Below are 56,522 nucleotides of genomic sequence, written 5' to 3'. Positions count from 1 at the left end.
CGCTGCAGGCCAGTTTGGGCAATGACCTGTCCACGCAGCTCGACCTGGAACGCGACATGATGCGCGAACTGGGCCAAAGCGCGGACTACGCCGAGGGCGTCGCCGCGTTCCTTGGCAAGCGTGAACCGCAGTTCAAGGGGCAATGATGAGCGTGCACGTTCCCCCCGTTGAAGTGCCGACCGACCCGCAGGCGCTGGCGCAGGCCGTGGGCTCGGTGATGTATGCCGGCGACGCGGCCACGCAAGGCCTGGACATGAAGATCGAGGAAATGGCGCCGGGCTATGCGCGGCTGACCATGCGCGTTCGGCCCGACATGCTGAACGGCCACAAGACCTGCCACGGCGGTTTCATCTTCGCCCTGGCCGACAGCGCGTTCGCGTTTTCATGCAATTCGCGCAACGTCAGCACGGTGGCGTCGGGCTGCACGATCGACTATCTGGCGCCGGGATTCGAAGGCGACCTGCTGACCGCCGTCGCCCAGGAGCGTTCGCTGGCCGGCCGCACCGGCGTCTATGACGTCACCGTCACCAATCAGGATGGACGCAACGTGGCCTTGTTCAGGGGGCGTTCCTACCGCATCAAGGGCCAGATCGTCGGGACGCCCACGGACGCCTGACTGCTGCACCGTACCAAAGAGAAGAGAGACATCATCATGCCCAACACCATGAGCAAGCCGGGACTGGATCCTATCGAGCATGCCAGCCAGGACGAGCTGCGGGCCCTGCAGCTCGATCGCTTGAAGTGGACCCTCAAGCATGCGTACGAAAACGTCCCGCACTACAAGAAGGCGTTCGACGAAGCCGGCGTGCATCCCGACGACTTGAAGCAGTTGTCGGATATTTCGAAGTTCCCGTTCACGACCAAGAAGGAACTGCGCGAGAACTATCCGTTCGGCATGTTCGCCGTGCCGCGCGAGCGCATCTCGCGCATTCATGCGTCCAGCGGCACGACCGGCAAGCCGACCGTGGTCGGCTACACCCAGGGCGACCTGGACAACTGGGCCAACCTGGTGGCGCGCTCCATCCGCGCCGCAGGCGGCAAGCCCGGCGATACCGTGCACGTGGCCTATGGGTACGGGCTGTTCACCGGCGGCCTGGGCGCGCACTACGGCGCCGAGCGCCTGGGTTGCACGGTCATTCCGATGTCCGGCGGGCAGACCGAAAAGCAGGTGCAGCTGATCAATGATTTCCGTCCGGACATCATCATGGTCACGCCTTCCTATTTCTGCAACATCCTGGAAGAGCAGCGCCGCCAGGGCATCGACCCGCGTCAAAGCTCGCTGCGCATCGGCATCTTCGGCGCCGAGCCGTGGACCGGCCAGATGCGTGCCGACATCGAAGCCGAAGCGGGCATCGACGCGGTTGATATCTATGGGCTGTCTGAAGTGATGGGCCCGGGCGTGGCGAGCGAATGCGTCGAGACCAAGGACGGTCCGGTGGTCTGGGAGGATCACTTCTACGCCGAGATCATCAACCCGGATACCGGCGAACCGGTGGCCGACGGCGAACCGGGCGAACTGGTGTTCACGTCGCTGACCAAGGAAGCGATGCCGATCGTGCGCTACCGCACGCGCGACCTGACCCGCCTGTTGCCGCCCACCGCGCGCAGCATGCGCCGCATCGGCAAGATCACCGGCCGCAGCGACGACATGCTGATCGTGCGTGGGGTGAACATGTTCCCCACGCAGGTGGAAGAACTGGTCCTGAAGATCGCGCAGCTTGCGCCGCACTATCAGCTGGTGCTGTCCCGTTCGGGCAACATGGACGAACTGGAAATCCTGACAGAAGTGCGCGCGGAGTTCTCGGGCCTGTCCGACGCCGAACGCGCCAATCTGGGCAAGCAGCTGCAGCATGCCGTGAAGACGCACATCGGCGTGAGCGCGCGGATCCAGGTGTCGGATGCCGGGCATGTCGAACGCACCCTGACCGGCAAGGCACGCCGGGTGATCGACAAGCGTCCGAAGTAGAGGGCGCGTCCCTACGCAAAAAAGGCAGCCAACCGGCTGCCTTTCTTCATTTCGCGACCTTTATCGCCCCACCGTTCGCAGTATGCGCCGATACCAGAGGTGCAGCAGGACCGCCGACAAAGCCAGCCCGAACATGGCCATCAGCCACATGCTGCCGGCACCCTGCGGCGAGCCCGGCACCAGCACTTCGCGCAGACCGTCGATGCCGCCCCGGCCGGGACCAAACCCAAACCACCAGCCCCCAACCAGCCCCACGCCCGCCAGCGCGACCGTCTGCAGGATCAGCGGCACGACCGCGATCTTATACGCGCGCAGCAGGTACGAGTTGATGCACTGCATCGAATCGAACAGGTGAAAGAGCGGCAGCACGGCGAGCAGCGTGGTTGCGACGGCGGCAACCGCGCCGTCGTCCGTGTACGCGGCCAGGATCAGCGGACGGCCGATCAGCAGCACCGCAGCCGTCAGCAGCGCGCCGATCAGACCCAGCGCCAGACCGGCCATGCCGGTGCGATGGGCGTGCGCATAATTGCCCGCGCCGATGGCCTGCGCCGTCAGCGCGGCGGTCGCCACGCCCAGCGCCATCGGCATCATGTAGCAGAGCGCGGCCAGGTTCGACATGATCTGATGCCCGCCGGTCACGAAGGTGCCCTCGCGCGCCACCAGCAGCGCCATGAACGTGAACGCTGAGACCTCGACCAGGTACGAGCCGCCCATCGGGATGCCCAGGCGCAGCAGTTCCTTGAGCGCCTTCCAGTCCGGCTTGCCGATGCGAAGCTGGAAGCGGCGGTAATACCGATCGTGCGTGATCACCCACAGACCCAGGCCCAGGCTCATCCACGACACCACGGCTGTCGCCAGCCCCGCGCCGGCCGCGCCCATCGCCGGCAGGCCCAGCTTGCCGTAGATGAAGAGCCAGTTGAACAGCGCCTTGAAGCCGATGATGGACAGGTTGATGGCCATGACGAGCTTGGGCCGCGACACCGCTGTGCCCAGCGCGTAGATGGTGCGGAACACCAGCGCGGCGGGCAGGGCCAGCACCAGTGCCTGCAGGTACGACGCGATGCGGTCGCGCACGCCCGGGGCGACGTCCCCCGACATGAAGAGCCACATGTCCGGAAACAGCATCAGCGCGGCGCCCACGACCGACAGGCCGAGCGCCAGCCACACGCCCTGGCCCCAGCTCTTTCCGACTTCCGCGTTGTTGCCGGCGCCGAACTGCTGCGCCAGGATCGGGATCAGGGCGTGCACGACACCCATCAGGCCGACGAAGACGGTGATGTAGATGGAAGCGGAAAGCGCCATTGCCGCCAGATCGTCGGGGCTGGAGTGTCCCGTCATGGCGGTGTCCAGCACCCCGAAAGAGATGCTGGCCCACTGGCTGATGAGGACGGGCCAGGCCTGCCTGGCGATGCCGCGCAGGGTGGCGCCGAAGGTCATCGGCGCCCCGATCGCGGCGGTCATGGCTTGACGCCGGTTCGCAGCAGGCGGAAGACTTCGGAACGGTCGGCGCGGCGGCCGCCTTGCCAGAGGACTTCGGCGCCTTCGCTGTACGCGGCCGTGCCGTCGCGCAGGCTCTGGTTGGTGGTCTGTTGCAGGACCAGCGTGCAGCGCGTGTCGAACGGGAACGACAGGTTGTTGAAGATCAGGAACGAGGCACGCTGGCCGCTGCCCAGGCTGAGCCCCCGGATGCACTCGCCCGGGCGCTTGTGCTGCGCGATGGCCTGGGCCAGTTGGCCGGACACCGTGCGATAGCTGCGTGCGTAGTCCACGGCAGGTTGCCACAACAGCACGAGCAGGATCCACGTTACGGTCAGGCCGCCGGCCGACAGCACGGTGCCGCGCCACAGCGCCTGGGGACGCACGCGCAGCCGCCAGACGACCAGGACGATCCACCCCAGGGTGAAGAGCAGCGCCAGCGCAAAGGCGACCCACGAGATCACGGGTTCATAACCGGTGGTCTGGCGGGCGATGTTGCGAGAAATCTGCGCCGGCCACTGGAAGTGCAGGGCCACCCAGCCGAGCCAGGCGGTGGCCACCGTCAGCGAAAAACACATGACGGCAAACCAGTCCAGCGTGTTCACCACGCCGCGGCGCAGCGTGGGCAGCGAGAACGCGCCCAGCACCGCGCACGGCACGGCCAGCAGCACGAATTCGGAATCGCTGGCCTCATCCACGAAGAACAGGATCACCGCCGAACACACCAGCAGCATCAGCGGCACCCAGATGTGCGGCGCGTAGATCCAGGCGCGCCACCGCCAGATCGCCAGCAGCGCCAGCGGCCAGGTCGGCCACAGGTACCACGGCAGGTCGCGTAGCGTGCGGGCGGCGTCGTGCAGGCCAGGGATGGCGAAGGACGACAGATTCCAGGTCTTCCAGTTGCGGATCCAGTACTCGCTGCCCTGGCTGGCGGGAATCCACCAGGCAAGGATCAGACCGGTTGCCAGCACCGCGGCCCACAGCATCCAGCGCTTGCACTTCCAGAGCTGGCTGCGCGGATAGAAGGCCAGCGCCACGCCGACCATGATGGGCAGGGCGCCCACCCAACCGCGCGTCAGGAAGCTGGCAGCCAGCGCAATGCCCAGCGTGGTCGAGCCGGTGACGGGACGATCCACCGTGCGCGCCAGCGAATAGAACGCAAGCGCCTGGCATGCCATGATGGCGGGGATGACGGTGGTTTCGTGGGTGCGCTGCAGGATGCCGACCGTGGCAAGCAGCAAAAGGAGGGCGGCGTCGGCCAGCATGCGGCCGTAGTCGCGCGGTTCGGGTTCCCCGCCAAAGGGCAGCGCCAGCGGCTGGGCTTCGGCCCGGCGGCCGAGCAGATACGTGCCGTACCAGACGCTCGAGGCCGTGATGCCGAACCACAGCAGATTGGGCAGGCGGCCGGCAGTGATGTCCCCGATGAACGGCCCGAACAGCCAGATGCTGATGGCGCCCACCCAGGTGATCAGCGGACCTTCCTCGGCGTGGGCCAGGTGCCCCACCTGCGGCAGCAGCCAGGTCAGGCCGCCTTCGCGGATCGCGGTGATCATCGTCGCCAGTCCGACGGCGTCGTCGGTTTTCCACGGGTCGCGCATGAACAGCCCGGCCACGATGTAGGCCAGGGACAGGCCCAGCAGGATAAGGCGGGGCAGTTTTGCGGTGGCTACCGACGTAAGCCGGGCCGGCGTGGAAATGGAAAGTGGGGACACGGGCGTTAATGTAACCGAGTGGTCGGGATGCGCCACCCCCTGACCGGCCTTCTGGCGTCGAGGGGGGAAAAAAAAGCAGCCCGAAGGCTGCCTTTTTGCTGTGACTCCCGTAGGAGCAACAGGATCAGGAAGCGGACTTGACCGTGCCAGCCGTGCGGGCGAAGCGGGCGCGGAACTTTTCCACGCGGCCGGTTTCGACGATGCGGGTCTGGGCGCCAGTGTAGAACGGGTGCGATTCGGAGGTCACGTCGCACTTGAAGAGCGGGTACGTCTTGCCGTCGAGTTCAACGGTTTCGCGCGTTTGGACGGTCGAACGGGTGATGAACTTGTTGCCCGTTTGCAGGTCGGCGAAGACGACTTCGCGGTATTCGGGGTGAATGCCTTCTTTCATGGTGCTTTCCTAGACTCGGTCGAGTCTTTTTCAAGAGTTAGGGTCGCCAGCTACAGCTGCCTGGTTCCGCTGCCGCGGTTCGCTACCAAATCTTGGCGCGACAGGCGCTAGCCACGTATCCAAAAAGTAACCCCGCATTCTAGCACGCGATGCTGCCTGCGGCCAGCCGCAAATGGGCGCCCGGGCTGTCATGCAGCCCGGGTTTCAGCGCGACGCAAATGTCAGAGATCCGTGCGCAGTTTCCAGATTTCCGGAAACAGCACCACTTCCAGCATGCGCCGCAGGTAATCCACGCCAGACGTGCCGCCCGTGCCCCGCTTGAAGCCGATGACGCGTTCGACCGTCGTAACGTGGCGGAATCGCCACAACCGGAAGGCGTCTTCCAGATCGGTCAGCTTTTCACCAAGCTGGTAGAGCGCCCAATAGCGGTCCGTGTCGCGGTAGACCGTCAGCCAGGCGGCTTCGACCGCCGCCGACGCCTGATACGGCTGGGTCCAGTCGCGTTCCAGGTGATCGGCCGGAATATCCAGGCCGTTGCGCGCCAGCAGGCGCAGCGCCTCGTCATACAGCGACGGGGCCTCGTAAGCGCTCTGCACCTGGGCCAGCAGGTCGGCGCGGTGCGAATGCGGCTTGAGCATGGCCGCGTTCTTGTTGCCCAGCAGGAATTCGACCTGGCGGTACTGGTAGCTCTGGAATCCGCTGGAGCGCGCCAAGTAGGGACGCAACGCAGAGTATTCAGGCGGCGTCATGGTTGCCAGCACGTCCCAGGCGTGGACGAGCTGCTCCATGATCTTGCTGACGCGCGCCAGCATCTTGAAGGCCGGCTGCAGGCGGTCCTCTGCGACGCTGGCGATCGCGGCCCGCAGTTCGTGCAGCATCAGCTTCATCCAGAGCTCGCTGGTCTGGTGCTGGATGATGAACAGCATCTCGTTGTGCTCGGGCGACATCGGGTGCTGGGCGCCAAGCAGTTCATCAAGATGCAGATAATCGCCGTAGGTCATGTCGCGCGCGAAATCGAGTTGCGCCTTTTCCTGGTGGACGATGTCTTCGGGGCGTTCGTTCTGGCTCATGCGCGGCCTCCGTGGCAGGGCGGCGCGGCGCGGCGGGCGGATGCGGGCAGGGCGCGCCAGTGGGGCGCGAAAAGGAATTGCATGGTCGATTCTCCAAGCGGGGCGGCTGCTGTCGGGCAGCCGCGCCCGGGCCGGCAAATCAGCCTACAGTTCGCGCAGGACCGCGCGGACCGGGCTGGCATCGGCCTGGATCAGCGCCAACGGCAAGGCGATCAACTCGTAATCGCCTTCCGGCACGTCGTCGAGCACCAGGTTCTCCAGTACCCGCATGTCGTGCCGCAAGATCGTATGGTGGCTGTCCAGGGTCTTGCTGGAAGCGGGGTCGATGCTGGCGGTGTCCAGACCGATCAGCATGACGCCGCGTTCGGCCAGCCATTCGATGGTCTGGGGCGCGTAGGCGGAGAAGTCATCCGTCCACCAGTCCTGCGCGGCGTGCTTGGCGGTGCGCACCAGCACGCGGGGCGGCAGGTTGTGCGCCGCATGGGCTAGATGGTCGATCGTGATGAGATCGCCGCAGTCGATCGCATGGATTACGCGGCAAGGGCCCAGGAAGGGTTCAAGCGAGACTGCGCCGATGGCTGCGGCCCCGTTCTGGTAGTGCAGCGGGGCGTCGGCATGCGCGCCGATGTGCGGCGACATCGTGATTTCGCTGACGTTGACCGGACAGCCGGGCGTGAGCGTCCATTTCCATTGCTGGCGGTACGGCGTGTCGCCCGGAAAGACGGGAGATGCCGTCGAGACGGGCGGGGAAATGTCCCACAGGCGTTTCATGGCGGGCAAGGAAAGGTCGCGAGGGCCGGAATTAGGTTAAGCCTAAAACAATATCGGGCGGTAGTCTAACGGAATTCCGGCGCTTGTTGCGGTCAGAGGCAGCCCAGTTCAGCCAGCGACACCGCCGAGCCTCCCGCGACGATCAGGTGGTCGATCAGTTTGATGTCCACGAGCGCCAGGGCTTCCTTCAGGTGCCGCGTGAAGCCGTGGTCTGCCGCGCTGGGCGACGCCACGCCAGACGGGTGGTTGTGCGCCACGATGAGGGCCGCCGCGTGGTGGCGCAAGGCCTCGCGCACGACCTCCCGCGGGTAGACCGCCGCCTGCGAGAGCGTGCCCCGCGCCAGTTCGCCCGTGGCGATCAGGCGCAGCTGGGCGTCCAGGTACAGGGCGATGCAGTGCTCCACTTGCAGATGGCCGAGCGCCGCCTTGCAATATTGTTTCACTCGGGTGGGGTGGTTCATGGCGGTGTCCCGAACCAGGTCTTCTTCCATGGCGCGGCGGGCCAGTTCCAGCAGCGCCGCCAGGGTGCAGGCTTTGGACGCCCCCAATCCGGCGATGGACATCAGGTCCTGGGGCGAGGTGCTCAGCAACCCGCGCAGCCCGCCGAACCGGTCCAGCAATTGACGGCACAGATCCACTACATTCAGCCCTGGAATCCCCGTGCGCAGCGCGACGGCCAGCAGCTCGGCATCCTGGATCGATGCGGCCCCGTGACGGAGCAGACGCTCTCGGGGACGGTCTTGTTTTGGCAGCCGGACGGACAATTTCATAAGAGGCTCTAAAATCAGGGTTTACTCAAATACCCATACGGTGGCAGATCGTGAGCATCGCCTCTAATGAAGTGAACGTTTTGGTCCGTCCGGATTCCTACCTGACGCTGCATTACCGCATCACCCTGGCCTCGGGCCCGGGGGCGGGTTCCGTGTTCACCGACACCTTCGACGGCCGTCCCGGCACGTTGCAAATGGGCGCCGGGCAGTGGGCCCCTGGCCTGGAGGCCGCGTTGGTCGGCCGCGCCGAGGGCGACAAGTTCAGCGTCACCATCGAGCCGGCAGACGCCTACGGCGACCGCAATCCCGAACTGATCCAGCGCGTGACGCGCGCCATGCTGGCGCAGCACGCCGGCGAGGACGCCACGTTCGAGCCCGGCGACCTGGTTGAATTCACCGCGCCCAATGGCGGCCGCTATTCGGGCGTCCTCAAGGAAATCAACGACGAATCCGCGCTATTCGATTTCAACCACCCGCTGGCAGGCATCAGCCTGAAAGTGGACGTGGCGCTGCTGGGAGTGCTTTGATGAGCCAGGCTGTCACCGCCTCCGACGCCGAAGTCCTGCTGGCGCAGCCGCGCGGCTTCTGTGCAGGCGTGGATCGCGCCATCGATATCGTCGAACGGGCCATCGAACTGCACGGCGCGCCCATCTATGTGCGTCACGAGATCGTTCACAACCGCTACGTCGTGGAAGACCTGCGCGCCAAGGGCGCCATCTTCATCGACGAACTCGACGATGCGCCCGCGGGCGCCATCGTGGTGTTTTCGGCGCATGGCGTCTCCAAGGCCGTGCGCGCTGAAGCGGAAGCGCGCGGGCTGCAGGTCTTTGACGCCACCTGCCCGTTGGTCACCAAGGTTCACATCGAAGTCGCGCGCATGCGCGCCGCCGGCCGCGAGATCATCATGATCGGCCACAAGGGGCATCCCGAGGTCGAAGGCACCCTGGGCCAAGCGCAGGGCGGCATGTACCTCGTCGAAACCGTCGAAGACGTCGCCAGCCTCGAAGTCACCGATCCGGAAAACCTGGCCTACGTCACGCAGACCACGCTGTCGGTCGATGACGCGGCCGCGGTGTCGCAGGCGCTGAAGGCGCGCTTTCCCAGCATCGCCGAGCCCAAGAAAAGCGACATCTGCTACGCCACGCAGAACCGGCAGGATGCGGTCAAGATCCTGGCGCCGGAATGCGATCTGGTGCTGGTCGTGGGCAGCCCCAACAGCTCGAACTCCAATCGCCTGCGCGAAGTGGCCGAGCGCAAGGGCGTCGCGTCCTATCTTATCGACGGCGCGGAATCCATCGACCCCGCCTGGCTCGTCGGCCGCAAGCGCATCGGCGTGACCGCGGGCGCCTCGGCGCCGGAAGTGCTGGTGCAGCAGGTGATCGCGCGCGTCAAGGAACTTGGCGCCGTCTCGGTGCGCAAGATGCCGGGGCTGGAAGAAAACGTCGCGTTTCCGCTGCCCAAGGGCTTGTCGCGCAAGGCGGCCCAGACCGAATCGCTGGAATGAACAAGCGCCGCCCACGCGGGCGGCGCCACAAGAATACCGAGGAGACACCATGCAGCTTTACAGCTACTTCCGCAGCTCGGCCGCGTATCGCGTACGCATTGCCCTGAACCTGAAGGGCCTGCCGTACGAGACCGTGCCGGTTCATCTTCTGAAGGATGGCGGCCAGCAACTGTCGGCCGGCTACCGCAAGGTGAACCCGACCGCGCTGGTTCCCACGCTGGTCGATGGCGATGCGGTCATCGGCCAATCGCTGGCCATCATCGAATACCTGGAAGAAACGCACCCGGAAACGCCGCTGCTTCCTGCCGACGCCATCGGCCGTGCGCGTGTGCGCGATCTGGCGCTGGGCATCGCCTGCGATACGCATCCGCTGAACAACCTGCGCGTGCTGAAGTATCTGAAGCACACGCTGGGCGTGGATGAAGCGGCCAAGACGGCCTGGTACAAGCACTGGGTGCATCAGGGTCTTGAAGCGTTGGAAGCCCAACTGGCTGCTTCCCCCGCCACGGGTCGGTTCTGCCACGGCGACACGCCGACCATCGCGGACCTGTGCCTGGTGCCGCAAGTGGCGAATGCGCAGCGCTTCGAGTGTGACCTGTCGGCCATGCCCAATGTGCTGCGCATCGACGCGGCGTGCCGGGCCCTGCCGGCATTTGAAGCGGCCGCGCCGGGCAACCAGCCCGACGCGGAGTGATGCCCGGCTGATCAGACCCGGCTGATCAGCCGATCTGCACCGGCACGAAGATCTTGTCTTCGCCGCGTTGCACCAGCAAGGCTACGGTCTTGCCCGCCTTCGACAACTCGGCCTTCACCTGGCCGACGTTGTGCACCGGCACCCCATTGAGGGACAGCAGCACGTCGCCGGGCTGAATGCCAGCCTTGGCGGCGGGGCCTGCAGAACGCTCGATGAGCAGGCCTTCCGCACCCGACTCCTGCTGCTCCTGAGGGCTCAGGGGGCGCAGCGCCAGGCCAAGCTGGCCGCGCTGCACTTCCTGGCCGTCGGCCGACGCCTGGGTCTTGTCCTTGGGCACGCCACCCAGCGTTGCGACCATCTCCTTCTGCCCGCCGTTGCGCCATACGTCCAGCTTGATCTTCTCGCCGGGGGCGGCCATGGTGATCGTCGAAGCCAGGTCGCCGGAAGACACGATGGTCTTGCCGTCGATCTTGCGCACCACGTCGCCCGGCTGCAGGCCGGCCTTTTCGGCGGCGCTGCCCTTTTCGACGCTCGACACCAGTGCGCCCGACGGCGAATCCAGCTTGAACGAGTCGGCCAGGTCCTGATTCACTTCCTGCACCGTCACGCCCAGGCGCGCATGCTGCACCTTGCCGTGCTCAAGGATCTGGTCCTTGATCTTGTAGGCCAGGTCGATGGGAATCGAGAACGACAGGCCCTGGAAGCCGCCGGTGCGGCTGTAGATCTGCGAGTTGATGCCCACGACTTCGCCGCGGTCGTTGAACAGCGGACCGCCCGAGTTGCCGGGGTTCACGGCCACGTCGGTCTGGATGAACGGCACCGAGGTGTCGTCCGGGAGCGAACGGCCCTTGGCGCTGACGATGCCGGCGGTGGCGGTGTTCTCCAGGCCGTAGGGCGAGCCGATGGCCAGCACCCATTCGCCCACCTGCAGCTTGTTCACGTCGCCCACCTTGATGACCGGCAGGTTCTTCGCCTCGATCTTGATGACGGCGACGTCGGTCTGCGGGTCTGCGCCCAGGACCTTGGCCTTGTATTCGCGGCGGTCGGTCATCTTTACTGTCACTTCCTTGGCGTCCTGGACCACGTGCGCATTGGTCAGGATGATGCCGTCGGAACTGACGATGAAGCCCGAGCCTTCGCCGCGCATCGGGACTTCACGAGCCGGCGCGCGGCCACGAGCGCCGGGCACCTGGCCAAAGAACTGCGCGAACGGGTCGTCGCTTTCGGCGGCCGACACCTTGCGCGTGCCGCTGACGCTGATGTTGACGACGGCCGGACCGGACTCGCGCGTGATTTGCGCGAAGTTGGGCGGCACGGACGCGCTGATCGGCTGGGACGCAGCGGTGGCGGCGGGGGCTTCGGCAGCCATCGAAACGCTGCCGGTCAAGGCGGTTGCGCCTGCGCCGCCAATGGCGCCGGCTGCAAGCAGCGCCAGGACGAGGCGCGAGGGTTTGATTTGCGTGGTCTTCATGTCGGCTCCTGCGATCATGTTGGGAACATGGCGCTATCTTCGGGCCGCACACTTAGGGGAAACTTAAGCGGGAAAAATCCAGGCTAAGCGGGAAAATTGACGCGCGCCCGCAGGCCTTGGCCGGACGGCGCGTCTTCAAGGGTGATGGTCGCGCCGTGGCGGTCGGCAATGGTGCGTGCGATGGCCAGTCCCAATCCGCTGCCATGCGTCGTGTTGCCTTCGGCCCGGTAGAAGCGGTCGAACACGCGTTCGCGCTCATGGACCGGGATGCCGGGCCCCTCGTCGTCGATCATCAGCGAAATGCGGCCCGGGCCGTGTTCCAGACGCATCCCGATGCGGCCACCGGCAGGCGAGTGCTTGATCGCGTTGTCCAGCAGATTGCGCACCAGCAGCACCAGCGCATCGCGATTGCCCTGCATCTGCGCTTGCGTATCGCCGTCCAGCGTGACGTCGATGGATTTGGCGTTTGCTTCGGGCAGTGTCTCGGACAGCGCCTGCCGCAGCACGTCCGCCAGATCCACCGGCGCCAGCGGCGTCTGCTCCTGGGCGCCTTCCTGGCGCGCCATCGACAGCAACTGCTCGACCAGCCGCGTAGCGCGGTCGATGCCGGCAGTCAGGCGCTGTTCGGCAAGCTGGCGCGCGGCGGGGTCTGCTGCGCGCTGCAGCGCCTGCATCTGCAGGCGCAACGCCGCCAGCGGCGAGCGCAGTTCGTGCGCCGCGTCGCCCACGAATTGCTTCTGCTGCGCAAAAGCGCCGCGCATGCGTTCGAGCAGCAGGTTCAGTTCCTGCACCAGCGGGCGGATTTCATCAGGCAGCCCGCGTACGCTGACGGGCGACAGATCTTCGGGCTGGCGAGCGGCCACCTGGGCGCGCGCGCGCTTGACCGGACGCAGCGACCAACTGACGACGCACCAGATGATCAGCATCAGCAGCGGCGCGGCGGCGGCAATCGGCGCGACGGTGCGCAGCGCAAGGGCGCTGGCCATGTTCTTGCGCACGCGCATGTCCTGCGCCACCTGAATCACCTGGAAGGGCGTGGCCAGCGCATACACGCGATAGGTTTCGCCTTCCAGCTTCGCGTCGGAAAACCCCAATACGATCTGGCTGGGCAGGCGCAGGCGCGAGCGTGAGTTGAAGACGCGCAAGCCGTCCGGCGTCCAGATCTGGATGATGAGGTCATCGGCAACCGGCGATCCGGCGCCGCGCGCATGTGTGGGGCCGGTGCTCAGCAGCCCGTCGCCGGTGCCCAACGACAGGGCGGTGCGCTGCAGCAGCGAGTCGAAGATGTCGTCGGCCTGCGCCAGGGTGCTGCGGTAGGCGATTGCGCCTTGCACCAGCGCGCCGACCGCAATGGCGGCCAGCAGAAAGAAAAGCAGCCGGGCTCTCAGCGAATAGCTAAGCGGAATGCTCATGTTTTGGGGATGACATAGCCGACGCCTCTGACGTTCTGGATCAGGTTGGGACCCAGTTTCTTGCGCAGGCCATGAATATAAACCTCAACGGCATTGCTGCTGATGCTGTCTTTCCAGCTATAGAGTTTTTCCTCGAGCTGTGCGCGCGAAAAAATCATGCCGGGCCGCGCGATCAGCGGTTCCAGCACCGCCCATTCGCGCGCGGTCAACGCCACCGGCGCGCCGTCGACCATGGCGGCGTGCGATTGCGGGTCGATGGTAACGCCGTCGTGTTCAAAAATGGGCTCGGCCCGGCCCGCACTGCGGCGAATCAGTGCCCGCATGCGCGCCAGCAGTTCGTCCACGTCATAGGGTTTGACGATGTAGTCGTCGGCACCCGCGTCCAGCCCGGCAATCCGGTCGCTGACCGCGTCGCGCGCAGTGGCGATGAGCACCGGCGTGCGGTCCTTGCGGGTGCGCATGTCGCGCAGCAACGTCAGTCCGTCCCGCTTGGGCAGGCCCAGGTCGAGCAGTACAAGGTCGTAAGGATCGGTGCGCAGCGCAGAGTCCGCCGCGCTGCCGTCCCGAACCCAATCGACGGCGTAGTGTTCCGCGCGCAGGCAGTCCAGTACGCTTTCGCCGATCATCATGTCGTCTTCCACGAGAAGAATGCGCATGGTTTATTCCGCTGGGATGGTCCAAGGGGGTTGGACGCGCGGCGATCAGCGCGAGTTCCCGGCCAGGGTGGCGGGGTGGAGATGAGGGCGGGCAGGGATGAAATGAAAAAAGCAGCCCGAGAGGGCTGCTTTTTGGAAATCTGGTGCCGGCAATAGGAGTCGAACCTACGACCTTCGCATTACGAATGCGCTGCTCTACCAACTGAGCTATGCCGGCAAGACCATTTGCTTTTGTTTCTGGACCAAGCCGGAAAGCGCTAGCAAAACATCTTTTTTCTTCCAGTTCGTCGGCTTTTTTAGGGCCCGATCTGGAAAGACCGAAACTATATCAGAGTTTTTTCGCGATGGGCAACTAGAAGCGCAAAAAATTCAGAAAAAAACGAGATTTGCATGCGCCGAATTTTTAGTTCATAATTTCGGTCTTGGCAGATCCCCGATAGCTCAGTCGGTAGAGCGACGGACTGTTAATCCGCAGGTCGCTGGTTCGAGCCCAGCTCGGGGAGCCAAAAGAATTTTGGGCCGCTCACGCAAGTGAGTGGCCCTTTTGGTTTTTGCGGTGGTGTTCGCGTCTCTGTGCGTAAAGGTCCACAGCATGGGTATTTACCAAGTGCGCATCGACAACTAAGGCGATCGGCATGAATGACGACAAGCGCGGCCGCGATCAAGGCGGGCAGGGCGACCGGCCGGTGCAAGACAAGCGCATCGGTGTCACCGTCATCTCGGGCTTTCTGGGCAGCGGCAAGACGTCGCTCTTGAACCGGCTGCTGCAAGCGCCTGAGTACGCCGACGCGGTGGTCATCGTTAATGAATATGGCGATATCGGCGTGGACCATCATCTGGTGCGTCTGGCGCCGGACAAGGTCGTGCTGGTCGAGGGTGGGTGTCTGTGCTGCGTGGTCAGCGGTTCGGTGGTCGACACCTTGCGTGATCTCTTCATGCAGGCGCTCGCGCGCAAGATCAAGCCGTTCCGGCGCGTCATCATCGAGACTAGCGGTCTTGCCGATCCGGCGCCCATCCTCTTCACACTGAAGCACGAACGCTTTCTGGCCGAGCGCTACGCGTATCGCGGCGCAATCGTCGTGGTGTCAGCTGCGCACGGCGCGGAACAGCTGCGCGCGCAGCCCGAGGCGGCCCGGCAGCTTTCGCTTGCTGATACCGTCGTAATCAGCAAATCCGATCTTGTCGATGCGGCGCAACTGCACGAAGTCGAACTGGCGATCGAGGCCATCAATCCTGGCGCGCGGCGCTACGTGCAACGCCCGGATGCCCCGTTGGCCGATGGCTTGCTCCAAGGGCCGGACTTGCTTGCTCGTCGCGACGGGAAGGTCACGGCAAAGTGGCTTGGCGCATTCTCGTCATCGGCCGCTGTACGGCATGCGGACGTAAGCAGTTTTTCACTCACGCTGGAAACGCCGATGAGCCGAGCGGCGTTTTTGGCAGGCGTCGCGCCTATCCAGGAGCGCTACGGGCCGGGCGTGCTCCGGATGAAAGGCATCGTGTGTTTCGCCGGTGAATCAAGTCCGTGTGAAGTGCATGGCGTGCATGGCGAGTTGTATCCGTTGCAGTCCTTGAATGAATGGCCGGATGATGTGCGCGTCTCGCGGCTGGTGTTCATCGTTCGCGGCTTGGCCGTGCCGGAGGTGGCTGCCGCTGTGCGTCACGCTTTGGGCCAATCGTCCGCGTGATTGCGCCGAAGGACCCCGTTTCATTGATCGATATTCCGTTGCGGATGCTGCACGGAAATACGGTATAACCGGTACGGTCTGATGCACTTGCCGAGACAGTGATGGATCGACTGAAAGCCATGCAGGTGTTCGTTGAGGTTGCCGATCGGGGCAGCCTGTCGGCGGCCGCCGTGCATCTGGACATGTCTCGCGCCATGGTGTCGCGATACCTGGCCGAGATGGAGCAATGGGTTGGGGTGCGCCTGCTGCATCGCACGACGCGGCGCCTGAGCCTCACGCCAGCTGGCGCCGAAACCCTGCCGCGCTGCCGCCAGATGCTGGATATGGTCGGCGATCTGCACAGCGCCGTCGCCACACCCGAGGATACGCCGCGCGGCCTGCTGCGCATCACGACAAGCATGTCGTTTGGCGCCCGCCATCTGGCGCCGGCCGTCACCGACTACGTCAAACGCCACCCCGGAACGTCCGTGGACCTGATGCTGGTCGAGCGCGCGGTCAATCTGGTGGAAGAGCGGGTCGACCTCGCGGTGCGCATCACCAATGATCTGGATCCCAATCTGATTGCGCGCAAGCTGGCGGTGTGCCGATCGGTGGTCTGCGCCTCTCCGGAATATCTTGCGCGCGAAGGCGTGCCTGCGCGCGTCGAGGATCTGTCGTTGCGCAATTGCCTGACCCATTCGTATTTCGGCAAGAGCCTGTGGCGTTTCGAGCGCGATGGCGAGCCGGTCGACGTGCCCGTGGGGGGAAGCATCAGTGCCAACGAAGTCTCGGTGTTGTGCAGTGCCGCCGTGGAAGGGGCGGGTATCGCGATGTTGCCGACGTACTATGCGGCCGAATACATCGCGTCGGGCAAGCTGCAGGTCATCCTGCCCCAATGCAAACCCCAGGAACTAGGCATTTATGGCGTGTACGCCTCGCGCCGGCAGATGCCCCTGATTTTGCGTTCGATGATGGATTATCTGGCCGAGCGGCTGGGGTCGGCGCCGTGGGACAAGCCGGCGGGCTGAGTGGCGGACGGGTGAGGGGTAGGCCGGCGCGGCGGGTTGGCGGGCCGATAACGGGTACGCCGCAGCTTGAGGCCTGAATAGATGGCGGTATAATTTGCCAGCTTTTGACCCAAAAAATACCTAACAATCGTTCCGGCCTGGTGGCAGGCCGGCGCAATCCAGAGCCCGGCTCGGTTTGCGCAAGGGGGCGAGCCGGTCTGGCAGCGGCGTTCGGCCGCACGGCAATGGCCGATGCCCGTCGGTTCTAGTCTTTGCTATCAATCTTCGCGGAAAGGGTTGGTGCCGGAGGTTCCGGCGCGTTCCGCGGCCATATTGGCGATATGGCGTCAGCGTTGCTGGCGCCAGCTTTTCCAGAATTTGCTCAGACGTTTTGCCGCAGCCGCGCAGCCGCGGCAGGCATTCCGCCTTACGGGCGCCGGCGTGGTGGTCTTAGCGCAGGGCAGCGCCATGAGGTGTGGGCGTGGCGGTAAACAGGAACCCAGTGACAATTTCGCAAGCCAACATTGACTGTTGCGTCGCCGCTTTTGCGGCGGCTCGGTCGTTTGCGGGCGGGCGTCGCGTGGGGAGATCCGCGGGTGGCCGCGCCGAGATGCGTGGATTTGGATTCCGCGGCACCGCTGCCGGTGGCGTCGAAACGAATCACGTCGTTGGTTTGAGTTGCGGTGCGCGATTGAATCGCGGCACGGGTTCGAAGTGCCACGCGGGTTTGAATTGCCACGCCGACCGCTCGATTATTTATTTTGAATCCGGCGCCGCAAATGAAAAAGGCCCGGCGAATGCCAGGCCTTCATCAAATTGGTTGCGGGGGCAGGATTTGAACCTACGACCTTCGGGTTATGAGCCCGACGAGCTGCCAGACTGCTCCACCCCGCGTCTGAAAAAAGAATATTAACCTTATTTCCAACCAAGCGCAAGTTAGCCCCTTTTTGAATTTGGATGTCGATGAACGATAGCGAGGCAATACTCGTGCTGGAAACCGCGCTGCTGTGCGCGGTTCAGCCGATGCAGATTTCCGATATGCGCAAGCTGTTCGGGGATGATGAACAATTCGACAGCAGCACGGTGCGCCGGCTTCTGGAGACCTTGCAAGGCAACTGGGCCGACGGCGGGCTGGAGCTTGTACAGCTCGCCTCCGGCTGGCGTTTCCAGAGCCGCCCCAGCATGCAGCGCTACCTTGAGCGCCTCAGCCCTGAAAAGCCGCCCAAGTATTCGCGCGCCGTGATGGAAACGCTTGCTATCGTCGCCTGGCGCCAGCCCGTGACGCGCGGCGACATCGAAGATATCCGCGGCGTGACGGTTTCGTCGCAGATCGTGAAGGCCCTCGAGGACCGCGGCTGGATCGAAGTCATTGGCCACCGCGACGCGCCGGGTCGTCCCGCGCTGTTCGGCACTACGCGCCAGTTCCTTGACGATCTGGGGCTGCGTGCGCTGGACGAGCTGCCGCCGCTGGAAACCGCGCACGCTGCCGCCGCGCTCGCCGGGCTGGATCTGGGCGAAGTGCAGCAGGTGCTGGGCGAGACGCCGGAACCGGCTGATGGCGAGGGCGGTGCGGACGCGTCGCCGGAGCCGGCTGATGGTGAGGGTGGTGCGGACGCGTCGCCGGCGGAAGATGGCGCGCAAGCGTCCGTTTCCGGGGCGGACGACATCGCCCAGGATGAGGCGGACGCCCCGCAACAAGTGGCGCAAGAAGACGAAAATCCGCCTGCCGCCGATCCTGATGCCGAATCCTCCGAGATTTTCCCCGTTGCGGAATTGTCTGTTTCGGAAGACGATGTCCCCATAGCGGCCATCGATAGCGTAGAATCCCAGCTTTCGCGCACAGAAGAAGGCGCGGATCCCGCCGACGAATCCATCGTCCGGGAGCAAGCCGAAGGCTTGTCCAATACGCCGCTCTCGTCCGATCTTCCCGACGACAGAGCTGGCAACGACATTTCCGATATGGCCGCCGATGCCTCCGAGGCCGGTGCTGCGAAGGAAAGAGTCGAGAACGCAAAACACGCGGAACCGACTGACCCGACTGACAAGACCGATGCCGAGGCCCCTGGCGACGCCAGGCGTGAGCCCGTTTACGGTCTTGACGAGGCTGTTCAGTCCGAACCCGATGCTGCCGCCGCGGCTTCGGAACAGGCGGACCCCGACCGGTCCGGGTCTGAACCGGATTCGGCGTTCCCAGATGATGACGAGCCTGCTCCCGGCAGGCCTACCCAAGTTTGAAATTCGGAGCTGTCCCAGTGACAACGAATACAGCAATGCAGGACGACACCCCCCGTTCGGATGACGCCGCTGCCGGCGCGCAGCCGGAATCCTCCGCCGCGCGCGAACCGGCCGCCGAGGGCGAAGCCGGCGCCCGCAGCCGCGGCCGCAAGCTGAGGACCCCGTTCCGCCGCCGCCGTGGCGACGCTGCCGCCGAACAGGCGCCCGCCGCCGAAGGGCAGGCCACTGCGCCCGCCGCACCGGTCGAGTCCGTGGACTCCCGGGGTGGCGAGCAGGAAGCCGAGCAGGCGCTGTCCTACCTGGATACGGCTGACCGCATGGAGCAGCGTCTGGGCAAATACCTGAACAGCGAAGCGGTCATGCCCAAGCTGCACAAGGTGCTGGCCGACGCAGGCATCGGGTCGCGCCGCGAAATGGAAGAGCTGATCGTCGCGGGCCGGGTGTCCGTCAACGGCGAACCGGCGCATATCGGTCAGCGCGTGGGGCCCAACGATCAGGTGCGTGTCAATGGCAAGCCCATCATGCGTACCAACACAAAAAAGCCGCCGCGCGTGATCCTGTATCACAAGCCCGCCGGCGAGATCGTCAGCCACGACGACCCCGGTGGCCGCGCCAGCGTGTTTGCCCGGCTGCCCAAGCTGCGTACCGGCAAGTGGCTCTCGGTGGGCCGCCTTGACCTGAACACCGAAGGCCTGCTGATTTTCACGACGTCGGGCGACATGGCCAACCGGATCATGCACCCCCGCTATGGCACGGAACGCGAGTACGCCGTTCGTGTCCTGGGCGAAATGGACGAGGCGCAGCGCCAGTCGCTGGTCGACGGCATCGAACTCGAAGACGGCTTGGCCGCGTTCGGCGCGCTGGACTACCTGGGCGGCGACGGCAGCAACCGCTGGTACCGTGTCACGCTGCAGGAAGGCCGTAACCGCGAAGTCCGCCGCATGTTTGAAGCGGTCGGCGTCACTGTCAGCCGCCTGATCCGCACGCGCTTCGGCGATGTCGTGCTGCCGCGCACGCTGCGCCGTGGCCGCTGGGACGAACTGGACGCTTCGCTGGTGACCGCGCTGATGGTCCAGTTGGGACTGTTGCGCGATGACGACGATTCGTCGGGCAACCGTCGCCGCTCCAAGCAGCCGCAATCGCACGACAGCGCCTTGCCTCCCGGATTCGGCACGCTCGACCGCAACGGCATGAACGGCGCCCGCATCGGCCGCCGTGGCAAGTTGCAGGGCGGCGGCCTGGGCAGTGCAGGGCAGGCTGCGGCGTGTCCTTCTGATCCTTTCGGCACCGGCCTCATGATCGCCGGTGGTTACGCCAACGGCCACCCGCTCTCGGGCGAACCCGGCCTGGGCAATCGCAAGGGCAAATCGGGTCCGCGCTCCGCGGGCGCCGGCAAGTCCGGTGGCAAGCAGGGCGGCAAGGCCGGCGGCAAGCCGGGTGGGCGCGCGGGCGGCAACGCACGCGGTCCCCGCGCCGCAGCGAACGCCGCGGCCGGCAATCCGATGGCAAGCAGCCCGGTGGCCGGCAATCCGGTGGCCGGCAATCCGGTGGCCGGCAATCCGGCAGCGGGCGGCATGGGCGATGCGCCGGCTGGCGCTGGCCGCCGTCTTGGCGGCAAGTCCGGTGGCAAGCCTGGCGGCGGCAAGCCGGCTGGCGGCAAACCGGCAGGCGCGCGTAGCGGCAATCCGGGTCGTGGCGGCAAGCCCGCCGCGGGCGGTCGCGGCGGCAACAAGGCCGAAGGCGCGCGCACCGGCGGCAACAACAAGGGTCCGGGCGCCGGTGGCAAGCCGCGTGCGCCGCGTAGTGGCGGTCCCCGCGCCGACGGCGGCCAGCGTGGCGACGATTGGCAACCCCGCAGCGCTTCGGCTCACGAATCGCGGCTGGGCGTCATGGGCGGTGGCCGGGGACGTCAGGGTCGCTGATCCCCGCAGGGCGGCCCGCAGACTGCGCCGCCGCCCCGCATCCGTCCCATATAAACGTAAGCCCGTGACGAATCAGGCGATTTTCCCGTTTATCTGGTAAAATCAATGGTTTTCATGGCTTCGCGTCATGGCTTTTTGCTGGAAGCACTGGATTCTTTAAGTGCGCTTTACCGCAAAAAGCACGTCGGCTGCATGCTTGTTGGCTGCATTTGGGCCGATCGGGCGCACGGCCTTGTGCTGGCGTGTTGCTGGCTGGCGTGTGGCCGGGCGCTGTTTGCAGCAATCTCCTTGGCGCGTGCCGCTATTCGCGGAAGGCGCACAGGCGCCTGAGTACCCAGCCAAGTCCGGCGAAAGCCGGGTTCGGCACCGGGTCGGGAAATCAGGGCGGCGCAAGCCAAAAATTAGGTCGCAATATAGGGCACTGCCCAGCATTGCTCCTTACGTGTAGTAGGGAAGCGGCTGGGCTCTGTGCAATATCGGTGGGCTGGGCGTACAGCCCATTTTTTTTGAGTATATGGCTGATTTATTCGCATTGACCGAAGAGGCTCTGGCCGGCATGGACGTCGAACTTGTCGACGTGGAACGTGCCGCCCTGGGCCTTTTGCGCGTCACGATCGATCGGGTCGGCGGTGTGCGCATCGAAGACTGCGAGCAGGTGTCCCGCCAATTGTCGCGGGTCTATGAGGTCGAGAACATCGACTACAAGCGCCTCGAAGTGGGTTCGCCGGGTGTTGACCGCCCGCTGCGCACCGAGGCCGAGTTCCGCCGTTTCGCAGGCGAGCGCATCGAAATCAAGCTGCGTGAGGCATTGGACGGCCGCAAGGTCTTCTCGGGCACGTTGACCGTGCCGGAAGACGAGGCCGCAGCCGACGCAGCTGCTGGGATGCACAAGACCGTGTTCGGTCTCGAATTTGAGGCAAAAAAGAACGAAGTCCAGGTGTTGAATTTCACGGTCGAAGATATCGAGCGTGCAAAACTGGATCCCGTTCTGGATTTCAAGGGCAAAAAGCGATGAGTCGCGAAATTCTTCTGTTGGTCGATGCCTTGGCGCGTGAAAAAAACGTCACGCGTGACGTCGTGTTCGGCGCTCTCGAAAGTGCGCTGGCCTCGGCCATGAAAAAGCGCTTCAAGGATGATGCGGACATTCGTGTTTCCATCGATAGGGAAACGGGAGACCACGAAGGCTTCCGCCGCTGGCTGGTCGTGCCCGACGAGGCCGGTCTGCAAGAACCCGACAAGCAGGAAATGCTGTCGGATGCCGAGGAAATCGTCCCCGGCATCAAGGAAGGCGAGTACATCGAAGAGCCCCTCGAACCCATCGAGTTCGGCCGTATCGGCGCCCAGGCCGCCAAGCAGGCCATCCTGCAAAAGATCCGCGACGCCGAACGCGAACAGGTGCTGAACGACTTCCTGGACCGTGGTGAAACCATCGTGTCCGGAACGATCAAGCGCATGGACAAGGGCGACGCCATCGTCGAAACCGGCAAGATCGAAGCGCGCCTGCCGCGCTCCGAAATGATTCCCAAGGAAAACCTGCGGGTTGCCGACCGCGTCCGTGCCTTCGTGTTGCGTGTTGACCACGCCGCGCGTGGCCAGCAAGTGATCCTGTCGCGCACGTCGCCCGAGTTCATCCGCCAGCTGTTCGAGAATGAAGTGCCCGAAATCGAGCAGGGTCTGCTCGAGATCAAGGCTGCCGCCCGCGATGCCGGCGTGCGTGCGAAGATCGCCGTCGTGGCATACGATAAGCGTATCGATCCCATCGGGACGTGTGTGGGCATGCGCGGTTCGCGCGTGACCGCCGTGCGCAACGAACTCGGCGGCGAGCAGGTCGACATCGTGTTGTGGTCCGAAGACCCCGCGCAGTTCGTCATCGGCGCGCTGGCGCCGGCCAACGTCGAATCCATCGTTGTCGACGAAGACAAGCATGCGATGGACGTCGTGGTGGACGAGGAAAACCTGCCGAAGGCCATCGGCGCCAAGGGCCAGAACGTGCGCCTGGCGTCCGAACTGACCGGCTGGCAGATCAACATCATGACGCCGGAAGAAAGCCTGAACCGCCAGGAAGTCGAGCGTTCGGGTCTGCGCACCACGTTCATGAGCAAGCTGGACGTCGACGAGGAAGTCGCTGACATCCTGATCGACGAAGGATTTACCGGTATCGAGGAAATCGCCTACGTTCCCATGCAGGAACTGCTGGAAATCGAGGCGTTTGACGAAGACACCATCAACGAGTTGCGCGCCCGTGCCCGCAATGCGCTGCTGACCGAGGCAATCGCCCAGGAAGAGCGCCTTGAGACCGCACAGGATTTGCTTGAACTCGAAGGCATGACGCCGGAACTGGCCGCCAAGCTGGCCGAGCGTCAAGTGCATACGCGTGATGATCTGGCCGAATTGGCAACGGACGAACTGGCGGAAATCGCCGGTCTGACCGAACAGGAAGCCAGCGATCTCATCATGCGTGCCCGCGCCCATTGGTTCGACGAAGAATAACCAAAAGGACACGGGTCTGCGGTGGGCGCTGCAGCCGCTTCATCCACCGCAAGTTCACGTTGTTTGTAATAGCTGCCTATAGGGAAGAGAGAGCCTAATGTCGAGTAATACCGTCGCCCAGTTCGCTACCGAGCTGAAAATGCCTGCCAACGTGCTGCTGGATCAGCTGCGTTCGGCTGGCGTTGACCTCAAATCGGTCGACGACTCCGTCACCGACAGCGACAAGGCGAAATTGCTCGAATCGCTGCGTCGCGCACACGGCGCAACCGAAGGCAAGAAGATCACGCTGACGCGCCGCCAGACTTCCGAGATCCGGCAAGCCGACGCCACCGGGCGTTCGCGCACGATCCAGGTCGAAGTGCGCAAGAAGCGCGTCTTCGTCAAGCGCGACCCGTCCGAACTCGCCGCCGAACAGGCCGCCTCGGCCCGTCCCGAAGAAGAAGTCGCGGCAGACGCCGCTCCGCAGGTTTCCGCACCGGCTGCACCCGCAGCTCCCGCGGCGCCTGTCGCCGCAGAAGCTCGCGAAACGGCGCCTGTAGAGGCCGAAGCTCCCGCCCAGGCCGAAGCGCCGCAGCAGGAGCCCGTCGCAGCCGAAGCCGCCGCCCCGGCAGAAGCGCCCGCGGCACCCGAATCCGTCGCGGCCGAAGCGCCCGCCCCCGTCGAGGCCCAAGCGCCCGAAGTCCAGGCTCAGCCTGAACCCGAACCGACGCCGGCGCCTGCTCCTGCCGAGCCCGTGGCCGAAGAGGCCAAGCCCGAAATCAAGACTGAAACCACCGAGCCTCTGGCTGAAGAAGCCAAGCCGGAACCTGCTGTGCTAGCCAATAAGTCCGAAACATCTTCCTCCCAGGCCGCCGCGCCTGTCGCCCAGGCGCAGCCTGCCGCGAAACCCGAATCCGTGAAGCCCGCCGCCGCCGCGCCCGCCGCTGCGCCCAAGGTGGGTGGTCGCGTCGACAACCGCCGTGCCGCGCCGCCGCTGGCCGCTTCCGCCACGACCGCAGGCCGCGACGAAGCCCGCCGCGCCGCCGAGGCCGAGGCCGCCGCGCTGCGCGAAATGCTGAACCGTCCCCGCAAGGTGCTGCGCGCGCCCGAGCCCGAGGCGCCTGCCGCCGCGCCGATCTCCGGCACGCTGCACAAGCCGGCCGGCAAGCCCGGCGCCGCACCCGCGGCCAAGAAGGACGCCAAGCCGGCTGCCCCTGGCGCGAAGAAAACCATCAAGACCGCCGAAGTCGCTTCGACCTGGTCCGATGATTCGTCGCGCAAGAAGCCGGCCGACAAGCCGGCAGCCCCGGCCAGCCGTGACGGCTGGCGTGCGGGTGGCAAGGGCGGTGGCAAGTCGGGCGGCCGTGGTGGCCGTAACCAGCAGAACGACCGCCGCAACGAGCCGGCGCCGCAGGAATTCATCGCACGTGAAGTCCACGTGCCGGAAACAATCAGCGTGGCCGACCTGGCTCACAAGATGTCCGTCAAGGCCGCCGAAGTCATCAAGCAATTGATGAAGCTGGGCCAGATGGTCACCATCAACCAGGTGCTGGATCAGGAAACGGCCATGATCGTGGTCGAGGAACTGGGCCACGTGGCCATCGCCGCCAAGCTGGACGACCCGGAAGCCTTCCTGGACGAATCCGCCACCCAATCCGAAGCCGAGCAACTGCCGCGCGCGCCGGTCGTGACCGTCATGGGCCACGTCGACCACGGCAAGACCTCGCTGCTGGACTACATCCGCCGCGCCAAGGTTGCCGCGGGCGAAGCCGGCGGCATTACGCAGCACATCGGCGCCTACCACGTCCGCACCGAGCGCGGCATGGTGACCTTCCTTGACACCCCGGGCCACGAGGCGTTTACCGCCATGCGTGCCCGCGGCGCCAAGGCGACCGACATCGTGATTCTGGTGGTTGCCGCCGACGACGGCGTGATGCCGCAGACGCGTGAAGCCATCCACCATGCCAAGGCCGCAGGCGTGCCCATCGTGGTGGCCGTGACCAAGATCGACAAGCCCGCCGCCAACCCGGAACGCGTCAAGCAGGAACTGGTTGCCGAGCAGGTCGTGCCGGAAGAATACGGTGGCGACGTGCCGTTCGTGGGCGTGTCCGCCAAGACCGGCCAGGGCATCGACGACCTTCTCGAAAACGTGCTGCTGCAAGCCGAAGTGCTGGAACTGAAGGCGCCCGAAGACGCACCCGCCAAGGGTCTGGTCATCGAAGCCCGTCTGGACAAGGGCCGTGGCCCGGTCGCGACGATTCTCGTGCAAAGCGGCACGCTCAAGCGCGGCGACGTCGTGCTGGCCGGCGCAAGCTTTGGCCGTGTGCGCGCCATGCTCGACGAAAACGGCAAGCCGATCCAGACGGCCGGTCCCTCGATCCCCGTTGAGATCCAGGGCCTGACCGAAGTGCCGGCCGCCGGTGACGAACTGATGGCGCTGTCCGACGAGCGCAAGGCGCGCGAAATCGCGCTGTTCCGCCAAGGCAAGTTCCGCGACGTCAAGCTGGCCCGCCAACAGGCAGCCAAGCTGGAATCGATGTTCGACAACCTCGGCGAAGGCACCCAGACCCTTACCCTCATCGTCAAGACCGACGTGCAGGGTTCGCAGGAAGCCCTGGTGCAGTCGCTGGTCAAGCTGTCCACCGACGAAGTGCGTGTGCAGGTCGTGCACGCCGCAGTCGGCGGCATCTCGGAAACCGACATCAACCTGGCCATCGCCTCGCACGCCGTCGTCATCGGCTTCAACGTGCGCGCCGACGCCAGCGCCAAGAAGCTTGCCGAGAACAACGGCATCGACGTGCGCTACTACAACATCATCTACGACGCCGTGGATGAGGTTAAGGCCGCCATGTCGGGCATGCTGGCGCCCGAGAAGAAGGAAGAAATCATCGGCCTGGTCGAGATCCGCGAGGTGTACAGCATCTCCCGCCTCGGCAACATCGCCGGTTGTATGGTGCTCGACGGCATCGTGCGCCGCGATTCCCAGGTCCGCCTGCTGCGCAACAACGTGGTTCACTGGACGGGGCACCTCGAGTCGCTGCGCCGCTTCAAGGACGACGTCAAGGAAGTCAAGTCGGGCTTCGATTGCGGTCTGACGCTGCGCGGCAACAATGACATCCAGGTGGGCGACCAGCTGGAAGTCTTTGAAATCAAGGAAATTGCGCGCACGCTGTAAAGCAGGCGCCAGGCATTGTTAATGAGCCGTCACAAGTCCAAAGCCATTCCCGGCCGCAATCTGCGGCTGGCCGACCAGATCCAGAAGGATCTGGCCGGGATCATCCAGCGCGAAATCGACACGAAACGCGCTGGACTGATCACGATTTCGGGTGTGGAACTGTCGACCGACTACGCGCATGCCAAGGTGTGGTTCACGGTTTTGGGCGCCGAGCCCGAAGCCGCCACCACCTTGCTGAACGAGAAGGCCGGCTGGCTGCATTCGCAGCTCTACAAGCTTCTGCACATCCACACCGTCCCCACTTTGCGCTTCTTCCACGACGAGCAAGTCGCCCGTGGCATCGAAATGTCGATCCTCATCGACCGCGCAAACCGCCCCGGCCCGCACTCGGGCGTACCCGACGAGCCTGAAGACAAGTCCTGATCGGGCTGTCGTCACTGCTTCATTTTTTTCCGGATTTCGACGATGGCTAAACGACGCGGGCTTGCGCTCGACGGTGTGCTGTTGCTTGATAAACCTGTGGGTTTGTCGAGCAATCACGCCTTGCAGCGCGCCAAACGCGCCATGGACGCGGCCAAGGCCGGCCATACCGGCACGCTGGACCCTTTTGCCACCGGCCTGCTCGTGTGCTGCATGGGCCGCGCCACCAAAATTTCCGGCGCGATGCTTGACGCCGACAAGGCATATCGCGCTACGCTGCAATTTGGATCGGAAACCGATTCCGGCGACCTGACGGGCAACGTCACCGCGACCGCCGAACCCGGTTTTGTTGTCGAGGAACAGGCGCTGCGCGATGCACTGTCACGTTTCTCGGGCACCATCGAGCAGATTCCGCCGATGTACTCGGCGCTCAAGCGCGACGGCAAGCCGCTGTACGAGTACGCCCGCGCGGGCATCGAGCTGGAGCGGGCGCCGCGCAAGATCACGATATACCGCATCGAGCTGTTGTCCCTGACCGGGACGCAGGCAGAGATCGATGTGGCTTGCAGTAAAGGCACATACATCCGAACACTGGCCCAGGACATCGGGCGCGTGCTGGGCTGTTTCGCCCACCTGACGGCGCTGCGGCGCACGCACGTCGGGCCCTTCTCTCTGGAACGCGCCGTTGAACTGGAAGCCTTGCAGGCCATGCCAGACCCCAAGCAGGCATTGCTTGCACTGAACGAATTGCCGGAGGGCTTGCTGCCCTCCACCCTGACCTTAAAGGACTCGCTATGACTCGCGCCTTGCGCAACGTCGCCATCATCGCCCACGTTGACCACGGAAAAACCACCCTGGTCGACCAGCTGCTGCGCCAATCCGGCACTTTCCGCGAAAACCAGGCGCTGACCGAACGGGTCATGGACTCGAACGACCTGGAAAAGGAACGTGGCATCACGATTCTGGCCAAGAACTGTGCCGTTGAGTACGAAGGCACCCACATCAACATCGTCGACACCCCGGGCCACGCCGACTTCGGCGGTGAAGTCGAGCGCGTGCTGTCCATGGTCGACGGCGTGCTGCTGCTGGTTGACGCGGTCGAAGGCCCGATGCCCCAGACCATTTTCGTGACCCGCAAGGCTCTGGCCCTGGGCCTGAAGCCGATCGTCGTGGTCAACAAGGTCGACCGTCCGGGCGCCCGCACCGATTTCGTCATCAACGCCACGTTCGACCTGTTCGACAAGCTGGGCGCCACCGACGAGCAGCTGGACTTCCCGGTCGTGTACGCATCGGGTCTGTCCGGTTACGCCGGTCTGACGCCGGATGTGCGCGAAGGCGACATGCGTCCCTTGTTCGAAGCAATCCTGCAACACGTGCCGCAGCGCGAGGACGATCCCAACGGCCCGCTGCAGATGCAGATCATTTCGCTGGACTACAACAGCTACGTCGGCAAGATCGGCGTGGGCCGCATCAACCGTGGCCGTATGCGCCCGGGCATGGAAGTGGCCTACAAGTTCGGTCCCGATGGTCAAGGCGGCCGCGGCCGCATCAACCAGGTGCTGAAGTTCCATGGCCTGGAGCGCGTCGTGGTGGACGAAGCCGAAGCCGGCGACATCGTGCTGATCAACGGCATTGAAGACCTGGGCATCGGTTGCACGGTGATGGATCCGGTCAACCAGGAACCGCTGCCGATGCTGCGCATCGACGAACCGACGCTGACCATGAACTTCATGGTGAACACGTCGCCGCTGGCCGGCCGCGAAGGCAAGTTCGTGACCAGCCGCCAGGTGCGCGACCGTCTGGATCGCGAACTGAAGTCCAACGTGGCGCTGCGTGTGCGCGACACGGGCGACGACACGGTTTTCGAAGTGTCGGGCCGTGGCGAACTGCATCTGACCATTCTGCTGGAAACCATGCGCCGCGAAGGCTACGAGCTGGCCGTGTCGCGTCCGCGCGTGGTGTTCAAGGAAATCGACGGCGTGAAGTGCGAGCCGTTCGAGTCGCTGACCGTTGACGTCGAAGACGCGCACCAGGGTGGCGTCATGGAAGAGCTGGGCCGCCGTAAGGGCGACCTGCAGGACATGCAGCCGGACGGCCGTGGCCGTACGCGTCTGGAATACCTGATCCCGGCCCGCGGCCTGATCGGTTTCCAGAACGAATTCCTGACGCTGACGCGCGGCACGGGCCTGATGAGCCACATCTTCCACGAGTACGCGCCGATCAAGGAAGGCTCCATCGGCGAGCGCCGCAACGGCGTGCTGATCAGCCAGGACAACGGCGACGCCGTGGCCTACGCGCTGTGGAAGCTGCAGGATCGCGGCCGCATGTTCGTCAACCCGGGCGATGCGCTGTACGAAGGCATGATCATCGGCATCCACAGCCGTGACAACGACCTGGTCGTGAACCCGATCAAGGGCAAGCAGCTGACCAACGTGCGCGCGTCGGGCACCGACGAAGCCGTGCGCCTGGTTCCGCCGATCCAGATGTCGCTGGAATACGCCGTGGAATTCATCGACGACGACGAACTGGTGGAAATCACCCCGAAGTCGATCCGTCTGCGCAAGCGCTACCTGCTCGAAAACGAGCGCAAGCGCGCCGCGCGCGAAGCCGCGGTCTGAGCTTGAAGGCGGCAGTCGCCGCCTTGTCGCCGGATCAATGAAAAGCCGCGCACCTTCGGGTGCGCGGCTTTTTTTTGTTCTGCAACCACTGCGGCCGCCGGCTACACCCCGCCGTGCTGGTGCCGGTACTCTTGCGTTCGCCCGCCATAGCCATAGGCCGCCGCGCGCGCGTCGATCACATGGACGTACGAGCACTCGTGCAGTTCGCCCAGGATCTCCTGGAACGCGGCATAGACGTCCTTGATGAAACGCGCCTTCTCGGCCTTGGTGTTGGTCTCGTCCGTGACGCTGATGTCCAGGTGGAATGCGTTTTTGCCGTGCTCGGACAAAGGACGCCCGCCGATGAACCAGAGTTCGTGCGGAATGTGCTGCAGCGTGATGGCGATGACGGGCAGCTTTTTACCGAGCACGGACTGGGTCAGCCCGGCGACGGATCCGACGATGCGCTGGTCAATGGCGGCATCGGGTGTGCCGGAACGATGGATGACGATGTGGGGCATGACGGCTCTCCGGTTGGGTAGGTACAGGGCCAGTGTAGAAAGCGCGTTGACATCGGAAAAGCGGGAAATTACGATTCCATCCATCGATTTGGCCGTTGGATAAATCATGAGCGGATTCGACTTGGACCAGCTTCGCACGCTGGTTGCGGTGCTGGACGCGGGCAGCCTGACGGCCGCGGCGCCCAAGGTGTTCCTGTCGCAATCGTCCGTCAGTGAACAGATGCGCAAGCTGGAGGACAGGGCGGGCCAGCCGTTGCTGGTGCGCGGCAAAGCGGGCGTGCGCGCCACGCCGGCCGGTCAGCGACTCCTGGCGCATGCGCGCACGATCCTGGCCCTGAGCGACGAGGCCTACCGCGACCTGCGCGGCGTGGCGCTTCGGGGCGAACTGCGCCTGTGCATCACCGATTACTTCCGGCCGGGGGACGTCGCCCGTCTGCTGCGGCGCCTGAACGAGCAGTATCCGCAGGTGCGGCTACACGTCACCATCATGAAAAGCGGCGCGATCGAAGCGGCTTACGAGCGCGGCGAGTTCGACGTCGGCATATCCATGGTCATCCAGGAGCGGGGCGCAACGCGCGGCCGGGCGGACGGCGCGCTGCTGCGGCGTGAACCGCTGCTGTGGATGGCGGCCGAGGGCGTGACGCCGCCGCCGGCCGAACCCTTGCCGTTGCTGGCGTTGCCGGAAACCTGCGCGCTGCGCCAATTCGTTGAGCGGATGTTGTCGCGCCGCGGCGTACCGTATGCGGTATCGCACGTGGCGTCCGGCGTCGCGGGACTGCAGTTGGCCGTCGCCGCGGGATTGGGCGTTGCGTGCCTGAACGAATCGGCGCTGGGTGCGGGCATGGCGCGGCTGCAGGCGCCCGGCTTGCCGCCGTTGCCATCGGTGGAATTCAGGTTGCTCGCTGCCCGCCCCGGCGAAAGCGAGTTCGTGGGGCTGGCGCGCGAGGCGATCGTCAAGGCGATGACGTAGGCAGCGCCTTGACTGAAGGTTGCGGTGCGTGCGGACAAGCGCGGGCGACGCCCTGTCCGCAGCACGGCCGCCGTGTCAGGCGGGCAGGGAAGGGGCGTACTGTTCGGCGGACATCACCCGTTCATGGAATTCCACGACCTTTCGCACCACCTTGACGGGGTCGTCTTCGATGATGAAAAGATCCAGGTCGTGGGCGGCGATCATGCCGTTGCCGAGCACCTGGTCGCCCAGCCATTCGGCCAGTCCCGACCAGTACTCGCTGCCGACCAGCACGATCGGCGCTGGCGGCACCTTGCCCGTCTGGATGAGCGTCAACGCTTCGAAGAGCTCGTCCAGCGTGCCAAAGCCGCCGGGCATCGCCACGTAGGCGAAGCTGTGCATGAAGAACGCTGCCTTGCGAGGGAAGAAGTACTCGAAGGACAGGCTGATGGTCTGGAATTCGTTGTTGTGGGCTTCGTGCGGCAGGCTGATGTTCAACCCGATGCTCGTGCCTCCTGCTTCAAATGCACCTTTGTTGGCGGCTTCCATGATGCCGGGGCCGCCGCCCGCGATGACTGCGAAGCCAGCTTCTGCCAGCGCCGCGGAGATCGCGATGGTGGTTTCATAGTACGGGGAATTACGGCTGACTCGTGCGCTACCGAAAACGCTGACTGCGGGCCCGATGTGAGCGAGCTTGTCTGCCGCCGTCCTTATCTCTGACATAATCAGCGGAATTTGTTTGCCGGCGGGTGTATCCATATCTGCCTTTGTAACCATGAAAAAAACGCTATTACTGGTCGACGGTTCAAGTTACTTGTACCGCGCTTTCCACGCTATGCCCGATTTGCGCAACGCGCAAGGCGAACCGACAGGCGCGCTTTACGGCGTGGTCAATATGCTGCGCAAGCTTGTATCTGACCATAAGGCAGAGTATGCCGCATGTATCTTCGATGCTCGCGGCAAGACGTTTCGGGACGATCTGTATCCGGAATACAAGTCGCACCGTCCCCCTATGCCTGAGGACCTGGCAGCACAAATCGATCCCATCCACCGCGCGGTGCGCGCCCTGGGCTGGCCTGTGCTGGCGATCGAAGGCGTCGAGGCGGATGACGTCATTGGCACGTTGGCACATCGTGCCGCGCAGCATGACGTTCACACCATCGTCTCTACGGGCGACAAGGACCTGGCGCAACTGGTCAACAGCCACGTCACGCTCGTCAACACCATGAGCGGCGAGGTCCTGGACGAAGCCGGCGTCGTGAACAAGTTTGGCGTGCCTCCCGAGCGTATCGTCGACTACCTGATGCTGGTGGGCGACACGGTCGACAACGTCCCGGGCGTCACCAAGGTCGGGCCCAAGACGGCCGCCAAATGGATTACGGAATTCGGCTCGATTGACAAGCTGATCGAAGGCGCCGATGGCATCAAGGGCGTGGCCGGCAACAACCTGCGCGAAGCCATCCCCAATTTCCCGTTGACGCGCCAACTGCTCACGGTCAAGTGCGATTGCGATCTGACCGGCCACATCGACAGCGTGGACGACCTGACGCCGCGTCCGCGCGACGACGCCACGCTGACCGAACTGTACGAACGCTACGGCTTCCGCACGTGGCTGCGCGACCTGACCGGTGATGTCGAGCGCGTGCCCACGGGCGATGCGCGCGTCGCGCACGAGGCGCCCGCCGCGCCCGCCACGCTGGATTACCGCATCATTTCCGACTGGGCCGCGTTCGACGCCTGGATGGAACTGATGCAGCAGGCATCGCTGGTTGCGCTGGACACCGAGACGACGTCGCTGGACGAGATGCAGGCCCGGCTGGTGGGCTTGTCGATGTCGGTGGCGCCCGGCGTGGCCTGCTACATCCCGGTCGCGCACCGGGGGCCGGACGGTGCGGTCCAGTTGCCCAAGGATGAAGTGCTGGCCCGTTTGAAGCCCTGGCTGGAAGACGCGGCGCGCGCCAAGCTGCTGCACCACGCCAAGTACGACACGCACGTGTTCGCCAACGAAGGTATCCGCCTGGCCGGCGCCGCCGAAGACACGATGCTGCAGGCCTACGTGCTGGAATCGCATCGCGGCGTGGGCCTGAACGATCTGGCGCAGCGTTATCTGGGACGCAGCGGCGTGTCCTACGAGGACCTCTGCGGCAAGGGCGCCAAGCAGATCGGGTTTGACGAAGTGGCGGTGGACAAGGCCGGGCATTACGCGGCCGAAGACGCCGATTTCACGCTGCAACTGCATCAGGTGCTGCGTCCGATGGTCGCCGCCGACGAAGGGCTGGAACGTATCTATCGCCTGGAAATGCAGGTGTCCGGCGTGCTGACCACCATCGAACGCAACGGCGTGAAGGTCGATGCCGCCGAACTGGGCCGCCAGAGCAACAAGCTGGGCCAGGAGATGCTGCAGCTCGAGCAAAAGGCCTATGAACTCGCCGGCCAGCCGTTCAACCTCAACTCCCCCAAGCAGCTTGGCGAAATCCTGTTCGGCCGCATGCAGCTGCCGGTGGTGCGCAAGACCGCGAGCGGCGCGCCCTCCACGGACGAGGAAGTGCTGAGCAAGCTGGCGCTGGACTATCCACTGCCGCAGGTGCTGCTGGACTACCGCGGGCTGTCCAAGCTGAAGTCCACCTACACGGACAAGCTGCCGCGCATGATCAACCCGGCGACCGGGCGGGTGCATACGCACTATTCGCAGGCCGCCGTCATCACCGGGCGTCTGGCGTCGTCGGATCCCAACCTGCAGAACATTCCGGTCCGCACCGAGGCCGGGCGTCGGGTGCGCGAGGCGTTCATCGCCGAGCGCGGCCTGCTGTTGTCCGCAGACTATTCGCAGATCGAGTTGCGCATCATGGCGCACGTTTCGGACGACGCGAATCTGCAAAGCGCCTTCGCGGCGGGCGAAGACATCCACCGCGCCACCGCATCCGAAGTATTCGGCGTGCCGCTGGACGCCGTGACCACCGATCAGCGCCGTGCCGCCAAGGCCATCAACTTCGGCCTGATCTACGGCATGGGCGTGTTCGGCCTGGCGTCCAACCTGGGCATCACGCGCGACGCCGCGCAGGCTTACATCGACCGCTACTTTGCGCGCTATCCCGGCGTGGCCATGTACATGGACGACACGCGGCGCCTGGCGCGCGAGCAGGGCTACGTGGAAACCGTCTTTGGACGGCGGCTGCAGTTGCCGGAAATCCGCGGCGCCTCGGGGCCGCGCAGGCAGGGCGCCGAGCGGGCGGCCATCAATGCGCCCATGCAGGGCACCGCGGCCGACCTCATCAAGATGGCCATGGTGGCGGTGCAGGACTGGCTCGACACCGAGAAGCTGCAGACGCGCATGATCATGCAGGTGCACGACGAACTGGTGATGGAAGCGCCGGACGAGGAGCTGGATCTGGTCAAGGAGGCGCTGCCGCGCCTGATGTGCAACGTGGCGACGCTGCGTGTGCCGCTGGTTGCGGAAGTGGGCATGGGCAAGAACTGGGAACAGGCGCACTAAAGGGACAGAGCGCCCCGGGCCGTCTTCGGACGGCCCATTTCCGGTTTTTGGATTGCAACAATATAATGTTGCGCTTCCCCCGCCTGATCTTTTCCCCCCTCCATGTTGCTGCTCTGGGTTTTGCTCGCCACCATTACCGGCGGCCTTATTGCTGTCCTCATCGCGAGCTGGCTCGCGTACAAGGTCTTTGCCAAATACCTGCATCACATGGTGAGTCTGTCGGTGGGCGTGCTGCTGTCGGTCGCGCTGCTGCACCTGCTGCCCGAAGCGTTCGAGACCGGCGTTGGCAACGCGCATGTGCTCTTCGGGCTGATGCTGGCGTCGCTGATCGGGTTCTTCGTGCTGGAGAAGATTGCGCTGCTGCGCCACAGCCATCACCACGAAGGCGACGGCCATCACCACCACAAGGGACACGACCGGCACGAGGCGGGGCGCGGCGGGATGCTCATCCTGATCGGCAGCTCGCTGCACAACCTGTGCGATGGCGTGCTGATCGCCGCGGCGTTTCTCACCGATCCGCTGTTGGGGGTGCTGACCGCGGCGTCGATCATCATCCACGAGATACCGCACAAGCTGGGCGACTTCGTCGTTCTGATCAATGCCGGCCTGCGCCGCCGCCGGGCCTTCGCGCTGATTCTCTTTACCAGCTTGTGTTCAGCGGTCGGCGGCATAATAGGCTACTTCGTGCTGCAGCAGGCGCAGGACTGGACGCCGTACATTCTGGTGGTTGCCGCCAGCAGCTTCCTGTATATCTCGGTGGCCGACCTGATGCCGCAGATGCACGAGCGGGTATCCCTGTCCGATGCCGTCCCGCAATTGCTGCTGGTCGGTGTGGGTGTGGCGCTGATCTACAGCGTGACGACCCTGATGCACCACGGGCACGACCATGGCGGCCATGACCATGGCGCGCCGCATGCGGAGCACGGCCACCAGCACTAGCGCTGGCACGGCGGTAGGGATGGCCGGCTTTCGTCGACCCCAACCAAGGAGTTCTCCATGAGTTTTTCCACCGCCGCAGGCAATGTCGCCCCCACCGTGATCCACACGGACACGCAGGGCCTCGTCCATGGGGATTTCCAGCTACCCGTCACGGGTGGCCCCATCGATGCCTACTACGCGGCGCCCGAGGGCAAGCGCGATCTGCCGATCGTGCTGGTGATCCAGGAAATCTTTGGTGTGCATGAACACATCAAGGACATCTGCCGCCGGGTCGCCAAGGCCGGCTATCTGGCCGTCGCTTGCGATCTTTATCAGCGCCAGGGCGACGCATCCTCCTACACCGACATCCCGAAGCTCATTTCCGAACTCGTCAGCAAGGTCCCGGACGAACAGGTGTTTGGCGACTTGGACGCCAGCGTCGCCTGGGCCGCCGCCAATGGCGGGGACCCGCGCCGGGTGGCGGTGACGGGTTTCTGCTGGGGCGGGCGCCTGACGTGGATGTACGCCGCGCACAATCCCGACGTGAAGGCGGGCGTCGCCTGGTACGGCAAGCTCAGCGTGGGCCACGGGCCGCTCATCAAGCGCGTGGCGCTGGATGTGACGAACGAGCTGCACGGTCCCGTCCTGGGCCTGTACGGCGGGCGCGACGCCAGCATTCCGCTGTCTGATGTGGAAGCCATGAAGACGAAGCTGGCCGCCGGCAACGCTGCGGCGAAGCAGTCCGACATCGTGGTGTATCCCGAGGCCGATCATGCGTTCCTGGCGGATTACCGCGCCAGTTATCACCCGGAGGCCGCGAAGGATGGCTGGGCGCGGATGCTGGAGTGGTTCAAGCGGTATTTGTGAAGCGGGACGGGCGAGCCACGAAAGTTGCCCACCGGATGTGAGCTTCGCAGAAGAAAGCCGACCCGCGGGTCGGCTTTTTCATGCGGGGCCGCCCCCTCGGGGGGCAGCAAGCGTGCGAAGCGTGCGCGGCGTGGAGGCTATTAATTCCCCGCTTCGCGCAAACGGCTGGGCAAGAGCTCGCCGTGGCGTGCCAGCAAGGGGTACGCCGCCGCGCCCACCAGATGCGAGTTGATGCCCTTCATATCCCGCAGGATGTCCAGATACAACGCGCCGACTTCCGCCGCGTCGACCTGGCCCGACTTGATCTTCTGCAGGTGCGTGTCGGCCGCCTGGGTTTCGATCGTGCGGAAACGCGCCTTTTCGCCGGCCAGCGAACGCGCCTGGCGCAGGTCGTCGTTCACGAAAAGGGCGGCGGCGGTGCGCTGGTTGGCGATGAGCTGGCCCAGCGTGTCGTCCAGGCTGGCGCGTTGCTCGGGCGAGAACGTCCATCCCTGTTTACGCAACTTGGCGACGTGGCTGAGCAGCCCGTGATGGGCGATATCGCCAGCGTGTCCGATGTTGCTGGTGAAGGCCAGGATGTCGTCGAGCCGCTGGATGTCGTCGCGGGTCATGTTTTCCTGGTCCAGCGTCGCCAGATACGTCGTGATGGCGTTTTCCAGCTTGTCCAGCGCGCCGTCGAGCTGGCGCGCCTGCACCATGCGGTGGCGGTTGTCGCGCTTGAAGCCCGCCCGCGCGTAGAGCAGCAGCGTCTGCAGCATGTCTGCCATCCGCAGGGCTTCGCGCGCGGCGTTGCCCAGCGCCACGGCCGGCACGTCGTGCGCCCATTCGTCCAGGTATTGGGGCCGCGACGGGTCGTTCGGGTCGGCGCGTTTGGGCAGCCAGCGGGTGAGGAGGGCGGCGTACGGCGTCAGGAGCGGCAGGAAGGCCAGGGCAATGACCACATTGAACAAGGTGTGGAAGTTGGCGACCGCGCGGGCGGGGTCGCGCGCCAGGTCGCTCATCCAGGGCTGCAGGAGCGGCAGCAGCAGCAGGCCGGCCAGCACGCCCAGCACCCGTGTCAGCAAATTGCCCAGCGGCAGGCGGCGGGCGGCGGGGTCGTCGCCGGTCACGCCTTCGATCATCGGGTTGATTGCCGTGCCCAGGTTGGCGCCCAGCACCAGCGCAAATGCCACATGCGGCGCCACCATGTTGTGGCTGGCCAGCGACATCACCAGCACCACCACGGCCACGCTGGAGTGCGCCGCCCAGGTGAATGCCGCGGACAGCAGCACCGCAGCGACGGGCTGGGTCCCCAGCGCGTCCAGGACCATGCCCAGCATGGGCGCGGTCTGGAAAGGGGCAAAGAGTTCGACGAGCTGGTGCAGCGACAGCAGCAACAGGCCCAGGCCGATGAAGACCCGGCCCAGGTCGCGGGTGCGGCCCGGCGGGTAGCGCCGGAACATCCAGACGCCGGCAAGGATCAGGATCGGCGCAAGTTCGGTCAGGTCGAAGGACAGCAGCTGGACGATCAGCGTGGTGCCGACGTTGGCGCCCAGCATGGCCGCCAACGCGGGCACCAGGCCGACGACGCCGCCCGCGGCAAAGCCGGTGATCATCAAGCCGGTGGCGGTGCTGCTCTGCAATGCGGCCGTGATGCCCAGGCCGGCAAAGAATGCCCGCAGCCGCGTGCCAAGGGCGCGCCCCAGCGCCGCGCCCAGTGCCGCACCAAACGCGCGTTGGACGCCCGTTTGCACCATGTGCACGCCCCAAAGCAGCAGCGCCACGTAGCCGGCGAAGTCAAGCAGGGTAATGAGTCCAGACATCCAGGCGTTTTTCCGTTCTTTTTATGACAAGTAATAATTCTGTAATGATCGCATGCCCCGCCGGGCTTTGACACCCGGCGCGAAGATACAGGATACGCCCGGCGGGGCTTTGCTGCGTGCGCCCGGGGCTACGCGTATCATTGCCTGATCATTTGTGGATGTCTTGGAGTTTGGCGTGGCCGTTTCCGTTTTCGATCTGTTCAAGGTGGGTATCGGCCCGTCAAGTTCCCATACCGTGGGTCCGATGCGGGCGGCGCTGCTGTTCGCCCAGGGGCTGGAGCGTGACGGCCTGATTCCGCGGGTCGCCAGCGTGCGGGCCGAACTGTACGGATCGTTGGGCGCCACCGGCAAGGGCCACGGCACCGACAAGGGCGTGCTGCTGGGCCTGATGGGCGAGGCGCCCGACACCGTCGATCCGGCTGCCATCGCCGGCATGGTCGCGTCCGTACGCGCCAGCCGCCAACTGCCGTTGCTGGGCAAGTACCCGCTGCCCTTCGTGGAAAAGGAACACCTGATGTTCTACCGCCGCGAAGCCATGGCCGAACACCCCAATGGCATGAAATTCCACGCCTTCGACGCCGACGGCCAGATCCTGCGCGAGGCGCGCTACCTGTCGGTGGGCGGGGGCTTCGTCGTCACGGCGGGCGCGTCCAACAGCCAGGTCATCGCCGCGCACGATCAGTTGCCGTACCCGTTCCGCATGGGACGCGAGCTCTTGGCCATGTGCCAGGAAAACGGCATGACCGTCGCGCAGATCATGATGCAGAACGAGCTGACCTGGCGCGAAGCCTCGGAGGTCAACGCCGGGCTGGACCGGATCTGGCAGGTGATGCAGGACTGCGTGGCGCGCGGCTGTGGCATCAACTATCCGGAGGCGGACGGCGAGCTGCCCGGTCCGCTGCGCGTGCGCCGCCGTGCCCCGGAGCTGTACCGCAATCTCACGCAGCGCGCCGAGCGCACGCTGTCCGACCCGCTGTCCGTCATGGACTGGGTGAACCTGTACGCGATGGCCGTCAACGAAGAGAACGCCGCGGGCGGCCGCGTGGTCACCGCGCCGACCAACGGCGCGGCGGGCATCATCCCGGCGGTGCTGCACTATTACGATCGCTTCGTGCCGGGCGCCAACCGCGATGGCGTGCGCGACTTCCTGCTGACCGCGGCCGCGATCGGGCTGCTGTACAAGTACAACGCGTCGCTGTCGGGCGCGGAAGTGGGCTGTCAGGGTGAGGTCGGCGTGGCCTGTTCCATGGCGGCCGGCGGATTAGCGGCGGCGCTGGGCGGGTCGGTGGAGCAGGTGGAAAATGCGGCCGAGATCGGCATGGAGCACAACCTCGGCTTGACCTGCGACCCGGTCGGTGGACTGGTGCAGATTCCCTGTATCGAGCGCAACGCCATGGCCTCGGTCAAGGCCGTCAACGCCGCCCGCATGGCGCTGCGCGGCGACGGCCAGCATTATGTGTCGCTGGACTCGGTCATCAAGACCATGCGCGAAACCGGCGCCGACATGAAGACCAAGTACAAGGAAACGGCGCGAGGCGGTCTGGCGGTGAATATCGTCGAGTGCTGAGCGCGGCCTGGGTGGCGGCCTCCCATCCACGCACTTGTGCTTGATACGTACGCAAAAAAGCCCGCCGAAGCGGGCTTTTTTGCGGCCAATGGCCGGGGCCGGTCAGATCACGCGCGCATTCTGCAGCGCGGCGATGCGGGCCGGGATCGGCGGGTGCGAGGCGAACATGGCCGCCAGGCCGCCCTTGCCGGTGATGCCGGACGCTTCGAACGACTTGGGCAGTTCGCCCGGTTCCAGGCCGCCCAGGCGGGCAAGGGCGCGGATCATCGGTTCGCGGGCGCCCATCAGGTGGGCCGAGCCGGCGTCGGCGCGGTATTCGCGCTGGCGCGAGAACCAGGCCACGATGATCGAAGCCAGGACGCCGAAGATGATTTCACAGACCAGCACCGTGACGAAGTAGCCCGGGCCGATGCCGCGTTCGTTCTTGAACACGACGCGGTCGATGAAGTAGCCGACCACGCGCGCCAGGAAGATGACGAAGGTGTTCACCACGCCCTGGATCAGGGTCAGGGTGACCATGTCGCCGTTGGCGATGTGCGCGACTTCGTGCGCCAGCACGGCTGCGACTTCCTCTTCGGACATGCTTTCCAGGAGGCCCGTCGACACGGCGACCAGCGAGTCGTTCTTGAACGCGCCGGTGGCAAACGCGTTGGGGGCGCCTTCGTAGATGGCGACTTCGGGGCGGCCGATGCCGGCGCGGTCGGCCAGTTGGTGGACCGTGTCAACCAGCCAGGCTTCCCGCTGGTTGCGGGGCGCGTTGGGATCCAGCACTTGCGCGCCGGTGCTCCACTTGGCCATCGGCTTGCTCATGAGGAGCGAAATGATGGCGCCGGTGAAGCCGACCACGACCGAGAAGATCAGGAGCGCGTTGAAGTTGATCCCGTTGGCCGTGATGACACGGTCCACGCCCAGGATGCGCAGCGTGGCCGACAGCACGAGCATGACGGCCAGGTTGGTGATGACGAACAGAACAATGCGTTTCATGTTTTTTTATTCCTCTGCGAGCGGCAAATACCCGGATTTCGACATCGCGGGGCCTCGCCAGTTCCCCGACTCGCCGGCTCCGCTCCGGGTGACGGAGAGTATAGTATCGCTTTCCCTTATTCCATCCCCCCCTTTTCCCTTAGCGTAGACCCGCATGCAGGCACTTTGGATGTTGGTGGCGTCCGCCATGTTCGCCATCATGGGGTCGTTCGTGAAGCTCGGCACCGAACACGGCGCGTCGCTGCCGCAGGTCGTGCTCTTTCGCGGCCTGCCGTCGGTGATCCTGCTGCTGATCTGGGCGCGCGCCGGCCGCCAGTCCATCATTCCCACGAGCTGGAAGCTGCACATCTGGCGCAATCTGTCCGGCGTCACATCGATGTGGCTGGGCTTTTTTGCCATCTCCCATCTGCCTTTGGCCACGGCCACCAGCCTGAACTACACGGCGCCGCTGTTCATCGCCTGTTGGATGCTGGGGTGGGGCGGGGCGCAGCGCGATCCGGTGCGGATCCTGGCCGTGGCGCTGGGGTTCATGGGCGTCATTGCCGTGCTGCGGCCCAGCATCAACGAAGACCAGTGGCTTGCCGCCCTGCTCGGCATGGGGGCGGGCGCCATGTCCGCCATCGCGATGATGCAGATCCGCCAGCTGGGCCGCATCGGCGAACCCGAATGGCGCACGGTGCTGTTCTTCTCGGTCGCGGTGTGCGCGTCCAGCGGCGCCGGACTGGCGTTTGAAGGCTGGGGCTATGCGGACTGGACCGGTTATCTTTCGCTGCTGGGCGTGGGCGTCGCGGGGCTGTTTGGCCAGTTGGCCATGACCCGGGCGTTCGGCATGGGGTCGGCGCTGCTGACCGCCGCCCTGCAGTACAGCACCATCATTTTTGCGGCGCTGATCGGCATGGGCTTCTGGGGCGACCATTTGGACGTCGTGGCCTGGGCCGGCATGGGCCTCATCATCTTCGCGGGCCTGCTGTCGGTGTGGCGCACCATGCGCGATCCCAAGCCGGTCTGAACCCAGCATCCGCCGAATTCCACAGGAGCCCCCTCGCATGACGACGACCCTGATCTCCGCCGCTGACCTGGCCGCGCGTTTGGATACGCCCGACGTGCGCGTGTTCGACGTGCGCCACGATTTGACCAACCACGCGGCGGGCCGCCAGGCCTATGACGCGGGCCACATTCCCGGCGCCCGCTACCTGGATCATGAAACCGAGCTGGCCGCCGCGAAGACGGGCAAGAACGGCCGCCATCCGCTGCCGGACCGCGCCCAGTTCGGCGCGCTGATGGCCGCCCACGGCGTGACCCCCGGCACGCTGGTCGTGGCGTACGACGCCAGCGGCGGCATGTATGCGGCGCATCTGTGGTGGATGCTGCGGTGGCTGGGCCATGACCAGGTCGCTGTGCTGGACGGCGGATGGCAAGCCTGGACGGCCGCTGGCCTGCCCGTCAGCCATGACGCGGCGCCCGCCGTGCAGCCGGGCAAGCCGGTCGAGCCAGGCGCACCGCTGGCCGGCACGGTGGATGCCCAGACGGTGCTGGCCAACATCGCCCAGCCGGCCTTCACCGTGATCGACGCGCGCGCCGCCAATCGCTATCGCGGCGAAGTGGAACCGATGGACCCGGTGGCCGGCCATATCCCCGGCGCGCTGAACCGCCCGAACGGCGAAAATCTGCAGCCGGACGGCCGCTTCAAGTCAGCCGACGCGCTGCGCGCGGAATTCGGGGCGCTTCTGGCGGGGCGCGATCCGGCGTCCATCGTCCACCAGTGCGGCTCGGGCATCACCGCCTGCCACAACCTGCTGTCGATGGAAATCGCCGGCCTGTCCGGTTCCCGCCTGTATCCGGGTTCCTGGAGCGAATGGTGCAGCGATCCCGCCCGGCCGGTGGCCAAGGGCGAATGAACGACAAAAAGCCAGGGCGCACACCCTGGCTTTTTTCATGGTCGCGGGCGGGCAGTTACCAGACCGCGGCCAGCTTGACGCGTCCGGACACGCTTTCGGCGATTTCCAGGAAGTGATCGAGCGGCGGCGTGGCCAGCCCCGGCACCTTGGCCATGTCGTCCCACCGCCGCAGGCGGATCGCATCGGGCGCGCCGGGCATGCTGGCGAAGTCCACCGCCTGGCCGGCGTCGAAACTGCCGCCCTGCAGTGCCAGGCTGCGGCGCGAATCCTCGGACAGCCTCGCTTCGTACTGCGGTTCGACATAGCAGAGGTAGCGCTTGGCCTCGACGTGCAGGCGGATGGGATCCAGCACGGCGGCGCTGAACAAGCCGCGCAGGAAGGGCAGCACGAAATACTGATGCTTGTCGTCGATGCCGCGCAGCGTCGGCGTGCCGGGCCGATCGGCGATCAGGTGGCCCAGGTCATGCAGCAGGCACGCCGTGATGAGATGGGCGTTGGCGCCGTTCTGTTCGGCGAGCGTCGCCGTCTGCAGCGCGTGCCGCAGATGGCTGACGGATTCGCCATGATAGGAACGGTGCCCGCGTTCCAGGAAAAGCTGTTCGATATCCTGCAGGGTCAAGGCCATGGTTGTCTCCTGAGTGGCCGCAAGGGGAAGAGGCGGGCAGTGACCGCAACGGTCAGCCGGCTGCCGGCGCCATCTCCAGAAAGCGCGCGATAAGCTGCACCGGTTGGCGCTCGCGCAGGCAGTACAGGTACTCATTCATCACGATGCCGGCGTCTTCGATGTCGAGGGCTGCCAGATCGGGGTGGGACGGGATTTCGCGTGACGGGATCAGGCTGATGCCCAGCTCGCACAGGATGGCTTGGCGGATCGACTCGCGGCTGCCAATCTCCAGCGTGCGGCGCACGGTGACGCCGGCGGCTTGCAGCGCCTCTTCCGTCAGGTGGCGCGTCATGGAACCCGGCTCGCGCAGCAGCAGCGCATAGTCCGCCAGATCGGCAAGGCGCACCTGCCCGCGCCGGGCCAGCGGATGTGTCCGGTGCACCACCACGCGGATCGGGTCCGCGGCGATCTTGCGCCGGTATAGGTGCTTGTCATCCATCAGAAAGGAAGACGTGGCAATCTCGATGCGGTAATCCTGCAGCGCCCGGAGCATCGACTGCGAATTGCCGATCGTGACGGTCAGGTCGATGCCGGGATAGCGCTGGTTGTAGCGCCGCACGGTGTCCATGATGTAGTACGGGCCGGTCGCGCCGATGCGCAGGTTGCCCTCGCGCAGATCGCTCGCGTCGCGCAGCCGGAAGTCGATCTCGGTCTCCTGCTGCACCAGCTTCTCGACCATCGGCATCAGGTTCTGCCCGGCGTCCGACAACCGCATGCCGCGCCCCTGCCGGTGGAACAGTTCGATGCCGTAGCGCGATTCGAGCTGACGCAACTGCCCGGTCACCGTGGGCTGGCTCACGCCCAGTTGGGCGGCGGCCTTGGTGACGGTTCCGCAGCGGGCCACGGCATAGAAGGATTTGAGTTCGGCGACGAGCACGATCGGGGGCGAGGATTGGACGCAATGCGCAAGACCGCCAGTACACCAAAATAATTTGATGTTTTTATTACTGCATTTGCGCGAAGTGTCATAAACGCTCAATACGCCGATTCCATACTGCCTTCGTTCCCAGACCGGAGGCCTCATGCCCCAACGCGATACCGCCTTTCTCTCCGTGCAGAATCTCGTCAAGCGATTCGGCACCCACACGGCGCTGGCCGATGTGTCGCTGGATATCCGCGCCGGAGAGCTGGTGTGTCTGCTGGGGCCGTCGGGTTGCGGCAAGACGACGCTGCTGCGTGCGATTGCCGGGCTGGAGCGCCAGGACAGCGGCACCATCGTGCTATCGGGCCGCGACATCTCCCATGCCGAGCCGCAGGCGCGCGACTACGGGATCCTGTTCCAGTCCTATGCGCTGTTTCCGAACCTGACCGTGGCCCAGAACGTGGCCTACGGCTTGAGCGGCAAGCGCGCCCACCGCAGCCACGTCGCCAGCCGCGTCGAGGAAATGCTGACGCTCGTGGGTCTGGCGGGCGCGTCGAACAAATATCCCGGCCAGATATCGGGCGGCCAGCAGCAGCGCGTGGCGCTGGCGCGCGCGTTGGCGCCGTCGCCGTCCCTGCTGTTGCTGGACGAACCCATGTCCGCGCTGGATGCGCGGGTGCGTGAACACCTGCGCATCGAACTGCGTGCGCTGCAAAAGCGCCTGTCCATCACCACGCTCATGGTGACGCATGACCAGGAAGAGGCCATGGTGATGGCCGACCGCATCGCCGTGATGAACGGCGGCGTCATCGAACAGTACGGCACGCCGCGCGAACTGTATCGTCAGCCGGGATCGGCCTTCATCGCCGATTTCGTCGGCGAGGCCAACTGGCTGCCGTTTGAACGCATCGACACCCACCGCGCCCGCGTTGGCCGCCAGGAGCTGGCGGTGGACGCCGCGCTGGACGCTGGCTCGGGCAAGCTTTTCGTGCGGCCCGAGGCCGTGCGCGTTTCCATGGCCAAGCCGGAAGCGCCGAACGCCATGCTGGCCGACGTGCTGGATGGCGTGTTCCTGGGTCGCAGTTATCGCCTCGCCCTGCGCCTGGAAGGCGTGCCCGGCGCCACGGTCCATTCCATCGTGTCCCCTGAAACCGGAGACGCCCTGCTGGGCGCTCACGCTGCCGGCCGTTGCTGGGTGGAGCTGCCGCGCCATGCGATACGCGCCTACGCTTGATCCTGCCGTGAACAATTCCCGCGCCATCGGCCAGCCCGCTGCGGTTTCCGCTGCGCCCGCGGTTCCCGCATCCGCGCCGCTGCCCGCCTTGGGACGCCGTCCGTTGCCCGCGTGGGTCGGCGCGCTGGGCCTGGCGTTGGGGCAAGGCGGCCTGGCGCTTGGCCTTCTGCTTTTCCTGGCGTTGCCCTTGGCGGCGATCCTGCTCAAATCGGTCACGGACGCTGACGGCGGCTGGGCGGGCCTGTCGGTCATAGCCAGCATCATCAGCGCCGACGGCTTCATGGACATGGTCGGGCGCAGCCTGGCGGTGGGCGTCGTGACGACCCTGCTGGTGGTGCCGTGCGCGTACGGTTTTGCGTATGGCCTCACCCGCACCCGCCTGCCGGGCAAGGGCCTGCTGCGCACGATCGCGCTGCTGCCGCTGCTGGCGCCGTCGCTGCTGCCTGGCATTGCGTTGGTCTACCTGCTTGGCAATCAGGGCCTGCTCAAGGGCCTGACCGGCGGCGCCACCATCTACGGCTTCTGGGGCATCGTCGTCGGCGAGGCCTTCTACACGTTTCCGCATGCGCTCATGATTTTGCTGACCGGCCTGGCGCTGGCAGATGGGCGCCTGTATGACGCCGCACGCGCCATGGGCGCGGGGCCGTGGCGCACCTTCATGACGGTCACGCTGCCCGGCACGCGCTATGCGGTGTTCTCGGCCTGCTGCGTGGTGTTCACGCTGACCGTCACGGACTTCGGCGTGCCCAAGGTGGTGGGCGGCGATTACAACGTGCTGGCGATGGAAGCCTACAAGGCGGTGGTGGGGCAGCAGAATTTCCCGAAGGGGGCGGCGATTGGCATCCTGCTCCTGCTGCCGGCGCTGCTGACCTTCGTGCTGGACCGCCGCTTGCGTGCCCGTCAGGGCGCCCAGATGAGCGGCCGCGCGCAGCCTTACGCGGCCGGCGTGAACGGCCGGCGCGACGCGGCGTTCCTGGCGCTGGCGGGCGTGATGGCGGCCTTCCTGCTGCTGATCATCGGCGTGGCGGTCTGGGCCTCGTTCGTGAAGATGTGGCCGTACAACCTGTCGATGTCGCTGCGTTCGTACGACTTCGACAACATGGACGGCGGCGGCTGGCTCGCCTGGCGCAACAGCCTCCAACTCGCGTTCTGCACCGCGCTCGTCGGAACCCTGGTGGTCTTTGTCGGCGCGTGGATGATGGAGAAGGTGCCGGCGCGCAGCACGATGGCGCGCGGCCTGCGCGGCGTGGCCGGCATGCTGGCGCTGATGCCGATGGCCGTGCCGGGGCTGGTGCTGGGCCTGGGCTACATCTTCTTCTTCAACAGCGTGTCGAACCCGCTGAACGTGCTGTACGGCACGATGCCGCTGCTCGTGCTGTGCACGGTGGTGCACTTCTATACCAGCGCCCACCTGACGGCCGCCACCGCGCTCAATGCGCTGGACCCGGAGTTCGAGGCCGCCTCCGCGTCGCTGAAGGTGCCGCGCCTGACGACCTTTTTGCGCGTGACGCTGCCGATGTGCCTGCCCGCGGCGCTGGACGTGGCCCGCTACCTGTTCGTGTCCGCCATGACGACCGTGTCGGCGGTGGTGTTTCTGTACAGCCCGTCCACGGTGCTGGCCGCGGTCGCCGTGCTGAACATGGACGACGCCGGCTTCATCGGCCCGGCCGCCGCCATGTGCACGGTCATCATGGCCAGTTCCGCCGTCGCCGCGCTGATCCTGCACCTGGCGAGCCGCGCCCTGGTGGCGCGCACCCAGGCCTGGCGGCGCCCGGCGTCCCGCTGACCGATCATTTTTCCAGGATGACTTTCATGACTGCTCAACCTTTGCCCGTCCGCCTAGAAGCGGTGATCTTCGACTGGGCCGGCACGCTGGTCGACTTCGGTTCCTTTGCCCCCACCAAGGTGTTCGTGGATGCGTTTGCGCAGTTCGGCATGGACGTGTCGCTGAAAGAAGCGCGCGGCCCGATGGGCATGGGCAAGTGGGATCACATCCGCACGCTGTGCGACCAGCCCGCCATTGCCAGCCAGTACCAGGCCCGCTTCGGCCGCTTGCCGAGCGACGACGACGTCACCGCCATCTACGAGCGTTTCCTGCCGATGCAGCTGGAAAAAGTGGCGCAGTACTCGGCCGCCATTCCGGGTGCCGCCGAGGTGATGCGCGCCTTGCGCGCGCGCGGACTGACGATCGGATCGTGCTCCGGCTATCCCGCCAGCGTGATGGGCCGCGTGGTCGAACGCGCCGCCACCGAGGACCTGACGCCCGACTGCATCGTCGCCAGCGATGAAGTGCCGCGTGCGCGTCCCGCGCCCGCCATGGCCTTGAAGAATGTGGTGGAGCTTGGCTTGTCCGACGTGGCCGGCTGCATCAAGGTCGACGACACCGCGCCCGGCATCGAAGAGGGCCGCCGCGCCGGCATGTGGACCGTGGGGCTGCTGCTGTCCGGCAACGCCGCGGGCCTGACGCTGGACGAATACAAGGGCCTTTCCGAACCCGCCCGCGACGCGGCACGCGATGCTGCCCGCGCGGAACTGAATCCGGCCGGTCCGCACTACCTGATCGACACGGTGGCCGACCTGCCGGCCGTGGTCGACGACATCGAAGCCCGACTGTCGCGAGGCGACCGCCCCTGAACTAGACGCTGCCGCCCGGCGTGCCGGGCCACCCATAGACCTTTGACTCACCACGATCCGCAGCCGGCAGCCGCCGGCCGTGGGGACCTCGTTCACCCTGCTTTTCCGCTCACTCACGGAGTTGTTCATGAATCGCTACAAGCTGCTTGCACTGGCCGCCGCCCTGACGGGCGTGATGAGCGCCGCCTCGGCCGAGACCACGCTGACCGTCTACACGGCGCTGGAAGCCGACCAGATCAAGGCCTATCAGGCCGCCTTCGAAAAGGCCAACCCCGACATCAAGATCCAGTGGGTGCGCGACTCCACCGGCATCATCGCCGCCAAGCTGCTGGCCGAAAAGAACAACCCGAAGGCCGACGTGATCTGGGGTCTGGCCGGCACGGCGCTGGGCCTGATGGACAAGGAAGGCATGCTGCAGCCCTACGCCCCGAAGGGCCTGGACCAGATCGCCGCCAACATGCGCGACGCCAAGGCCGAACCGGCCTGGGTCGGCATGGACGGCTACGCAGCCGCCATCTGCTTCAACACGATCGAAGCCGAAAAGCAGAAGCTGCCCAAGCCCACGTCGTGGCAGGATCTGACCAAGCCGGTGTACGCCGGCAAGATCGTCATGCCGAACCCGGCCTCGTCCGGCACGGGCTTCCTGGACGTTAGCGCCTGGCTACAGATCTTCGGTGAAGAAAAGGGCTGGGCCTATATGGACGCCCTGCACAAGAACATCGGCTCGTACACGCACTCGGGTTCCAAGCCGTGCAACATGGCTGCCGCCGGCGAATTCCCGATCGGCATCTCGTTCGACTACCGCGCCGCCAAGCTGAAGGCCGACGGCGCGCCGGTCGAAGCCGTGTTCCCGTCGGAAGGCCTGGGCTGGGAAGTCGAAGCCACCGCCATCATGAAGGGCACCAAGAACCTCGACGCCGCCCGCAAGCTGGCTGACTTCTCGGCAAGCCGCGAAGCCAACGAGCTGTACAAGGCCAACTTCGCAGTGCTGGCGATCCCGTCGATTGCGACCGCCAATCCCAACCTGCCGGCCGATCTGACCTCGCGCATGATCAAGAACGACTTCACGTGGGCCGCAACGAACCGCGACCGCATCATTGCCGAGTGGACGAAGCGCTACGACGGCAAGTCCGAGCCGAAGAAGAAGTAATCCCTGACCCACCGCGGCGGCAGCGCGCCGCCGCGCATCGGGAGACCCGCGGGGGTCTCCCCGACATTCCTCTAGCAGTAGTTCAAAAATGAAGACTTACGACGTAATCGTGGTGGGCGCGGGCATGCTCGGCATCGCGCATGCCTGGGCCGCCGCCAAGCGCGGCCTGTCCGTGGCCGTCATCGAGCGCAGCCGCCAGGCGCACGGCGCGACGATCCGCAACTTCGGCCAGGTCATCGTGACGGGCCAGGCGCCCGGCACGATGCTGTCGCACGCGCAGCAGTCCCGCGAGCTGTGGCTCGATCTGGCGGACAAGGCGGGTTTTCATGTGCGTGCCAATGGCGCGCTGGTGCTGGCGCGCAATGCCGACGAGGCCGACGTGTTGCGGGAATTCGCGGACATGCGGCTGCGGCAGGAAGGGTACCGTGCCGACCTGCTGTCGGCTCGCGAGGTGGGGGCGCTGTACAACGGCCAGCTGGCCCACCACTGCCTGGCGCTGCGCGGCCACGATGACCTGCAGATCTATTCGCGCGAGGCGCTGCCGGCCATCACGCACTATCTGCAGTCCTCGCTGGGCATCGACTTCATCACGGGAACCCTGGCGCGCGCCGTGGAAAACGGCGAAGTCAGCACCTCGGCGGGCGACTTCAAGGCGTCGCATGTGTTCGTGTGTCCCGGCCACGATTACCTGACCCTGTTGCCCGAACAGTTCGCGCCGCTGAACCTGGAGGTCACGCGCCTGCAGATGCTGCGTGCGGTGTTCGACGGCGCGCCCATCGCGCTGGACCGGCCGCTGCTCACCGGCCTGTCCTGCGTGCATTACGGCGCGTTCTCGGACCTGCCGACGGCGCAGACGCTGCGCGGCGTGATCCAGGCGCGTACGCCGATGCTGCTGGAAAACGGCATCCACCTGCTGATCAGTCCCACGCCGTACGGCGAACTGATCATCGGCGACTCGCACCAGTACGGGCAGGACGCATTGCCATTCAACGACGAAGCCGTCGACAACGCCATGCTGGATCTGGCCTCGCAGGCGCTGGGTGCGCGGCTGCGCGTGGTCGAGCGGTGGCAAGGCGTCTACGGCGCGCACGGACCGGCGCCGTTTTCCGTGCTGCCGGTGGACGCGGCCACCACGGTGGCGGTCATGCACTCTGGCGTCGGCATGACGGTGGGGTTGGCGATCGGCGAACGGACGGTGGCGGGCGTTATTGGACGTTAAACTCGGACGCTGAACCGCACAACGCCGCTGGACGAAAAAAGGGCCTTGCGATCCGTAAAGGATGTCGCAAGGCCCTTTTGTCATGCGGGCTGAGGCGGTGGGGACTACACCGACTGCATGATGCGGCGGTACCACTCGTGGAAGTGCTGCATGCCGTCTTCCATGGGCGACTGGTAGGGACCGGTCTCGTTCACGCCGCGCAGCATCAACGCCTTGCGGCCGGCATCCATGCGTTCGGCGATCTCGTCGTCCTCGATGGCCGTTTCCATGTAGGCCGCGCGCTGCGCCTCGACGAACTCGCGCTCAAACGCAGCGATTTCCTCGGGGTAGTAGAACTCGACCACGTTGACCGTTTCCTGCGGGCCCTTCGGGTACAGCGTGGACAGCACCAGCACGTGCGGATAGAGCTCGATCATGTGGGTCGGGAAGTACGTGACCCACACGGCGCCGAAGTCGGGGGCGTCGCCTTCGCGGAACGACAGCAGGCGGTCGTGCCACTGCTTGTACACGTCCGAACCCGGCTGCGCCAGCGCGTTGTGCACGCCCACCTTCTGCAGGCTGTACCAGTCGTTGAACTCCCAGGTCAGGTCGTCGCAGGTGACGAAACGCCCCAGTCCGGGATGGAACGGGCCGACGTGGTAGTCCTCGAGGTAGACCTCGATGAAGGTCTTCCAGTTGTAGTTGCACTGATGCACTTCAACGTGGTCCAGCACGTAGTCGCCGAAGTCGAACTCGGGGCGCCCGAACAGCGGCGCCATGTCGGCAGCCGGGTCGCGCGGGCCTTCGAAGAGCAGCCCGTGGCAATCGCGCAGGCGGAACTTCTGCAGGTTCATGCAGGGCGTGGTTTCGAACTGCGGCGCGCCCAACAACTCGCCTTGGTTGTTGTACGTCCAGCGGTGCAGCGGGCAGACGATGTTGCCGCCAGTTGCCTTCAGGTTGCCGTGCGTGTTGCAGTTGCCGGCCACGTTGCCGGCTTCGCCACCAAGCATCAATGCCTGACGGTGACGGCAGACATTTGAGATGAGTTCGACGCCATGCTGGTTGCGAACCAGCGAGCGCCCTCCGTTTTCCTGGACCAACGTACGCCAATCCCCGATTTCGGGCACCAATTTCTGGTGGCCGACGTACAGCGAGGATTGCTTGAAAATGAGTTCTTGCTCGCGGGCAAAGAGGGCTTCGTCAAAATAAGCGCTGACGGGTAGCTGGGTGCGAGCTGGCACGACATGTGCCATCCGACCGATGTCGGTCATGATTCCCTCCGCTCGGATAAAAAAGCCAGGACGGTTTGAGCCTTGCCAGGCGCTTTCGTTCAAGTCCAGGTCCCTCGCGGTGTGTGCCGGGGGCCTTGTTCGTGAATTCGAGCCTGGTTGAATCCGTACTGGCGCGAAGAAAAATCGGTGTCTGGCCGATCAAATAAGCCGTGAATTGTACCCCAAGGGCTTGTACGACGCCCGTGGCAAAAGGGCAGGCCATTCGCGTGAATCCCGGGGTGGGTTTGACCGCGCGCAAACCGCGATTAACCCTTTATTCCGTAGGTCTTTCAGACGAGCCGGCGGGTGGCCGGATGACGCCTGAGCAACCAGCTGCTGGCGGCCGACAAGGCGAACACCATCATCGTCAGTAACGGCACCACCCACGCATCGCGGTCCTGGCCCGAAAAAGCCCCGACGCGGCGCGCGACATCCAGGAAGACGGGATGGATGAGATAGACGCCAAACGTCAACGGGGCCAGCGCTGCAAGCCTGGGCAATCGCGGCGAGGACACGATCCATTGGAACGCAGCCAGCGACATGAACGGCACCGTCAGGCTGAAGTAGTCGTAGAAGTAGGTGTCCAGCACGTGGCCGTTGGACATGACGGTCACGCCCAACGCGGTCGCGGCCACGGTGGCGGCCAGCATCAGGCCCGGGCGCGGAACGCGCATCTCGCCATCGAAGATCAGACGGCCGGCGACGAAGTAGCCCAGGTAAGGCAGGAACCACGTCAGGAAAAAGCCATGCGGCGCGCCGAGCGCGCGGCGGTACAGGGCGTCAAGGATCGCCACGCCCAGGATGCCGACGACCCACAGCGCGCGCGCCTTCGGCGTGCTGCGCACATACAGCACGCGGACCAGCGGCGCGAACAGGTACAGGCCCACGATCATGTACAGGTACCAGAGGTGGTAGTAAGGCTCGCCCTGCGCGACCTTGCGCGGCCAGAACGAAAAATCGATGCGGCCGTCGTCCCACCAGTCCAGCCCCGTGCGCCATGCCAGGTAGAAGAGCGTCCAGAACAGCAGCGGGGCCAGGATGCGCGCAAGACGGCGGCTGTAGAAGCGGCGCGCGTCCTGGGGCTTGTCGGGGTCGAGCAGCAGGGCGCCGCTCACCATCACGAAGACGGGCACGCACCAGCGTGCGGCGGAGTCGTACAGATTGGCGGCCAGCCATGCGCCGCGGCCGTGGGCGGCGGGATCGCTGACGATGAGTGCGGCGCTGTGCAGCAGAACGACGGCCAGCGCAGCCAGCCAGCGGGCTGAGTCCAGGCGGGCGTATCGGTCTTCGGTCTGAGGCATCGGGCTCCCGGAATGGTTCGGCGACTGCGCCTTACCTTAGCAGCGACGTGACGCCGATTTCTGTATCCAGGGGTTAGACCGCGCGTAAAAAACCGACAGGGCCGTGAGGGCGCTGTCGGGGGGAAAGGCATGCTCGCGGCAGGGCCGCGGGCACACCGGTCGCGGGCCGGCACTCCGCGAACGTTTTGTCACGAAACCGGCATGAAGGCAGGCTTACTGCAGGACGATGTTGGCCTGCTTGATGAGCTGCGACACGATGGGCTGCTCGGTCTTGATCTGCTTGTCCAGCTCGGCCGCCGTGCCCGAACGCGGGTCGATGCCCATGTCCAGCAGGCGCTTCTTCACCGCTTCGTCCTTCAGCGTTTCGGTCAGCGCGGCCTGCAGGCGCTCGACAACGGGTGCCGGCGTGCCCTTGGGGGCCACGAAGCTGAACCACGCGGTCATGTCGAACGCGGGATAGCCTTGCTCGGCCAGCGTGCTCACGTTGGGCTCGGTCGCCAGGCGCGTGGGGCTCGTGATCGCAAAGACCTTGACCTTGCCGGCGTCAGCCTGCGGCATGCCGGTCGCCACCATGTCGAAGAACAGGTCCACGTCGCCGCTGATCAGCGCGGGCAGGGCCTGCGTGGCGCCCTTGAAGGGCACATGCAGGATGTCGATGCCGGCGCGTTCCTTGAAGAGTTCGCCGGCCAGGTGCGACGACGTGCCCGGGCCGAAGGTCGCGAACGTCAGCTTGCCCGGATTCTGCTTGGCGTACGCCACCACGTCCTGCGTGCTGTTGAACGGCCGCTTGGGCGAGGACAGCAGAACCAGCGGGCCGACGCCCACCATGCCGATCTTGGCGAAGCTGTCCGGGTCGTAGGGCAGTTCCTTGTAGAGATAGCGGTTGGTCACCAGCGTCGAGTTGGTGGCCATGAGGATGGTGTAGCCGTCCGGCGCTTCGCGCGAGACATAGGCCGCCCCAATCGACGTGCCTGCGCCGGCCTTGTTTTCCACGATCATGGACTGGCCCAGGTTCTTGGCCATCCGCTCGGCCAGGACGCGCGTCAGCACGTCGGTGGCGCCGCCCGCCGGGAAGGGCGAGATCACCTTGATCGGGCGGGACGGATACGTATCGGCCTGGGCGCCCAGCGCGGCGGCGCTGAGCACCAGGGTGGCGAGCAGTTTGAAGCTGTTGCGAATCATGTTTTCCCCTTGAAGTCGCATGGTCAGAGTGGATCGCCGGGCCTGGCTTGGCTGACGCGCATATCGTTCACGACGTCGCTTGCCAGGTCTCCTTGGATGTTTTAAATTCCGGATTATGGAATTTAATTCTGTCTTTCGAAATAAACTATAAAAACGAAGCGTATATAAATGCAACCGTTTTCTGGCGCCAAGCGCATCACCCTCCCGCCGTCCAAGCCGGACCAGAAGCTTGAACTGAGCCTGCCCGCCCGGCGCAAGCGGGCCGCCGGCGCGGGCGAGGGCGCCAATTCCCCTGACTTCATTACGGCGCTGGCGCGCGGCCTGGATGTGCTGCGTTGCTTTCGCCACGGCGTGGCCGCGCTGGGCAACCTGGATCTGGCGCGCCTGACCGGCCTGCCCAAACCCACCATCAGTCGCATCACCTACACGCTGACGGAACTGGGTTACCTGCGCTATCACCCCGACACCGGCAAGTATTCGCCCGGCTACGGCGTGCTGGCGCTGGGATTCGGCCTGCTTGCCGGCCTGGAAGTGCGCGAACTGGCCAAGGCGTCCATGACCGATCTGGCGCGCGAGACCGGCGGCGCGGTGGCGCTGGGCGCTTTCGACGGCGACGCCATGACCTACGTCGAAGCGATCCACGGCTCGTCCGCGCTGTACCTGCGCCTGCCCGTCGGCTACCGCGCCACGCTGGACAGCGCCATGGGGCGTGCATACCTGGCCAGCCTGCCCGAAGACGAGTCCGACGCCGTCCTCGCGCGCCTGGACCAGGCGGCGCCGGCGCCCGAGGCCATCGCGCGGGCGCGCGCCGAACTGGCGCAGTCCGGCTGCTGCTGCGCCATCGGCGAATGGCAATCCGGCATCAATGCCGTGGCCGTGCCGTTCACGTCCATCACGGGCGAAGGCGTCTTCGTCATGAGCTGCGGCGGGCCGGCCAGCTTGCTGGAGGCTTCGCATCTTCGGGATCACGTCGCCCCGGCGCTCCTGGCGGCGGTGGCGGGCCTGGCGGGCACGCAGGCCTAGGGCATGGGACGCATCCGGGCCGCGTCTGGCTATCTCGTACAATTCACGGATTAATCCACCCCCAAGTGCCCCGGAGGCCCGTTTGGCCAAACCCACTCAAGCTGATTCGCAGAACGACGATCGTCCCTTGCCCCAGGATTTCGAAACGGCGCTGGCCGAACTGGAATCACTGGTCGCGGCCATGGAAGACGGATCGCTGCCGCTCGAGCAATCGCTGGCTGCCTACCGGCGCGGCGTGGCGCTCACGCGGGTGTGCCAGGATCGCCTGGCGCAGGCCGAGCAGCAGGTCAAGGTCCTCGAAGGCGGCCTGCTGCGGCCGCTGGATCCCGCGGCGCTGGACGACGAATAAGACACCGATGAAGCAAACTCATCTCGCATTTTCCGAGTGGTTGCAAGGCCGTGCGCGCCACGTCGAAGACGTGCTCGACGACCTGCTGCCCCCGGCGGATCAGGCGCCTGCCCGCTTGCATGAAGCCATGCGCTACGCCGTGCTCGGCGGCGGCAAGCGCGTGCGCGCCGCCCTGGTCTATGCCGCCGGACAGGCCTGCCCCGTCAGCGGCAGCGTGCTTGCCATCGAGGCCTCGCTGGACCGCGCGGCCGCCGCCGTCGAACTGATCCACGCCTACTCGCTGATCCACGACGATCTGCCCTGCATGGACGACGACACGCTGCGCCGTGGCCGTCCCACCACGCACGTGCAGTTCGACGAAGCCACCGCCATGCTGGCGGGCGATGCGCTGCAGCCGCTGGCATTCGAACTGATCGCGTCCATGCCGATCGCGCCGGCGTTGATCGTCCAGGCCACCCAGTCGCTGGCCCGCTCGGCCGGCAGCCAGGGCATGGCAGGCGGGCAGGCGATCGACCTGTTCAGCGTCGGCCGCTCGCTGTCGCGCGATGAACTGCAGATGATGCACGGCATGAAGACCGGCGCCATGCTGGCGTGCAGCGTGGCGTTGGGCGGCATCGTGGCGGGCGCCAGCTCGGCATCGCGCCAGGCGCTGGACGCCTACGCGCAGGCCATGGGCCTGGCGTTCCAGGTGGTCGACGATATTCTTGACGTCACTGCGGACAGCGCCAGCCTGGGCAAGACGCCGGGCAAGGACGCCGCCGAAAACAAGCCTACGTACGTGTCCCTGCTGGGCCTGGACGAAGCCCGGGCCTTTGCCGAGGAACTGCGCGTGGCGGCGCTGGCCGCCCTGGCGCCGCTGGGCGACGCCGGCGCGCGTCTGGCCCAGCTTGCCGACTTCATCGTTCTTCGAGACCGCTGATCCGAGATCAGCCCGGCCTTCTTGGTAGGCCGGGCCAACGAACCCCATAAAAGCATGACGACAGATTTACTGGACCGTATTCAATCGCCGGCTGACCTGAAGCGCCTGGATCGTCGCGAACTGAAAAAGCTTGCCGATGAACTGCGCGGCTTTGTGCTGGAGTCGGTGTCCAAAACGGGCGGACACCTGTCGTCCAACCTGGGCACCGTCGAACTCACGCTGGCGCTGCACCAGGTGTTCGACACGCCGCACGACCGCATCGTGTGGGACGTGGGTCATCAGTCCTATCCGCACAAGATCCTGACGGGACGCCGTGCCGGCATGGCCAAGCTGCGCCAGCAAGGTGGCATTTCG

General features: G+C 65.5%; 50 protein-coding genes and 3 tRNA genes (2 of these 53 cut by a window edge). 33 read left to right on the top strand and 20 right to left on the bottom strand.

What is annotated here, in order from left to right; all coding sequences use genetic code 11:
- The 3 genes in view from paaG to paaK are tightly spaced (at most 36 nt apart) and all read left to right on the top strand, a layout consistent with a single transcriptional unit that may run on beyond the window.
- On the top strand, positions 1 to 146 hold the 3' portion of the coding sequence (paaG, locus tag B2W22_RS18255; RefSeq protein WP_175124705.1) for a 2-(1,2-epoxy-1,2-dihydrophenyl)acetyl-CoA isomerase PaaG. The gene continues 643 nt to the left of window position 1, outside the view; 146 of the gene's 789 nt are visible here — the last part of the coding sequence; its start codon lies off the left edge, out of view; it ends in the stop codon at positions 144 to 146.
- Complete coding sequence (paaI, locus tag B2W22_RS18250) at positions 146 to 616, top strand: hydroxyphenylacetyl-CoA thioesterase PaaI (protein ID WP_056569414.1); 471 nt, start codon at positions 146 to 148, stop codon at positions 614 to 616. The genes paaG and paaI overlap by 1 nt, the downstream gene beginning before the upstream one ends.
- 36 nt (positions 617 to 652) lie before the next feature.
- Positions 653 to 1,966 (top strand): phenylacetate--CoA ligase PaaK, encoded by a 1,314-nt coding sequence (gene paaK, locus B2W22_RS18245; protein WP_175124704.1) that lies wholly within the window; start codon positions 653 to 655, stop codon positions 1,964 to 1,966.
- 60 nt (positions 1,967 to 2,026) lie between these two features.
- Here paaK and B2W22_RS18240 read toward each other — a convergent pair whose 3' ends face one another.
- From B2W22_RS18240 to radC, 6 genes are all read right to left on the bottom strand, one after another.
- A complete protein-coding gene (locus B2W22_RS18240) occupies positions 2,027 to 3,427 on the bottom strand; it encodes an MATE family efflux transporter (protein ID WP_218345128.1) in 1,401 nt (466 codons plus the stop codon).
- On the bottom strand, positions 3,424 to 5,154 hold the full coding sequence (locus B2W22_RS18235) for an ArnT family glycosyltransferase (protein WP_175184332.1): 1,731 nt from the start codon (positions 5,152 to 5,154) through the stop codon (positions 3,424 to 3,426). The genes B2W22_RS18240 and B2W22_RS18235 overlap by 4 nt, the downstream gene beginning before the upstream one ends.
- Positions 5,155 to 5,278: 124 nt before the next feature.
- A complete protein-coding gene (locus B2W22_RS18230; protein ID WP_008164119.1) occupies positions 5,279 to 5,545 on the bottom strand; it encodes a type B 50S ribosomal protein L31 in 267 nt (88 codons plus the stop codon).
- A gap of 221 nt (positions 5,546 to 5,766) precedes the next feature.
- The gene (gene kynA / locus B2W22_RS18225; RefSeq protein ID WP_056567541.1) at positions 5,767 to 6,615 is read right to left on the bottom strand and encodes a tryptophan 2,3-dioxygenase; all 849 of its coding nucleotides are present in this window, start codon (positions 6,613 to 6,615) and stop codon (positions 5,767 to 5,769) included.
- Between the two features lie 144 nt (positions 6,616 to 6,759).
- Positions 6,760 to 7,386, bottom strand: a complete 627-nt coding sequence (kynB, locus tag B2W22_RS18220; RefSeq protein ID WP_175124733.1) for an arylformamidase — start codon at positions 7,384 to 7,386, stop codon at positions 6,760 to 6,762.
- A gap of 92 nt (positions 7,387 to 7,478) precedes the next feature.
- Positions 7,479 to 8,156, bottom strand: coding sequence for a RadC family protein (radC, locus tag B2W22_RS18215; RefSeq protein ID WP_175124701.1), 678 nt, complete (start codon positions 8,154 to 8,156; stop codon positions 7,479 to 7,481).
- Positions 8,157 to 8,206: 50 nt separating this feature from the next.
- Between radC and B2W22_RS18210 the strand changes: the two genes are divergently transcribed.
- The 3 genes from B2W22_RS18210 to maiA are packed head-to-tail and all read left to right on the top strand — an operon-like array spanning position 8,207 to position 10,354.
- Positions 8,207 to 8,683, top strand: a complete 477-nt coding sequence (locus tag B2W22_RS18210; protein WP_286939066.1) for an FKBP-type peptidyl-prolyl cis-trans isomerase — start codon at positions 8,207 to 8,209, stop codon at positions 8,681 to 8,683.
- Positions 8,683 to 9,660 (top strand): 4-hydroxy-3-methylbut-2-enyl diphosphate reductase, encoded by a 978-nt coding sequence (gene ispH, locus B2W22_RS18205; RefSeq protein ID WP_175124699.1) that lies wholly within the window; start codon positions 8,683 to 8,685, stop codon positions 9,658 to 9,660. Before B2W22_RS18210 ends, ispH begins: the two co-directional genes overlap by 1 nt.
- 49 nt (positions 9,661 to 9,709) lie before the next feature.
- The gene (gene maiA / locus B2W22_RS18200) at positions 9,710 to 10,354 is read left to right on the top strand and encodes a maleylacetoacetate isomerase (protein WP_286939064.1); all 645 of its coding nucleotides are present in this window, start codon (positions 9,710 to 9,712) and stop codon (positions 10,352 to 10,354) included.
- Between the two features lie 25 nt (positions 10,355 to 10,379).
- Here the strand turns inward: maiA and B2W22_RS18195 are convergent, their stop codons facing one another.
- The 4 genes from B2W22_RS18195 to B2W22_RS18180 form a co-directional block, all read right to left on the bottom strand.
- Positions 10,380 to 11,825: a DegQ family serine endoprotease gene (locus B2W22_RS18195; protein WP_175124697.1), complete on the bottom strand. Its 1,446-nt coding sequence runs from the start codon at positions 11,823 to 11,825 to the stop codon at positions 10,380 to 10,382.
- Between the two features lie 83 nt (positions 11,826 to 11,908).
- Entirely contained in the window at positions 11,909 to 13,237 is a 1,329-nt protein-coding gene (locus B2W22_RS18190; protein ID WP_286939062.1) for an ATP-binding protein, read from the bottom strand.
- The gene (locus B2W22_RS18185) at positions 13,234 to 13,893 is read right to left on the bottom strand and encodes a response regulator (RefSeq protein WP_175124695.1); all 660 of its coding nucleotides are present in this window, start codon (positions 13,891 to 13,893) and stop codon (positions 13,234 to 13,236) included. Before B2W22_RS18185 ends, B2W22_RS18190 begins: the two co-directional genes overlap by 4 nt.
- Positions 13,894 to 14,034: 141 nt before the next feature.
- Positions 14,035 to 14,110, bottom strand: a tRNA-Thr gene (locus tag B2W22_RS18180).
- Between the two features lie 213 nt (positions 14,111 to 14,323).
- Here B2W22_RS18180 and B2W22_RS18175 point away from each other — a divergent pair.
- The 3 genes from B2W22_RS18175 to B2W22_RS18165 all read left to right on the top strand — a co-directional run bounded on the left by B2W22_RS18175 (position 14,324) and on the right by B2W22_RS18165 (position 16,585).
- Positions 14,324 to 14,399, top strand: a tRNA-Asn gene (locus B2W22_RS18175).
- A gap of 129 nt (positions 14,400 to 14,528) precedes the next feature.
- On the top strand, positions 14,529 to 15,578 hold the full coding sequence (locus B2W22_RS18170) for a CobW family GTP-binding protein (protein ID WP_286939060.1): 1,050 nt from the start codon (positions 14,529 to 14,531) through the stop codon (positions 15,576 to 15,578).
- 101 nt (positions 15,579 to 15,679) lie between these two features.
- A complete protein-coding gene (locus B2W22_RS18165) occupies positions 15,680 to 16,585 on the top strand; it encodes a LysR family transcriptional regulator (RefSeq protein ID WP_175124693.1) in 906 nt (301 codons plus the stop codon).
- A 796-nt stretch (positions 16,586 to 17,381) separates the two neighbouring features.
- Here the strand turns inward: B2W22_RS18165 and B2W22_RS18160 are convergent.
- Positions 17,382 to 17,458, bottom strand: a tRNA-Met gene (locus tag B2W22_RS18160).
- A gap of 63 nt (positions 17,459 to 17,521) precedes the next feature.
- Between B2W22_RS18160 and scpB the strand changes: the two genes are divergently transcribed.
- From scpB to typA, 8 genes are all read left to right on the top strand, one after another.
- Positions 17,522 to 18,799: an SMC-Scp complex subunit ScpB gene (gene scpB, locus B2W22_RS18155; protein ID WP_286939058.1), complete on the top strand. Its 1,278-nt coding sequence runs from the start codon at positions 17,522 to 17,524 to the stop codon at positions 18,797 to 18,799.
- 35 nt (positions 18,800 to 18,834) lie between these two features.
- Entirely contained in the window at positions 18,835 to 20,721 is a 1,887-nt protein-coding gene (rluB, locus tag B2W22_RS18150; RefSeq protein ID WP_286939056.1) for a 23S rRNA pseudouridine(2605) synthase RluB, read from the top strand.
- A 514-nt stretch (positions 20,722 to 21,235) separates the two neighbouring features.
- Positions 21,236 to 21,736 (top strand): ribosome maturation factor RimP, encoded by a 501-nt coding sequence (gene rimP, locus B2W22_RS18145; protein ID WP_175124690.1) that lies wholly within the window; start codon positions 21,236 to 21,238, stop codon positions 21,734 to 21,736.
- A complete protein-coding gene (nusA, locus tag B2W22_RS18140; protein ID WP_056322387.1) occupies positions 21,733 to 23,211 on the top strand; it encodes a transcription termination factor NusA in 1,479 nt (492 codons plus the stop codon). Before rimP ends, nusA begins: the two co-directional genes overlap by 4 nt.
- A gap of 97 nt (positions 23,212 to 23,308) precedes the next feature.
- A complete protein-coding gene (gene infB / locus B2W22_RS18135) occupies positions 23,309 to 26,365 on the top strand; it encodes a translation initiation factor IF-2 (protein ID WP_218345119.1) in 3,057 nt (1,018 codons plus the stop codon).
- 21 nt (positions 26,366 to 26,386) lie between these two features.
- Positions 26,387 to 26,788, top strand: coding sequence for a 30S ribosome-binding factor RbfA (gene rbfA / locus B2W22_RS18130; RefSeq protein ID WP_175124688.1), 402 nt, complete (start codon positions 26,387 to 26,389; stop codon positions 26,786 to 26,788).
- Positions 26,789 to 26,830: 42 nt separating this feature from the next.
- Positions 26,831 to 27,583: a tRNA pseudouridine(55) synthase TruB gene (truB, locus tag B2W22_RS18125; RefSeq protein WP_175124687.1), complete on the top strand. Its 753-nt coding sequence runs from the start codon at positions 26,831 to 26,833 to the stop codon at positions 27,581 to 27,583.
- On the top strand, positions 27,580 to 29,403 hold the full coding sequence (typA, locus tag B2W22_RS18120; RefSeq protein ID WP_175124686.1) for a translational GTPase TypA: 1,824 nt from the start codon (positions 27,580 to 27,582) through the stop codon (positions 29,401 to 29,403). Before truB ends, typA begins: the two co-directional genes overlap by 4 nt.
- Before the next feature lie 101 nt (positions 29,404 to 29,504).
- Here the strand turns inward: typA and B2W22_RS18115 are convergent, their stop codons facing one another.
- Positions 29,505 to 29,903: a tautomerase family protein gene (locus B2W22_RS18115; protein WP_286939054.1), complete on the bottom strand. Its 399-nt coding sequence runs from the start codon at positions 29,901 to 29,903 to the stop codon at positions 29,505 to 29,507.
- 106 nt (positions 29,904 to 30,009) lie between these two features.
- Here B2W22_RS18115 and B2W22_RS18110 point away from each other — a divergent pair, with 106 nt between their 5' ends.
- Entirely contained in the window at positions 30,010 to 30,873 is an 864-nt protein-coding gene (locus tag B2W22_RS18110; RefSeq protein WP_286939051.1) for a LysR family transcriptional regulator, read from the top strand.
- A gap of 75 nt (positions 30,874 to 30,948) precedes the next feature.
- On the opposite strand, the gene B2W22_RS18105 is transcribed toward B2W22_RS18110, so the two are convergent.
- The gene (locus B2W22_RS18105; protein ID WP_175137516.1) at positions 30,949 to 31,575 is read right to left on the bottom strand and encodes a TIGR00730 family Rossman fold protein; all 627 of its coding nucleotides are present in this window, start codon (positions 31,573 to 31,575) and stop codon (positions 30,949 to 30,951) included.
- A 52-nt stretch (positions 31,576 to 31,627) separates the two neighbouring features.
- On the opposite strand from B2W22_RS18105, the gene polA reads away from it, so the two are divergent.
- From polA to B2W22_RS18090, 3 genes are all read left to right on the top strand, one after another.
- The gene (gene polA, locus B2W22_RS18100) at positions 31,628 to 34,345 is read left to right on the top strand and encodes a DNA polymerase I (RefSeq protein ID WP_175124683.1); all 2,718 of its coding nucleotides are present in this window, start codon (positions 31,628 to 31,630) and stop codon (positions 34,343 to 34,345) included.
- A 102-nt stretch (positions 34,346 to 34,447) separates the two neighbouring features.
- Positions 34,448 to 35,284, top strand: coding sequence for a ZIP family metal transporter (locus B2W22_RS18095; RefSeq protein ID WP_175124682.1), 837 nt, complete (start codon positions 34,448 to 34,450; stop codon positions 35,282 to 35,284).
- Between the two features lie 57 nt (positions 35,285 to 35,341).
- On the top strand, positions 35,342 to 36,130 hold the full coding sequence (locus B2W22_RS18090; protein WP_175124681.1) for a dienelactone hydrolase family protein: 789 nt from the start codon (positions 35,342 to 35,344) through the stop codon (positions 36,128 to 36,130).
- Between the two features lie 140 nt (positions 36,131 to 36,270).
- On the opposite strand, the gene B2W22_RS18085 is transcribed toward B2W22_RS18090, so the two are convergent.
- Entirely contained in the window at positions 36,271 to 37,932 is a 1,662-nt protein-coding gene (locus tag B2W22_RS18085) for a Na/Pi cotransporter family protein (RefSeq protein ID WP_286939050.1), read from the bottom strand.
- A 175-nt stretch (positions 37,933 to 38,107) separates the two neighbouring features.
- On the opposite strand from B2W22_RS18085, the gene B2W22_RS18080 reads away from it, so the two are divergent.
- On the top strand, positions 38,108 to 39,499 hold the full coding sequence (locus B2W22_RS18080; protein ID WP_286939048.1) for an L-serine ammonia-lyase: 1,392 nt from the start codon (positions 38,108 to 38,110) through the stop codon (positions 39,497 to 39,499).
- 102 nt (positions 39,500 to 39,601) lie between these two features.
- Here B2W22_RS18080 and htpX read toward each other — a convergent pair whose 3' ends face one another.
- Entirely contained in the window at positions 39,602 to 40,483 is an 882-nt protein-coding gene (gene htpX / locus B2W22_RS18075; RefSeq protein ID WP_056567464.1) for a protease HtpX, read from the bottom strand.
- A 154-nt stretch (positions 40,484 to 40,637) separates the two neighbouring features.
- On the opposite strand from htpX, the gene B2W22_RS18070 reads away from it, so the two are divergent.
- Positions 40,638 to 41,492 carry a DMT family transporter gene (locus B2W22_RS18070; RefSeq protein WP_175124678.1) on the top strand — a complete coding sequence of 285 codons (855 nt, stop codon included), beginning with the start codon at positions 40,638 to 40,640 and terminating at the stop codon, positions 41,490 to 41,492.
- A gap of 37 nt (positions 41,493 to 41,529) precedes the next feature.
- Positions 41,530 to 42,381, top strand: a complete 852-nt coding sequence (locus B2W22_RS18065) for a sulfurtransferase (protein WP_175184344.1) — start codon at positions 41,530 to 41,532, stop codon at positions 42,379 to 42,381.
- A gap of 55 nt (positions 42,382 to 42,436) precedes the next feature.
- On the opposite strand, the gene B2W22_RS18060 is transcribed toward B2W22_RS18065, so the two are convergent.
- Positions 42,437 to 43,006, bottom strand: a complete 570-nt coding sequence (locus B2W22_RS18060; protein ID WP_175124676.1) for a phosphonate degradation HD-domain oxygenase — start codon at positions 43,004 to 43,006, stop codon at positions 42,437 to 42,439.
- Positions 43,007 to 43,058: 52 nt separating this feature from the next.
- On the bottom strand, positions 43,059 to 43,922 hold the full coding sequence (locus B2W22_RS18055) for a LysR family transcriptional regulator (protein WP_175124675.1): 864 nt from the start codon (positions 43,920 to 43,922) through the stop codon (positions 43,059 to 43,061).
- Between the two features lie 145 nt (positions 43,923 to 44,067).
- Between B2W22_RS18055 and B2W22_RS18050 the strand changes: the two genes are divergently transcribed.
- The 5 genes from B2W22_RS18050 (at position 44,068) to B2W22_RS18030 (ending at position 50,144) form a co-directional block, all read left to right on the top strand.
- The gene (locus tag B2W22_RS18050; protein ID WP_175124674.1) at positions 44,068 to 45,141 is read left to right on the top strand and encodes a putative 2-aminoethylphosphonate ABC transporter ATP-binding protein; all 1,074 of its coding nucleotides are present in this window, start codon (positions 44,068 to 44,070) and stop codon (positions 45,139 to 45,141) included.
- Positions 45,119 to 46,927, top strand: a complete 1,809-nt coding sequence (locus tag B2W22_RS18045; RefSeq protein ID WP_254595025.1) for a putative 2-aminoethylphosphonate ABC transporter permease subunit — start codon at positions 45,119 to 45,121, stop codon at positions 46,925 to 46,927. Before B2W22_RS18050 ends, B2W22_RS18045 begins: the two co-directional genes overlap by 23 nt.
- Positions 46,928 to 46,944: 17 nt before the next feature.
- Positions 46,945 to 47,775, top strand: a complete 831-nt coding sequence (gene phnX, locus B2W22_RS18040) for a phosphonoacetaldehyde hydrolase (RefSeq protein ID WP_414631980.1) — start codon at positions 46,945 to 46,947, stop codon at positions 47,773 to 47,775.
- Positions 47,776 to 47,902: 127 nt separating this feature from the next.
- On the top strand, positions 47,903 to 48,925 hold the full coding sequence (locus tag B2W22_RS18035; protein ID WP_175124672.1) for a putative 2-aminoethylphosphonate ABC transporter substrate-binding protein: 1,023 nt from the start codon (positions 47,903 to 47,905) through the stop codon (positions 48,923 to 48,925).
- 88 nt (positions 48,926 to 49,013) lie between these two features.
- Positions 49,014 to 50,144, top strand: a complete 1,131-nt coding sequence (locus B2W22_RS18030) for a TIGR03364 family FAD-dependent oxidoreductase (RefSeq protein WP_175138798.1) — start codon at positions 49,014 to 49,016, stop codon at positions 50,142 to 50,144.
- Positions 50,145 to 50,248: 104 nt separating this feature from the next.
- On the opposite strand, the gene B2W22_RS18025 is transcribed toward B2W22_RS18030, so the two are convergent.
- The 3 genes from B2W22_RS18025 to B2W22_RS18015 all read right to left on the bottom strand — a co-directional run bounded on the left by B2W22_RS18025 (position 50,249) and on the right by B2W22_RS18015 (position 53,877).
- Positions 50,249 to 51,394 carry an aromatic ring-hydroxylating oxygenase subunit alpha gene (locus B2W22_RS18025; RefSeq protein ID WP_175124670.1) on the bottom strand — a complete coding sequence of 382 codons (1,146 nt, stop codon included), beginning with the start codon at positions 51,392 to 51,394 and terminating at the stop codon, positions 50,249 to 50,251.
- 290 nt (positions 51,395 to 51,684) lie between these two features.
- The gene (locus tag B2W22_RS18020; RefSeq protein WP_175138797.1) at positions 51,685 to 52,695 is read right to left on the bottom strand and encodes an acyltransferase; all 1,011 of its coding nucleotides are present in this window, start codon (positions 52,693 to 52,695) and stop codon (positions 51,685 to 51,687) included.
- Between the two features lie 213 nt (positions 52,696 to 52,908).
- On the bottom strand, positions 52,909 to 53,877 hold the full coding sequence (locus B2W22_RS18015) for a Bug family tripartite tricarboxylate transporter substrate binding protein (protein ID WP_175124668.1): 969 nt from the start codon (positions 53,875 to 53,877) through the stop codon (positions 52,909 to 52,911).
- A 168-nt stretch (positions 53,878 to 54,045) separates the two neighbouring features.
- Here B2W22_RS18015 and B2W22_RS18010 point away from each other — a divergent pair, with 168 nt between their 5' ends.
- The 4 genes from B2W22_RS18010 to dxs form a co-directional block, all read left to right on the top strand.
- A complete protein-coding gene (locus tag B2W22_RS18010; protein WP_175124667.1) occupies positions 54,046 to 54,900 on the top strand; it encodes an IclR family transcriptional regulator in 855 nt (284 codons plus the stop codon).
- An 82-nt stretch (positions 54,901 to 54,982) separates the two neighbouring features.
- On the top strand, positions 54,983 to 55,249 hold the full coding sequence (locus B2W22_RS18005; protein ID WP_175124666.1) for an exodeoxyribonuclease VII small subunit: 267 nt from the start codon (positions 54,983 to 54,985) through the stop codon (positions 55,247 to 55,249).
- A 7-nt stretch (positions 55,250 to 55,256) separates the two neighbouring features.
- Complete coding sequence (locus tag B2W22_RS18000; RefSeq protein WP_175124665.1) at positions 55,257 to 56,168, top strand: polyprenyl synthetase family protein; 912 nt, start codon at positions 55,257 to 55,259, stop codon at positions 56,166 to 56,168.
- 54 nt (positions 56,169 to 56,222) lie between these two features.
- Positions 56,223 to 56,522, top strand: the 5' portion of a protein-coding gene (gene dxs, locus B2W22_RS17995; RefSeq protein WP_175124664.1) for a 1-deoxy-D-xylulose-5-phosphate synthase. 1,563 nt of this gene lie beyond the right edge of the window; only the first 300 of its 1,863 coding nucleotides appear in the window; it begins with the start codon at positions 56,223 to 56,225; its stop codon lies off the right edge, out of view.

The organism is Achromobacter sp. UBA4530, assembly GCF_002388205.1.
Lineage (GTDB): Bacteria > Pseudomonadota > Gammaproteobacteria > Burkholderiales > Burkholderiaceae_B > Achromobacter > Achromobacter animicus.
The sequence above is the reverse complement of the archived record's forward strand: the minus strand, read 5'-3'. Positions and strand labels throughout refer to the sequence as shown.

Coding starts and splice junctions, on each gene's coding strand:
- paaI (WP_056569414.1), top strand. CDS start 146: ATGAGCGTGCACGTTCCCCCCGTTGAAGTGCCGACCGACCCGCAGGCG.
- paaK (WP_175124704.1), top strand. CDS start 653: ATGCCCAACACCATGAGCAAGCCGGGACTGGATCCTATCGAGCATGCC.
- B2W22_RS18240 (WP_218345128.1), bottom strand. CDS start 3,427: ATGACCGCCGCGATCGGGGCGCCGATGACCTTCGGCGCCACCCTGCGC.
- B2W22_RS18230 (WP_008164119.1), bottom strand. CDS start 5,545: ATGAAAGAAGGCATTCACCCCGAATACCGCGAAGTCGTCTTCGCCGAC.
- kynA (WP_056567541.1), bottom strand. CDS start 6,615: ATGAGCCAGAACGAACGCCCCGAAGACATCGTCCACCAGGAAAAGGCG.
- kynB (WP_175124733.1), bottom strand. CDS start 7,386: ATGAAACGCCTGTGGGACATTTCCCCGCCCGTCTCGACGGCATCTCCC.
- radC (WP_175124701.1), bottom strand. CDS start 8,156: ATGAAATTGTCCGTCCGGCTGCCAAAACAAGACCGTCCCCGAGAGCGT.
- ispH (WP_175124699.1), top strand. CDS start 8,683: ATGAGCCAGGCTGTCACCGCCTCCGACGCCGAAGTCCTGCTGGCGCAG.
- maiA (WP_286939064.1), top strand. CDS start 9,710: ATGCAGCTTTACAGCTACTTCCGCAGCTCGGCCGCGTATCGCGTACGC.
- B2W22_RS18195 (WP_175124697.1), bottom strand. CDS start 11,825: ATGAAGACCACGCAAATCAAACCCTCGCGCCTCGTCCTGGCGCTGCTT.
- B2W22_RS18190 (WP_286939062.1), bottom strand. CDS start 13,237: ATGAGCATTCCGCTTAGCTATTCGCTGAGAGCCCGGCTGCTTTTCTTT.
- B2W22_RS18185 (WP_175124695.1), bottom strand. CDS start 13,893: ATGCGCATTCTTCTCGTGGAAGACGACATGATGATCGGCGAAAGCGTA.
- B2W22_RS18170 (WP_286939060.1), top strand. CDS start 14,529: ATGAATGACGACAAGCGCGGCCGCGATCAAGGCGGGCAGGGCGACCGG.
- B2W22_RS18165 (WP_175124693.1), top strand. CDS start 15,680: ATGGATCGACTGAAAGCCATGCAGGTGTTCGTTGAGGTTGCCGATCGG.
- scpB (WP_286939058.1), top strand. CDS start 17,522: ATGTCGATGAACGATAGCGAGGCAATACTCGTGCTGGAAACCGCGCTG.
- rluB (WP_286939056.1), top strand. CDS start 18,835: ATGCAGGACGACACCCCCCGTTCGGATGACGCCGCTGCCGGCGCGCAG.
- rimP (WP_175124690.1), top strand. CDS start 21,236: ATGGCTGATTTATTCGCATTGACCGAAGAGGCTCTGGCCGGCATGGAC.
- nusA (WP_056322387.1), top strand. CDS start 21,733: ATGAGTCGCGAAATTCTTCTGTTGGTCGATGCCTTGGCGCGTGAAAAA.
- infB (WP_218345119.1), top strand. CDS start 23,309: ATGTCGAGTAATACCGTCGCCCAGTTCGCTACCGAGCTGAAAATGCCT.
- rbfA (WP_175124688.1), top strand. CDS start 26,387: ATGAGCCGTCACAAGTCCAAAGCCATTCCCGGCCGCAATCTGCGGCTG.
- truB (WP_175124687.1), top strand. CDS start 26,831: ATGGCTAAACGACGCGGGCTTGCGCTCGACGGTGTGCTGTTGCTTGAT.
- typA (WP_175124686.1), top strand. CDS start 27,580: ATGACTCGCGCCTTGCGCAACGTCGCCATCATCGCCCACGTTGACCAC.
- B2W22_RS18115 (WP_286939054.1), bottom strand. CDS start 29,903: ATGCCCCACATCGTCATCCATCGTTCCGGCACACCCGATGCCGCCATT.
- B2W22_RS18110 (WP_286939051.1), top strand. CDS start 30,010: ATGAGCGGATTCGACTTGGACCAGCTTCGCACGCTGGTTGCGGTGCTG.
- B2W22_RS18105 (WP_175137516.1), bottom strand. CDS start 31,575: ATGTCAGAGATAAGGACGGCGGCAGACAAGCTCGCTCACATCGGGCCC.
- polA (WP_175124683.1), top strand. CDS start 31,628: ATGAAAAAAACGCTATTACTGGTCGACGGTTCAAGTTACTTGTACCGC.
- B2W22_RS18095 (WP_175124682.1), top strand. CDS start 34,448: ATGTTGCTGCTCTGGGTTTTGCTCGCCACCATTACCGGCGGCCTTATT.
- B2W22_RS18090 (WP_175124681.1), top strand. CDS start 35,342: ATGAGTTTTTCCACCGCCGCAGGCAATGTCGCCCCCACCGTGATCCAC.
- B2W22_RS18085 (WP_286939050.1), bottom strand. CDS start 37,932: ATGTCTGGACTCATTACCCTGCTTGACTTCGCCGGCTACGTGGCGCTG.
- htpX (WP_056567464.1), bottom strand. CDS start 40,483: ATGAAACGCATTGTTCTGTTCGTCATCACCAACCTGGCCGTCATGCTC.
- B2W22_RS18070 (WP_175124678.1), top strand. CDS start 40,638: ATGCAGGCACTTTGGATGTTGGTGGCGTCCGCCATGTTCGCCATCATG.
- B2W22_RS18065 (WP_175184344.1), top strand. CDS start 41,530: ATGACGACGACCCTGATCTCCGCCGCTGACCTGGCCGCGCGTTTGGAT.
- B2W22_RS18060 (WP_175124676.1), bottom strand. CDS start 43,006: ATGGCCTTGACCCTGCAGGATATCGAACAGCTTTTCCTGGAACGCGGG.
- B2W22_RS18050 (WP_175124674.1), top strand. CDS start 44,068: ATGCCCCAACGCGATACCGCCTTTCTCTCCGTGCAGAATCTCGTCAAG.
- B2W22_RS18045 (WP_254595025.1), top strand. CDS start 45,119: ATGCGATACGCGCCTACGCTTGATCCTGCCGTGAACAATTCCCGCGCC.
- phnX (WP_414631980.1), top strand. CDS start 46,945: ATGACTTTCATGACTGCTCAACCTTTGCCCGTCCGCCTAGAAGCGGTG.
- B2W22_RS18035 (WP_175124672.1), top strand. CDS start 47,903: ATGAATCGCTACAAGCTGCTTGCACTGGCCGCCGCCCTGACGGGCGTG.
- B2W22_RS18030 (WP_175138798.1), top strand. CDS start 49,014: ATGAAGACTTACGACGTAATCGTGGTGGGCGCGGGCATGCTCGGCATC.
- B2W22_RS18025 (WP_175124670.1), bottom strand. CDS start 51,394: ATGACCGACATCGGTCGGATGGCACATGTCGTGCCAGCTCGCACCCAG.
- B2W22_RS18020 (WP_175138797.1), bottom strand. CDS start 52,695: ATGCCTCAGACCGAAGACCGATACGCCCGCCTGGACTCAGCCCGCTGG.
- B2W22_RS18015 (WP_175124668.1), bottom strand. CDS start 53,877: ATGATTCGCAACAGCTTCAAACTGCTCGCCACCCTGGTGCTCAGCGCC.
- B2W22_RS18010 (WP_175124667.1), top strand. CDS start 54,046: ATGCAACCGTTTTCTGGCGCCAAGCGCATCACCCTCCCGCCGTCCAAG.
- B2W22_RS18000 (WP_175124665.1), top strand. CDS start 55,257: ATGAAGCAAACTCATCTCGCATTTTCCGAGTGGTTGCAAGGCCGTGCG.